The 57,671-nt window shown below is 40.5% G+C and carries 48 protein-coding genes (1 of these 48 running past the window's edge); 38 read left to right on the top strand and 10 right to left on the bottom strand.

Features of this window, described 5'->3' with window-relative positions:
• The 10 genes from NFR46_RS05825 to NFR46_RS05780 form a co-directional block, all read left to right on the top strand.
• Positions 1-383: the final stretch of a TatD family hydrolase gene (locus tag NFR46_RS05825; protein ID WP_251575512.1), read on the top strand. Its footprint begins 436 nt before the window's first position; the window shows 383 of its 819 coding nt (coding positions 437-819); its start codon lies beyond the left edge, outside the window; it ends in the stop codon at positions 381-383.
• Positions 370-930 (top strand): ribonuclease M5, encoded by a 561-nt coding sequence (rnmV, locus tag NFR46_RS05820; protein ID WP_251575510.1) that lies wholly within the window; start codon positions 370-372, stop codon positions 928-930. The genes NFR46_RS05825 and rnmV overlap by 14 nt, the downstream gene beginning before the upstream one ends.
• Complete coding sequence (gene rsmA, locus NFR46_RS05815; protein ID WP_251575509.1) at positions 927-1,820, top strand: 16S rRNA (adenine(1518)-N(6)/adenine(1519)-N(6))-dimethyltransferase RsmA; 894 nt, start codon at positions 927-929, stop codon at positions 1,818-1,820. The genes rnmV and rsmA overlap by 4 nt, the downstream gene beginning before the upstream one ends.
• 87 nt (positions 1,821-1,907) lie before the next feature.
• On the top strand, positions 1,908-2,159 hold the full coding sequence (locus tag NFR46_RS05810) for a Veg family protein (protein ID WP_251575508.1): 252 nt from the start codon (positions 1,908-1,910) through the stop codon (positions 2,157-2,159).
• A gap of 141 nt (positions 2,160-2,300) precedes the next feature.
• Positions 2,301-3,152: a 4-(cytidine 5'-diphospho)-2-C-methyl-D-erythritol kinase gene (ispE, locus tag NFR46_RS05805; RefSeq protein ID WP_251575507.1), complete on the top strand. Its 852-nt coding sequence runs from the start codon at positions 2,301-2,303 to the stop codon at positions 3,150-3,152.
• Between the two features lie 119 nt (positions 3,153-3,271).
• Complete coding sequence (gene purR, locus NFR46_RS05800; RefSeq protein WP_251575506.1) at positions 3,272-4,105, top strand: pur operon repressor; 834 nt, start codon at positions 3,272-3,274, stop codon at positions 4,103-4,105.
• Between the two features lie 9 nt (positions 4,106-4,114).
• The gene (glmU, locus tag NFR46_RS05795) at positions 4,115-5,479 is read left to right on the top strand and encodes a bifunctional UDP-N-acetylglucosamine diphosphorylase/glucosamine-1-phosphate N-acetyltransferase GlmU (RefSeq protein ID WP_251575505.1); all 1,365 of its coding nucleotides are present in this window, start codon (positions 4,115-4,117) and stop codon (positions 5,477-5,479) included.
• 150 nt (positions 5,480-5,629) lie between these two features.
• On the top strand, positions 5,630-6,613 hold the full coding sequence (locus NFR46_RS05790; protein WP_251575504.1) for a ribose-phosphate diphosphokinase: 984 nt from the start codon (positions 5,630-5,632) through the stop codon (positions 6,611-6,613).
• A 141-nt stretch (positions 6,614-6,754) separates the two neighbouring features.
• Entirely contained in the window at positions 6,755-7,432 is a 678-nt protein-coding gene (locus NFR46_RS05785; RefSeq protein WP_251575503.1) for a hypothetical protein, read from the top strand.
• Between the two features lie 62 nt (positions 7,433-7,494).
• Positions 7,495-8,379 carry a linear amide C-N hydrolase gene (locus tag NFR46_RS05780; protein ID WP_251575502.1) on the top strand — a complete coding sequence of 295 codons (885 nt, stop codon included), beginning with the start codon at positions 7,495-7,497 and terminating at the stop codon, positions 8,377-8,379.
• 66 nt (positions 8,380-8,445) lie between these two features.
• Here NFR46_RS05780 and yidA read toward each other — a convergent pair whose 3' ends face one another.
• Genes yidA through NFR46_RS05765 form a run of 3 tightly spaced genes read right to left on the bottom strand, consistent with a single transcriptional unit; the run spans position 8,446 to position 11,460 of the window.
• A complete protein-coding gene (gene yidA, locus NFR46_RS05775) occupies positions 8,446-9,267 on the bottom strand; it encodes a sugar-phosphatase (protein ID WP_251575501.1) in 822 nt (273 codons plus the stop codon).
• A complete protein-coding gene (locus tag NFR46_RS05770; RefSeq protein WP_251575500.1) occupies positions 9,267-10,631 on the bottom strand; it encodes an HD domain-containing protein in 1,365 nt (454 codons plus the stop codon). Before NFR46_RS05770 ends, yidA begins: the two co-directional genes overlap by 1 nt.
• A gap of 4 nt (positions 10,632-10,635) precedes the next feature.
• Entirely contained in the window at positions 10,636-11,460 is an 825-nt protein-coding gene (locus NFR46_RS05765) for a lipoate--protein ligase family protein (RefSeq protein WP_251575570.1), read from the bottom strand.
• 74 nt (positions 11,461-11,534) lie between these two features.
• On the opposite strand from NFR46_RS05765, the gene NFR46_RS05760 reads away from it, so the two are divergent.
• The 8 genes from NFR46_RS05760 to NFR46_RS05725 all read left to right on the top strand — a co-directional run bounded on the left by NFR46_RS05760 (position 11,535) and on the right by NFR46_RS05725 (position 19,356).
• Positions 11,535-12,014 (top strand): YwiB family protein, encoded by a 480-nt coding sequence (locus tag NFR46_RS05760; RefSeq protein WP_338146924.1) that lies wholly within the window; start codon positions 11,535-11,537, stop codon positions 12,012-12,014.
• 44 nt (positions 12,015-12,058) lie between these two features.
• On the top strand, positions 12,059-12,607 hold the full coding sequence (rpoE, locus tag NFR46_RS05755) for a DNA-directed RNA polymerase subunit delta (RefSeq protein WP_251575498.1): 549 nt from the start codon (positions 12,059-12,061) through the stop codon (positions 12,605-12,607).
• 172 nt (positions 12,608-12,779) lie between these two features.
• Positions 12,780-14,390 (top strand): CTP synthase, encoded by a 1,611-nt coding sequence (locus NFR46_RS05750; RefSeq protein WP_251575497.1) that lies wholly within the window; start codon positions 12,780-12,782, stop codon positions 14,388-14,390.
• A 226-nt stretch (positions 14,391-14,616) separates the two neighbouring features.
• Positions 14,617-15,891, top strand: coding sequence for a UDP-N-acetylglucosamine 1-carboxyvinyltransferase (locus tag NFR46_RS05745; protein WP_251575496.1), 1,275 nt, complete (start codon positions 14,617-14,619; stop codon positions 15,889-15,891).
• Positions 15,892-15,987: 96 nt separating this feature from the next.
• Positions 15,988-16,233 carry a type B 50S ribosomal protein L31 gene (locus NFR46_RS05740; protein WP_003717829.1) on the top strand — a complete coding sequence of 82 codons (246 nt, stop codon included), beginning with the start codon at positions 15,988-15,990 and terminating at the stop codon, positions 16,231-16,233.
• Positions 16,234-16,424: 191 nt separating this feature from the next.
• Positions 16,425-17,684: a PTS transporter subunit EIIC gene (locus NFR46_RS05735; protein WP_251575494.1), complete on the top strand. Its 1,260-nt coding sequence runs from the start codon at positions 16,425-16,427 to the stop codon at positions 17,682-17,684.
• Positions 17,671-18,570: an alpha/beta hydrolase gene (locus NFR46_RS05730; RefSeq protein WP_251575493.1), complete on the top strand. Its 900-nt coding sequence runs from the start codon at positions 17,671-17,673 to the stop codon at positions 18,568-18,570. Before NFR46_RS05735 ends, NFR46_RS05730 begins: the two co-directional genes overlap by 14 nt.
• A gap of 66 nt (positions 18,571-18,636) precedes the next feature.
• The gene (locus NFR46_RS05725) at positions 18,637-19,356 is read left to right on the top strand and encodes a class A sortase (protein ID WP_251575492.1); all 720 of its coding nucleotides are present in this window, start codon (positions 18,637-18,639) and stop codon (positions 19,354-19,356) included.
• Between the two features lie 263 nt (positions 19,357-19,619).
• Here the strand turns inward: NFR46_RS05725 and NFR46_RS05720 are convergent, their stop codons facing one another.
• Positions 19,620-20,090 (bottom strand): low molecular weight protein-tyrosine-phosphatase, encoded by a 471-nt coding sequence (locus tag NFR46_RS05720; protein ID WP_251575491.1) that lies wholly within the window; start codon positions 20,088-20,090, stop codon positions 19,620-19,622.
• 164 nt (positions 20,091-20,254) lie between these two features.
• On the opposite strand from NFR46_RS05720, the gene NFR46_RS05715 reads away from it, so the two are divergent.
• From NFR46_RS05715 to NFR46_RS05695, 5 genes are all read left to right on the top strand, one after another.
• Complete coding sequence (locus NFR46_RS05715; protein WP_251575568.1) at positions 20,255-20,815, top strand: LemA family protein; 561 nt, start codon at positions 20,255-20,257, stop codon at positions 20,813-20,815.
• A gap of 10 nt (positions 20,816-20,825) precedes the next feature.
• Positions 20,826-21,725 (top strand): zinc metalloprotease HtpX, encoded by a 900-nt coding sequence (htpX, locus tag NFR46_RS05710; protein ID WP_251575490.1) that lies wholly within the window; start codon positions 20,826-20,828, stop codon positions 21,723-21,725.
• 161 nt (positions 21,726-21,886) lie between these two features.
• The gene (locus NFR46_RS05705) at positions 21,887-23,269 is read left to right on the top strand and encodes a UDP-N-acetylmuramoyl-tripeptide--D-alanyl-D-alanine ligase (protein ID WP_251575489.1); all 1,383 of its coding nucleotides are present in this window, start codon (positions 21,887-21,889) and stop codon (positions 23,267-23,269) included.
• Positions 23,270-23,333: 64 nt separating this feature from the next.
• Complete coding sequence (gene cshA / locus NFR46_RS05700) at positions 23,334-24,827, top strand: degradosome RNA helicase CshA (protein ID WP_251575487.1); 1,494 nt, start codon at positions 23,334-23,336, stop codon at positions 24,825-24,827.
• A 346-nt stretch (positions 24,828-25,173) separates the two neighbouring features.
• Positions 25,174-32,475 (top strand): DUF1542 domain-containing protein, encoded by a 7,302-nt coding sequence (locus NFR46_RS05695; protein WP_251575486.1) that lies wholly within the window; start codon positions 25,174-25,176, stop codon positions 32,473-32,475.
• A gap of 125 nt (positions 32,476-32,600) precedes the next feature.
• Here NFR46_RS05695 and dltD read toward each other — a convergent pair whose 3' ends face one another.
• The 5 genes from dltD to NFR46_RS05670 are packed head-to-tail and all read right to left on the bottom strand — an operon-like array spanning position 32,601 to position 37,054.
• Positions 32,601-33,896: a D-alanyl-lipoteichoic acid biosynthesis protein DltD gene (gene dltD / locus NFR46_RS05690; protein WP_251575485.1), complete on the bottom strand. Its 1,296-nt coding sequence runs from the start codon at positions 33,894-33,896 to the stop codon at positions 32,601-32,603.
• Complete coding sequence (dltC, locus tag NFR46_RS05685) at positions 33,889-34,128, bottom strand: D-alanine--poly(phosphoribitol) ligase subunit DltC (RefSeq protein ID WP_251575484.1); 240 nt, start codon at positions 34,126-34,128, stop codon at positions 33,889-33,891. The genes dltD and dltC overlap by 8 nt, the downstream gene beginning before the upstream one ends.
• A gap of 28 nt (positions 34,129-34,156) precedes the next feature.
• Complete coding sequence (gene dltB, locus NFR46_RS05680; RefSeq protein WP_251575483.1) at positions 34,157-35,371, bottom strand: D-alanyl-lipoteichoic acid biosynthesis protein DltB; 1,215 nt, start codon at positions 35,369-35,371, stop codon at positions 34,157-34,159.
• A complete protein-coding gene (gene dltA, locus NFR46_RS05675) occupies positions 35,368-36,894 on the bottom strand; it encodes a D-alanine--poly(phosphoribitol) ligase subunit DltA (RefSeq protein ID WP_251575482.1) in 1,527 nt (508 codons plus the stop codon). The genes dltB and dltA overlap by 4 nt, the downstream gene beginning before the upstream one ends.
• 16 nt (positions 36,895-36,910) lie before the next feature.
• Positions 36,911-37,054 (bottom strand): teichoic acid D-Ala incorporation-associated protein DltX, encoded by a 144-nt coding sequence (locus NFR46_RS05670; RefSeq protein ID WP_081446198.1) that lies wholly within the window; start codon positions 37,052-37,054, stop codon positions 36,911-36,913.
• 254 nt (positions 37,055-37,308) lie between these two features.
• Here NFR46_RS05670 and acpS point away from each other — a divergent pair, with 254 nt between their 5' ends.
• From acpS to codA, 4 genes are all read left to right on the top strand, one after another.
• Entirely contained in the window at positions 37,309-37,671 is a 363-nt protein-coding gene (gene acpS, locus NFR46_RS05665; protein WP_251575566.1) for a holo-ACP synthase, read from the top strand.
• Positions 37,664-38,788 (top strand): alanine racemase, encoded by a 1,125-nt coding sequence (gene alr, locus NFR46_RS05660; RefSeq protein ID WP_251575481.1) that lies wholly within the window; start codon positions 37,664-37,666, stop codon positions 38,786-38,788. Before acpS ends, alr begins: the two co-directional genes overlap by 8 nt.
• A 183-nt stretch (positions 38,789-38,971) precedes the next feature.
• Positions 38,972-40,348 (top strand): cytosine permease, encoded by a 1,377-nt coding sequence (locus NFR46_RS05655; RefSeq protein ID WP_251575479.1) that lies wholly within the window; start codon positions 38,972-38,974, stop codon positions 40,346-40,348.
• The gene (gene codA / locus NFR46_RS05650) at positions 40,338-41,576 is read left to right on the top strand and encodes a cytosine deaminase (protein ID WP_251575478.1); all 1,239 of its coding nucleotides are present in this window, start codon (positions 40,338-40,340) and stop codon (positions 41,574-41,576) included. The genes NFR46_RS05655 and codA overlap by 11 nt, the downstream gene beginning before the upstream one ends.
• Positions 41,577-41,625: 49 nt before the next feature.
• Here the strand turns inward: codA and cbpA are convergent, their stop codons facing one another.
• Entirely contained in the window at positions 41,626-42,261 is a 636-nt protein-coding gene (cbpA, locus tag NFR46_RS05645; RefSeq protein WP_251575477.1) for a cyclic di-AMP binding protein CbpA, read from the bottom strand.
• 267 nt (positions 42,262-42,528) lie between these two features.
• Here cbpA and pth point away from each other — a divergent pair, with 267 nt between their 5' ends.
• The 11 genes from pth (at position 42,529) to lysS (ending at position 56,366) form a co-directional block, all read left to right on the top strand.
• Entirely contained in the window at positions 42,529-43,089 is a 561-nt protein-coding gene (gene pth, locus NFR46_RS05640) for an aminoacyl-tRNA hydrolase (RefSeq protein ID WP_182581442.1), read from the top strand.
• Between the two features lie 221 nt (positions 43,090-43,310).
• Positions 43,311-46,829, top strand: a complete 3,519-nt coding sequence (mfd, locus tag NFR46_RS05635; RefSeq protein ID WP_251575476.1) for a transcription-repair coupling factor — start codon at positions 43,311-43,313, stop codon at positions 46,827-46,829.
• A gap of 15 nt (positions 46,830-46,844) precedes the next feature.
• Positions 46,845-47,111 carry an RNA-binding S4 domain-containing protein gene (locus NFR46_RS05630; RefSeq protein WP_191684862.1) on the top strand — a complete coding sequence of 89 codons (267 nt, stop codon included), beginning with the start codon at positions 46,845-46,847 and terminating at the stop codon, positions 47,109-47,111.
• Between the two features lie 116 nt (positions 47,112-47,227).
• Positions 47,228-47,584: an FtsB family cell division protein gene (locus tag NFR46_RS05625; protein ID WP_251575475.1), complete on the top strand. Its 357-nt coding sequence runs from the start codon at positions 47,228-47,230 to the stop codon at positions 47,582-47,584.
• A gap of 151 nt (positions 47,585-47,735) precedes the next feature.
• The gene (locus NFR46_RS05620) at positions 47,736-48,230 is read left to right on the top strand and encodes a S1 domain-containing RNA-binding protein (protein ID WP_251575474.1); all 495 of its coding nucleotides are present in this window, start codon (positions 47,736-47,738) and stop codon (positions 48,228-48,230) included.
• Position 48,231: 1 nt separating this feature from the next.
• Positions 48,232-49,620: a tRNA lysidine(34) synthetase TilS gene (gene tilS, locus NFR46_RS05615; protein WP_251575473.1), complete on the top strand. Its 1,389-nt coding sequence runs from the start codon at positions 48,232-48,234 to the stop codon at positions 49,618-49,620.
• A complete protein-coding gene (hpt, locus tag NFR46_RS05610) occupies positions 49,617-50,159 on the top strand; it encodes a hypoxanthine phosphoribosyltransferase (RefSeq protein WP_251575472.1) in 543 nt (180 codons plus the stop codon). The genes tilS and hpt overlap by 4 nt, the downstream gene beginning before the upstream one ends.
• 408 nt (positions 50,160-50,567) lie before the next feature.
• Entirely contained in the window at positions 50,568-52,715 is a 2,148-nt protein-coding gene (ftsH, locus tag NFR46_RS05605) for an ATP-dependent zinc metalloprotease FtsH (RefSeq protein WP_251575471.1), read from the top strand.
• 87 nt (positions 52,716-52,802) lie between these two features.
• Entirely contained in the window at positions 52,803-53,714 is a 912-nt protein-coding gene (hslO, locus tag NFR46_RS05600; protein ID WP_251575470.1) for an Hsp33 family molecular chaperone HslO, read from the top strand.
• 97 nt (positions 53,715-53,811) lie between these two features.
• Positions 53,812-54,828 carry a tRNA dihydrouridine synthase DusB gene (gene dusB, locus NFR46_RS05595; protein ID WP_251575469.1) on the top strand — a complete coding sequence of 339 codons (1,017 nt, stop codon included), beginning with the start codon at positions 53,812-53,814 and terminating at the stop codon, positions 54,826-54,828.
• Positions 54,829-54,842: 14 nt separating this feature from the next.
• A complete protein-coding gene (gene lysS, locus NFR46_RS05590) occupies positions 54,843-56,366 on the top strand; it encodes a lysine--tRNA ligase (RefSeq protein WP_251575468.1) in 1,524 nt (507 codons plus the stop codon).
• The last annotated feature ends 1,305 nt before the right edge of the window (positions 56,367-57,671 follow it).

Here is a 57,671-nt window from a genome sequence, read left to right as displayed (position 1 = left end):
CTTATGCAATCCTGCGTGATTCCCATATTGACGAATTTGGTGGAGTAATGCATAGTTTTAACGGTTCACCCGAAATGGCTGAAAAGTTTATGAATTTAGGGATGGCAATTTCATTTAGTGGTGTGGTTAGTTTTAAAACTGCAGAAGACGTTCATAAAGCAGCATTAGCTGTTCCACTAGAGCGGATGATGGTTGAAACAGATGCACCTTACTTAACACCAATCCCGTATCGGGGGAAAGAAAATGAACCGGGCTTCACTAAGTTTGTGGTAGATGCGATTGCCAAATTAAAGAACGTTGATGCTGAATTGGTAGCATATAAGACCTTCCATAATGCAGAACAACTATTTTTAACAAAGAGAGAGCTAAATGAAAAAGATTAAAGAAGTAATCGTCGTTGAAGGAAAAGACGATACCAAACAAATCTTAAAAGCGGTTAATGCTGACACTTATGAGACGAATGGTTCGGCATTATCAGAAGTAGATATTGCCCGATTAAAAAGGCTTCAAGCAACTCGGGGGCTGATTGTGTTTACTGACCCCGATTTTAATGGGGAACGGATCCGCAAAATGATTAGTAATGCTATTCCAGGAGTTAAGCACGCGTTTATTCGTCGTGATCAGGGGGTTCCGGAATTTAAAGGGAGCCTTGGTGTTGAGCACGCAACACCAGAAGTAATTCGGAGTGCCTTAGAAAAGCTTTATACCCAAGGAACAACAGAAAACGCGGAAATAACCAGTACTGATTTAAAGGCGGCTGGATTAACCGGAAGAACAAATTCACGTCACCGCCGAGAACGTCTCGGGCAGCTTCTTGGAATTGGCTATGGAAACGGAAAGCAACTTTTGAAACGATTAAATATGTTTCAAATTCGTCGAGATGACTTTGAAAATGCAGTTCAACAATTAGACCAGGAGGAAACAAAATGAGTGAGTCAACACAAATTGGTAACCGCAAAGCGACCCGTTCAATTTTGAACGAGTATGGGATTCACGCTAAGAAGGGGTTTGGTCAGAATTTCTTGACCGACCCAGAGATCCTTCACCGAATTGTTGATGCTGCAGAAGTAACAAGGGAAGATAACGTAATTGAGATTGGTCCCGGAATTGGTGCCTTAACCGAACAACTGGCTAATGCTGCTAGTCAGATTGTTGCGGTAGAAATTGATCAGGATTTAATTCCGGTCTTGAAAAAGACGTTAGCTGATCATGATAACGTAACGGTGATCAATCAAGATATTTTGAAGGCAAACTTACCTGAATTGATTCAACAACAATTTACTGATCCGACTAAGCCGATTAAGGTGGTTGCTAACTTGCCGTATTACATTACTAGTCCAATTTTAATGAGACTCTTAGCTAGTCCCGTTGAATGGGCATCAATTACGGTAATGATGCAAAAGGAAGTAGCCCAGCGATTAACCGCCAAGCCGGGGACAAAACAGTATGGAGCATTAACATTAGCAATTGAATACCAAATGGATGCAGAAATTGCCTTTAATGTTTCGCGACATTCGTTTATTCCAGCACCGAATGTTGACTCTGCGATTGTGGTTCTTAAGCAACGTCAACAACCACTAATGGTAAAACCATTTGATAAGCAAAAATTAATGGGCTTTATCCGGGGATGCTTTGCTCACCGACGGAAGAGTCTGTGGAATAACTTACAAAGTGTAATTGGTAAAGATGCCGAAACAAAAGAAAAAATGACAAAAGTTTTAGAACAACTTGAGCTCTCACCACAAATCAGGCCAGAAAAGCTAACTTTAAGCCAATTTATTGAACTATTAAATGCACTTTATCAAGAAAATTTAATTTAAAATACGATTGAATTATTAATATAGTTGTGATAAAATTTTGACTTTTATGCTAGATGAGCGTATAGTTCAGCCTGTGAGGTGAGATGTGTGGCTAAAAGTATTTTAGAGATTAAGCAAGAACTCGAAGGGCGTGTTGGTCAACGAGTTTTGGTAACTGCTCAAGCAGGCCGTAAACGGGTTGCTAAGCACCGCGGAGTACTTAGTAAGACGTATCCAGCAATCTTTGTTGTTCATGTTAATGAAGGACAAGGAGAGATTAATCGGATCACTTACAGTTATACTGATCTCTTAACACAAAATATCTCGATCGATTTCGAAGATGAAGAAGCACAAGCGTAATATAGTAAGAGGATTATGAAAAACATGAATGCTTTTTCATAATCCTTTTTATTTTTAGAAGACATTCTACATAACTTCTTTACTAAGGTCTCCTCTGCTATAATCAAGATAACTATTTGATTAAACTGGGAGGTGTTTTGGATGCTGATCACTGAAAAAGCGCCAGCAAAGCTTAATTTAAGCTTGGATTCACCAATGCGGTACCTTGATGGGATGCCCAAGTGGGATATGGTAATGGTTTCGGTTGATTTGGCAGACTACGTTTCAATCGAAATCTCCGATCAACCAGGAAATATAAAGGTTTATACAGACAGTAGCTTTCTTCCAAATGATCAACGAAACCTCGCGTTTCAAGCAGCTAATATTTTACGAAATCGATTTCACAGGCGAGAAGCATTAACGATCAATATTAAGAAAAAGATTCCGGTTGCGGCTGGGTTAGGTGGTGGCTCATCGGACGCCGCCGCAGTATTAAGGATCCTTAATTCAGCATGGAAACTTGGCCTTTCGCGAGAAGAATTGGCGCGTTTATCATTATCGATTGATTCAGACGTTCCATATTGTGTTTATGGGAAGTTGGCACACGTGACTGAACATGGCGAAAAGATCGAATTATTGCCCCCGCAAGCCCATTACTGGGTGGTTATTGCTAAGCAGCAAATAAGTGTGTCGACACCGCAGATGCTTCGGCAAATTGACTATACACAGATTAATCACTTGGAGAACGAAAAGTTAATCCAAAATCTACAAAATGGTGATTGGCAGGAGGCAACTAAGTATATGGGCAATGTATTAGAACCTCTAACAATGCGTTATTATCCAGAAATTAAACGGTTAAAGGATAAGATGTTGTCGTTGGGAGCGGATGTTGCCCAGATGAGTGGGACGGGTCCTTCGGTTTTTGCAATTTGCCATACAGAATCACGAGCACGGCGAGTTCAAAATGGAATCCGTGGCTTTTGCAGAAACGTCAATATCGTTACTCTTTTATAATTTCACTGACTGGACTTTCCTAATGCTGAAGAAAAGTCCAGTTATTTTGATAAATATTAAGTAAAAGCCGAACATTTATGTTAAAATCAAAGGCGATTAATACTTTTGGAGGATTAGATATGAAGGTTAGACGTAGTAACCGCCTTGTCGATATGACAAGATATTTAATGGAACACCCTCGTTCCCTTGTTTCCCTCAAATTCTTTGGGGAACGGTACGATTCTGCTAAGTCTTCAATTAGTGAAGACCTTAGTATTATTCGTCATACTTTCCATTCATGGGGAATGGGGCGGTTGGAAACAATTCCTGGTGCAAGCGGTGGTGCCGTATTAACACCGTTTTATTCAAAGGAAAATGCGGAAAAGGCCATTGCTGATCTTGTTGATGCGGTAAGTGATGATACTCGACTATTGCCTGGGGATTATGTTTACCTTTCAGATTTGATTGGTCGGCCTGATATCTTACGTCGTGTTGGTCGGTTAATTGCTACCCAATACGTTGACAAAGATGTCGATGTGATTATGACAGTAGAAACTAAGGGAATTCCGATTGCCCAAAGTGCCGCGATGTATCTGAATAAGCCATTTGTAATTGTGCGGAATAGTTCTCACATTACAGAAGGGCCAACAGTTAGTGTTAATTATGTTTCGGGTTCTGTAAAACGAATCAAGAAGATGGAATTATCACGGCGGACCCTTTCAGCTGGAGCAAACGTGGTCGTGGTTGATGACTTTATGAAGGGTGGCGGAACCCTTAACGGGATGAAGTCATTGATTAAGGAATTTGACGCGAACTTGGTTGGAATGACTGTTTTAGCTGAGGGAGAAGTTTCCGGTAAGCGACTGGTTGATAACTGCACTTCACTGATTAAGGTAAATGCGGTGGACGATGAGAAGAAAACAATCCAGGCTGGACCAGGAAGCTTTATTAAAGATGTTTTTGAGAAGGAGTAAGGTAGCAAAATGAAGCGGAATGCAATTATTTTAGCAGCCGGTAAGGGAACCCGGATGCGGTCAAAGTTATACAAGGTTTTACACAAGGTATGTGGCAAGACAATGGTAGAGCATGTGGTTGGTCAACTCGAAAAAGCTGACATTGACAATATTGTGACTATCGTTGGCTTTGGCGTTGAAAAGGTTGAGGAAGTTATCGGTAACCGGACTAAGTTTGCTTTGCAGAACCAACAATTGGGGACGGGGCATGCAGTTATGCAGGCTAAAGATCTTTTAGGAGATGAAGATGGTGAGACCGTTGTAGTTAGTGGTGATACACCATTATTTACCGCTGATACTTTTAAGAAGTTATTTGAATACCATGAGCAACGTCATGCTGCTGCAACGATTTTGACTTCTGTCGCCCCTGATCCAACAGGTTATGGCCGGATTGTTCGGAATGAAGTTGGGATTGTTGAGCGGATTGTTGAACAAAAGGATGCCACTCCTGAGGAACAAGCAATTCATGAAATTAATACCGGTGTTTATTGCTTTGATAATAAGAAGCTTTTTGCTGCATTAAAGAAAGTCAATAATGATAATGCACAGGGTGAATACTATCTTACTGATGTAATTGAGATCTTGAAGAAGGAACAAGAAATCGTTACCGCTTATAAGATGGCCGACTTTGATGAATCAATGGGGGTTAACGATCGCGTTGCCTTAGCCCGTGCTAATAAGATCATGCGTAAGCGGATTAATACCGAGTTAATGAAATCTGGTGTTACAATGATTGATCCAGAAACGACATACATTGATGATGGCGTTAAGATTGGTCAAGATACTGTTATTGAGGGTGGCGTTGTGATCAAGGGGAACACCACGATCGGTAGTGACTGTTACATTAGTGCTCATTCACGAATTGAAGATTCAACAATTCATGATGGGGTAACAATCACTTCATCTACGCTTCAAGAAGCCGAAATGCATGACGGTAGTGATATTGGCCCTAATAGTCACCTTCGTCCAGCTGCAGAAATTGGCAAAAACGTTCATATTGGTAATTTCTGTGAAGTTAAGAAGGCCTTTATTGGCGAAGGAACTAAGGTTGGTCACTTAACTTACATTGGTAATGCCACCCTTGGTAAGGACATTAACGTTGGTTGTGGGGTTGTCTTTGTTAATTATGACGGTAAGAACAAGCACCACACAAACGTTGGTGATCACGCCTTCATCGGCAGTAATAGTAACTTGGTTGCCCCAGTTAACCTTGCTGCAAATGCCTTTGTTGCAGCCGGCTCAACAATTACGGATAACGTTGAAGAATATGACATGGCAATTGCGCGTGCACGTCAGGTTAACAAGGAGAATTACGCCAAGAAGTTGCCTTGGTAAGATTTCTGCTCTTGCTTTTTGTGCGGCAAATTTATATTATTGAAGTGTTGATATGATAATGTTTACCGCACACGTAATTATTATTAAATAAGGGGCTGGGGACATTATTATCCCAGCTTCTAGTTTTGAATTAATCCAGTGGAGGATGCAATGACTACTAATCATTATTTTGACCCTAAGTTGAAGATTTTTGCTTTGAATTCAAACCGGCCACTTGCTGAAAAGATCGCTAAACATGTTGGCGTTGACTTAGGTAAGTTGTCTGTTGACCGTTTCAGTGACGGTGAAATTCAAATTAACATTGAAGAAAGTGTCCGTGGTGATAATGTTTACGTTATCCAATCCACCTCTGCACCAGTCAATGATAATTTGATGGAGCTTTTGATCATGGTTGACGCTTTACGCCGTGCTAGTGCAAAGACCATCAATGTGGTAATTCCTTACTATGGTTATGCACGTCAAGACCGGAAAGCTCGCAGCCGTGAGCCAATTACTGCGAAGTTAGTGGCTAACATGCTACAAAATTCAGGTGTTGATCGGGTGATTGCCCTTGATCTTCACGCTGCCCAAATTCAAGGATTCTTTGATATTCCTGTTGATCACTTGATGGGTGCGCCTCTTTTGGCTGAATACTTCATTAATGAGGGAGTTGCTCAGGATGCCGTAGTAATTTCACCTGACCATGGTGGTGTTACTCGTGCTCGTGCATTGGCTGAATTCTTGAAGTCACCAATTGCGATTATTGATAAGCGTCGTCCACGAGCAAATGTTGCTCAAATTATGAACATCATTGGTGATGTTAAGGGTAAGAAGTGTATCATGATTGATGACATGATTGATACAGCTGGAACTATTACCTTGGGTGCCCAAGCATTAATTGATGCTGGTGCAGAAGAAGTTTATGCTTCTTGTACTCATGCTGTTCTTTCTGGCCCAGCAATTGAGCGGTTAGATAAGTCACCAATTAAGGAAGTTGTTGTGACGGATTCAATTCAACTGCCAAAAGAAAAGCAAATTGATAAGATTAAGCAAGTATCAGTTGCACCACTAATTGGGGATGCAATTAAACGAATTAATGAAAATCGCCCAGTTAGTCCTTTGTTCAAGAAGGTTTTTAAGAGTGCTGAACTTTAATTAGTGATAAAACGTGATTACTATCTATTTTGGATAGTAATCACGTTTTTAAATTCTAACGATATTATTAAGAGCATGGCAGGAAAAGGCTGAGACGAAACGGTCATGGTATAATTAAGGGTGGGAAAAGGAGGAGTCATTATGACAGTAAATAAGTTCTTCAAGAATATTTCGGTAGGTGTAGCTGCGTTAACACTTGTCCTAACGTTAGCCGGATGTGGTAGTCAATCAACGACTAGTTCTCAGAAGAGCTCATCTACCAGCAGAAGTACTCAATCATCTGAAAATGATTCAACGAAGGCGGTTCGTTCAGCCAACCGTTCGATTCGGAACAATGATTTCCAAGAAGCATACGATAATTTAAATAGCACTAATAATCGCTCTAATGAAGCTGAAAATTTAAAGGGTGATCTCCAGAATTATTTAACTGCAAAGCGCGCCTATAATAATGGTGACTATCAAACTGCGTCTAACAGTTTGAAACCATTAAAGTCAACAAGTACTGCAATGCGCGATGCTTATGCAAGTCTTCAGTCAAAGATTAATAAAAAGCAAGCAACTAAGACATCAACATCTTCGTCAAGTCAACGGGTTGCTAACCAACAGGCATCTGATAAAACAAGTGACCGTGTTGTTGAAGCTTTTGCTAATAAGATGGGCTTTACTGGCGAAAAGGGTTACTCGATTATCCCAACATCTGCTAGCGGTAACATATATAAGTTAGAAGTTCGGCAGAATAATAGTGATAATACGGTTTCTAACATGGTTGGAATTTACCAATACAATAGTCAAACCGGTGCAGTTACAAAGTTACAATAGATTTAGACGGGTAAGGGAACAATTTAGAATTGGCCTTACCCGTTTTTTGGTAGGTGAGATCGATGTGTACAGTATTAACTCTGGATCAGAAGAATTTATTTGGAAGAACGATGGATTTCCCGTTTCGGACACCATGGGGGTTAACCTTTTTACCGGCTGGTTATCAATGGCAACCCGCAAATCAACAGGAAAAGATTAGTGATCGGTATGCAATTCTTGGCGGAATGCGTCTTGTCGGTAACCATTATTTAATTGGTGACGGGATTAATGAGCAGGGATTAGTATGTGCTGAGTTATTTTTTTCGGTTGCAGCAAGTTATGGTCAAGAAGAGCAAGGAAAGTTGAACCTCACCCCGCAGGACTTTATCCATTGGGCATTGGCAAGTCATGCAACGGCTCAAGAAGTAATTGATGACTTAGTGAATATTACCGTTGTTAAGAAAAAATGGTTTGATGATCAACAGTATCCATATCACTGGTTACTAATGGATTCAACCGGAACGTACGGGATTGAGCCTTTAGGTGGTCGCCTAGTTTGCTTTAAAAATGACGTTGGTGCATATACCAATACTCCAGCGTATATAACCCAACTTGAAAAATTAAATCGTTACCTTGGCAATGATTCGGGAGGAGTTTTCACGGCGCAATCAAAGAAAGATTTAACCAAAGAAAATCCCCCAATTAGTGGTCGAAATTCAAGCGATCGTTTTATTCTTGCGGCTCAAGCACGTTGGGGAAGGAAGATAACAACATCAAAGGAATTATCTGCTTTCCTTCGTTCAGTAACAGTTCCTAAAAATGAGCACCATCCACATAACTATACCCACTACCAAGCAATTATTAATCAAGAAAGTGGTGAATACCGTTTTCGTAATCAGCTGACTGGAAAGATTGCTACATACAATGTGAAAGAAAACGCGCAAGAAAAAGTAATTAGACGATTCTAAAATACAAATAATGGCTCCAAAGTACAAGGTTACGTACTCTGGAGCCATATTCAGTAATTAGTCAAATTAACGCAGAACATACTTTTCAACAGCCTTACCAACACCGTCATTATTATTAGTATCAGTAATAGCGTCAGCAACTGCTTTTGTTTCTGGAATAGCATTTCCCATGGCAACACCAATTCCGGCATATTCAATCATTGAGTTATCGTTTTGAGCATTTCCCAGTGCCATTACTTCATCTTGTTTGATCCCGAGTTCATCACTCAAGGCTTTGAGAGTACTTCCCTTACTTGCCCGGTGATTAACAATTTCTAAATAGAAGTCTTCACTGCGGATAACTGTAAATCGATCCCCAAACTTTTTAGTAAATTTATCTTGGATTTGATCTAATTTCTCCTTATCACCAAGCATCATTCCTTTGGCGAGGACATATTGATCCTGCATATGTGCTAGTTCATCAAGTGACCGAACACGGACTGGCATACTTACTAAATCAGACTCGTGAATTGTCCACGGACTGAGATCCCGATTTGTTGTATAGATGTAGTCTCGAGATTCAAATTGTGATTTGACGTCATTCTTTATACAAAATGCTTGCCAGTCGATATAGTCATCGAAAGATAACGTGTAGTTAACCATGACCTTTTCGTTAGTGGATTGGGCAAGGGCACCATTGAAACTAATGACGTATTCGTCATCCTGGTGGTTTAAGCCGAGCTCTGTCAGGTAGGCGTCAACACCAGTCATTGGGCGGCCAGTACAAAGAACAATTTTAACCCCTTGTTGTCTTGCGGCTTCAAGGGCCTCTTTAGTTTTTGCTGTGATTTGACGTTGATCATTAATTAATGTTGCATCAATATCGATTGCTACTAGTTTAATTGCCATTATTTGTGCTCCTTTGGATTAATAATATGGTTGTTTTGAATGTAACTTTGAAATTCTTCGTAAATTGGTTCAAAGATTTCAATATCCTGGTGTTCATTAAGCATCTCTTTAGGAAAGAAGAACCGTTGATCCCCGGCTTCTTTACCCGAAACGCTAGCCACAAGCGTACTAACTTGGGATAGCTCAACCAAATTCCCGTTGGGTTGGATTAGTTCAATTTGTGTTTGCGGGTTTGAATTTTGCGGGTTATAGGTATCATAAGGAAGCTTAAAGCTATCGTTGACAGCGGTATAATAGTCACTATTAAAACCGGCAGTCTGGATTAACTTCCGCAATTTTGGTAAGAGTGACTTTGATTTTTCATCATATAGTGCGGACTTGAGTGGCCGACGATTGAGAAACCTTCTGGCAAGATCGTTTAAAATATCATCTCGTGAATGAGTCCAGTGATTAAAGTACGTCGTTAAAACACCATCATCAAGTACCAGGTAGTCATCCAGGTTAAAGTGGTTATTGAAAAATGGCATTAACATGTAGGGGGTAAATTCTGGTTCGAACTCACTTGGATGTTGGTAAATATAATCAGCCCGTTTTAAGAGGTGATCGAGGATCACTTCCATTGATCTTGAAACGGGGTGGAAGTAGATTTGCAGGTACATTTGCAACCGACTAATGATATAGTCTTCAACAGCATGCATCCCGGAAATGTCAAAAGCAATCCCACTTTTAATTGGCCGCATCATTAACAGTACCCGGTCTAAGTCAAATTTTCCGTAGTTGGTTCCAGTATAGTAAGAATCCCGCTGGAGGTAGTCCATCCGGTCAGCATCAACTTGGCTCGAGATCATCTGGACAACTTGAGGATTATGGTAGGTATGATCAATTACACTAGCAACCTCTTCAGGAAAGGTTGGTGAAACCCTACTAAGGATATGGTTTACATTAGTTGATGGATTAGTAATAATTTCCCGGGTAATTGCTTCGTGATTGGTATGGAAAATATGTTCAAACGTGTGGGAATATGGCCCGTGACCAACATCATGTAAAAGAGCAGCGCAAAGAGCAACTGGGCGCTCGCGATCATCCCAAAGGCCATCACCAGGTTCTTTGGTCGGATAATTTCTTTGGAATCGATTGCACATTCGACGGGTGATCTCATAAACGCCTAGACAATGACCAAAGCGGGAATGCTCAGCACCATGAAAGGTTAAGGACGAGGTTCCTAACTGCTTAATTCGGCGTAATCGTTGAAATTCAGGGGTATTAATTAAATCAAGTAGGATCTGGTTATCAACGATAATTTGTCCATGAATCGGATCGCGGAAGACCTTTTCTTTAGCTAATTGTTCATCCTGAAAGGACATTTACTTACTCCTCTCTTTGAAGGCGTTCTTGAAGACGGTTGATTGTTGTAGATTCTTGTTCAAGATATTGGATAAAGTTATCTGACCATATTACTTGTTGTAATTGTTGATTGCCACGATCATGAAAGACGTTTAGTAAACGTTGTTTGGCATCGTTAAGACTTAAGGACTTTCCAAGCAACTCTTCAATGGTGGTCATTGCGGTCGGCCAGATATCAGGGAAATGCCACTTATTTTCTTCTTCCTGAAGTCCTTTAGCATAGAAGTCCCTGATTACTTCACCCCGTAACATTTGTGGACCGTTGACGCTCAAGTAAAGCATGACAACTACACCTGACTTGTTCCGACGTTGAGACATTCCGCCAATCTTTTGACCATTGACACTTAAATCAAAGGTTCCTGGGCAATATGAATGAGTAATTTCACCAGTTTCAACCGTAATTTCTGGAAAAGCTGCACTGACTACATCAGTCATTACTTGATAGGCTTCATCAATTTTGAGCTCGCCACCAATAACGTGCCAAGGAAGAAAGATTGAAAAGTTAAGGACCCCGGAATCGCTCGCAACGGCGAGGCCACCTGAGTTACGGATAAAGTAGTGGAGTCCTTTAGCCGAAAGATAATTTAATGCGGTTGTGAGGTGGGGGAGGCGTTGATCCTTTAGCCCTAAAATAATCGTATCTTCTAGAGTCCAAAAATGAAGAACAGGAGATAACAGTTGCTCACTTGCCTGTAGCAAGGCATTTGTATACGTAAATGAACTCAGATTATTCTCTGGCTTTAATGGTTGGTAAAAGGTTTCAACATGTTGATTTGCAATATTAATCATAACTAATTCTTCTTTTCTATAAATACTGGCATTATTTAACATTTTCATTATACTAAACTAGGCAGAATAATAACATTCGGAGACGAAAAACAGTTATAATCAGGACAAGAAACTATAAGGAGGTCCTAAATATCAAACGTTCAGTACCAGTTCATGTTCAGTTAACGACCACGATGGAGCAGGATGGTCAACGGGATCAATATCGGTTTGATGAAGAAGGGCAATTCGTTGAATTAAACGGGAAATATTATCTCCGTTATCAAGAACACCAAGATGGAACCGTTACCCCTGTTCAATTCCGTTTAGATACGGACCAACTTCACCTAAGACGAAGCGGGGTTCGTGAAACTGATTTTGAATTTCAATTAGCCGAGCCAACCAAAACTCGTTACCGGACAGAATACGGAATTATTGGAATGATGGTCACAACAAACCGTCTAGAGGTAGAATTTGATCCCCAAAATGTTAATGGATCAATTGATTTGGAATATCAGCTAACTGCAAACGATCAATTAATCGGAACTTACCAAGTTCAATTGCAATTTGCTGTTTAGCATTGTATACTGTAATTTAGACTTTTGAAGGGATGTGCACCAATTTGGATTTAAAGATTTTTGACGGCCAAGACAAATCAGAACTTTCAATGATCGAAGTTGCCCACGCTATTCTCGCACACCACGGCGAGGCAATGGCATTTGTTGATTTAACTAACGAAGTTCAACAATACCTTGGTAAGAGTGATGAAGAGATTCGTGAACGACTTTCACAGTTTTACACTGATTTGAACATCGACGGCAGTTTTATCTCCCTCGGTGATAACACTTGGGGTCTACGTGCATGGTACCCATATGAATCAATCGACGAAGCAACCGTTGGTGAAAACGAAGACGAAGAAGAGGACGATCGTCCAAAGAAGAAGCGTCGTAAGGTTAATGCCTTCTTAGCTGATTCAAATTCTGATGATGACGTGATCGATTACGATAATGATGACCCTGAAGATGAGGATCTTGACGATCAAGATGATGACGACAACACAGATTATGATGATGACGACGATGACGATGATGATTACAGTGATGACGGTCTTGATGACGGCATCGAAGGTCAATTATCTGAACTACATGACGATGACGATGATGAAGAATAATTTTTAATATTTTGTTCTTGACTATCTAGTGGCGAGCCTGTATTATCTTTCTTGGGCGCCTGTGAAATGCAGGTAATCGTTCGTTAAAATGTTGGCTCCCTGTTTCAATGGAAATAGGGAGTCTTTTCTGTTTATTAACCCCATTAAAAAACAAAAAGGAGAAAATTACGCGATGACTAAGTACATTTTTGTAACCGGTGGAGTTGTATCATCACTAGGTAAGGGGATTGTTGCTGCTTCCCTTGGCCGCCTATTAAAGAACCGTGGCTTAAAGGTTGCCATTCAAAAATTCGACCCTTATATTAACGTTGATCCAGGAACTATGAGTCCATATCAACACGGGGAAGTTTTTGTTACTGATGATGGTACTGAAACTGATTTGGATTTAGGTCATTATGAACGTTTTATTGATAACGACTTAAACAAGTACTCAAACGTTACTACTGGTAAGATTTATTCTGAAGTATTGCGCAAGGAACGGCGGGGTGATTACTTAGGACGGACCGTACAAGTTATCCCTCACATTACTAACGCTATTAAGGACAAGATTAAGCGTGCCGGTGAAAGTACTGATGCCGAAGTTGTTATCACTGAAATTGGTGGGACAGTTGGGGATATTGAATCTCAACCATTTATGGAAGCAATTCGTCAAATGAAAGAAGAAGTTGGCGATGATAATGTCTTATACATCCACACAACATTAGTTCCATACCTCCGTGCAGCTGGTGAAATGAAGACTAAGCCAACGCAGCACAGTGTTCGTGAATTACGTGGTTTGGGTATCCAGCCTAACATTCTAGTTGTCCGGACTGAAAAGCCAATCACTGATGAAATGCGGACTAAGATTGCATTGTTCTGTGATGTTGATCCAAAGGCTGTTATTGAATCAATGGATGTTAATACCCTTTACGAGATTCCGTTGAACTTACAAAAGCAAGGGATGGATCAATTAGTAGTTGATCACTTTGATCTTGATTGCCCAGTTGCTGATATGCGTGAATGGACTAACATGGTTAACCACATTGAGAATGATCTGAAGAAGACCGTTAAGATTGCCATGGTTGGTAAGTACACTGACTTACAAGATGCTTACATTTCAGTTAACGAGGCTCTTCGTCATGCGGGATACCCAGTTGATGCTAAGGTTGATATCGATCACTTCAATGCTGAAAACATCAACGAAGATAATGTGGTTGATACTCTTAAGGATTATGATGGGATCCTTGTTCCTGGTGGTTTCGGAAGCCGGGGAATCGAAGGAATGATTACCGCAATTAAGTATGCTCGTGAAAATGATGTTCCTTACTTGGGAATTTGCCTTGGGATGCAAACAGCATGTATCGAATACGCACGGGATGTTCTTGGATACAAGGATGCTAATTCAACTGAATTTGATCCAAACACTAAGCACAACATCATTGACTTGATGTCAGACCAAGAAGATGTTGAAGATATGGGTGGAACACAACGTTTAGGTGCTTACCCATGTAAGTTAAAGCCAGGAACAGTTGCAGCAGCTGCTTACGATAATCAAAAGATGATCAGTCAACGTCACCGTCACCGTTACGAATTCAATAATGATTATCGTCAAGAAATGGAAGGCAATGGTTTAGTTGTTTCCGGTGTTAACCCAGACCGAAACTTAGTTGAAGTGGTTGAACTACCAGATAAGAAGTTCTTTGTTGGTGCTCAATACCACCCAGAATTTAAGTCACGTCCAAACCACCCAGAAGGATTATTCAAGGCCTTTGTTAAGGCAGCTGTTGAAAACCAAAATAATTAATTTTAAGTGCTCTCAAGGTAGGTGAGAATTCCCATTTATCTTGGGAGCTTTTTTATAAAAATAGCCATTCAAAATTATTTAAGATTGCCTACAAAAGGTTGTAATTTGTTAAATTTTTAATTATCATTATTATTGACTGTTTTGATTGAGAAACTGTCAGTATTTAGTTAAAATTAAATTAAAAATATTATAAAATTATAGAAGTTTTAAGTGAGGAAACACGGACATGAAAAGAATGATCATTCAAGGAGGAAACCGACTCTCGGGTGAAGTTACGATCGGTGGTGCCAAGAACAGTACGGTTGCTTTGATCCCAGCAGCAATTCTAGCTGATACTCCAGTTGAATTTGATACTGTTCCAGATATCTTGGATGTTCACAACTTAATGATCATTTTGGAATCGATGAATGTTAAATCATCATTTACTCACGGATTTTTGGAAATCGATCCGACTCAGATCATTGAAGCTGAACTTCCAAGCAAAGCAATTAAAAGTTTACGGGCTTCTTATTACTTTATGGGTGCCCTTTTAGGACGGTTCCATCGGGCGACTTTAACTTTTCCTGGTGGGGACAATATTGGACCACGGCCAATTGACCAACACTTGAAAGCCTTTAAGGCGTTAGGTGCTTCTGTTAGTGAAAATAATGGAACTGTTCATCTTGATGCACCAAACGGCCTTCACGGAACGCGGATTTTCTTAGATATGGTATCTGTTGGGGCAACGATTAATACAATCTTAGCTTCAGTTCGCGCTAAAGGAACAACTGTGATTGAAAATGCCGCGAAAGAGCCGGAAATTATCGATTTAGCAACATTTTTAAATAATATGGGTGCACAGATTCGTGGTGCCGGAACCGATACGATCCGGATTACTGGGGTTGATACGTTACAATCAATGAATACTCACACAATCATTGCAGACCGGATCGAATCCGGAACTTACCTGGCAATGGCAGCAGCTGTTGGTGATGGTGTGATGGTTCATAACGTGATTCCAGAACACTTGGAATCATTTACCAGTAAGATGATTGAAATGGGGGTTGACCTCCAAATCGATAGCGATAAGATTTATGTTCCTCGGGTTACACGTTTGAAGGCAATCCATGTTAAGACAATGCCATTCCCGGGATTCGCGACTGACTTACAACAACCACTTACTCCCTTAATGTCACTTGCTGAAGGAGATAGCACGATCGTTGATACGATCTACCCAAAGCGAGTTAAGCACATTCCAGAATTACAAAAGATGGGAATGAATATTGAAGCTCATGACGGGATGATTGTGGTTAAACATACTGGTCACCTCCATGGTGCTGAAGTAAGTGCCGGTGAGATTCGTGCGGGTGCTGCATTAACGATTGCTGGCCTGATGGCAGAAGGAAAAACAGTAATTAATAATGCTGGTAATATCCTTCGGGGCTATGACCGGATCGTTTGGAAGTTAAACCGCTTAGGAGCAAAAGTTTCTATTGAAGACGATAGCTCAGTAAAAATTTAATTAGTCTATTGCATCGATAATTAATTCATGTTATCCTGATAGGGTTGATTATCTATGTTTCAGGCAATGATTCATGGCAAAGGAGCGTAATAAATTATGAAACAAGGAATTCATCCAGATTATCATCCAGTAGTATTCCAAGATGCATCTACTGGTTACAAGTTTCTTTCAGGTTCTACTGTAACCTCAAGTGAAACTATTAAGTGGGAAGACGGTAACGAATACCCATTAGTACGGGTTGAAGTTACTTCTGATTCACACCCATTCTACACTGGTAAGCAAAAGTTTACTCAAGCAGATGGTGCTGTGGACAAGTTCAACAAGAAGTACGGTCTCAAGTAAGACTAACTTTACTTGTTCAAAAAAGACGTTGGGATTTCTCAACGTCTTTTTTTATTTAAATTATTATTTTAATCGGTGTAGACAACACTAAGGTATGTATAATGAAATTAGCTTTTCAAAAGGAATGATGATTTATGCTTCGACGTTTAATATGGGCAATAATGAAGCTGAACGGCTGCTCGTTTTTTCGGGTGGTTCGCCAGACGTTGTCAATGTTATTTCCCTTTGCGTTATTAGGATCATTTTCGCAGATGATCTACCGAACTTTTCTCAGTCAAAATGGCTTATTCTATAACATTGCTTATTTCGGTGATTGGGTTCCTGATTGGCTAATGACTGGATTACAGTCCGCCTTTATTGGAATCGATAAGATTATTTTTAACCTTTTCGGGATATTGGTCGCTTATGCAGCAGCTAAATATACCGCGAGGATTTACCATCGGGATTCTCAGCTTGCTGGGGTAACGGGAATTATAGTGATTCTGATTATTGCATTTGAGTATGGCCACGTTACGATCGATCGGGCAACCAATTTTAATTGGCGCCTTTTAGGGACGCAAAGTTTATTAATTGCCTTGATCGTTGGGTATGCGGTGGGACAGATATATCATTGGCTAGGAGTTGAGCGTAATTTTCAGAAGACTAACCAGATTATTAGTGTCCGTGAGCGTTCATTGTACGCGATGAAGCCATTGGTAATGTCTGTTATTTTGGCAATGATTTTTACATATATCCTTAACTTTGGTTGGTTAAGTAAGGTTCTGCGGAATGTCTATTCCCAAATGATTTCGGTTGGCCACAATAACCAGGGGATTTTACTAACAATTGCCGGAACAATGTTGATAACAACGTTTGATTGGCTCGGTTTAGGTTCCGTTGCCAATTCAGGAATGATTTTAAGTGGTGGACCATTTGCTAGTAACCTTAGTTATGCCCTTCGTCATGGTTCGGCATGGAATGTTCCTCACCCGTTTTTTGGTGGTTCCTTGTATAACTCCTTTGCTAATTTTGGTGGCAACGGATTGTTACTTGCTTTGACCGTCGCAATTATTATTTCTTCACGGAGTCAGGGACAACACCAGGTGGCCAGGTGGACATTAATTCCCACACTCTTTAATTCACAGTATGCCGCAATGATTGGTCTTCCGATTATTATGAATCCCCTTTACTTGTTCCCAATTTTATTATTACCGGTTGTGAATATTGCGATTGCTGCTGTGGCGATTGCGATCCATTTGATCCCGCCAACACCATATCCGGTTTTAATGGGGACACCGGGGCCATTAATTAGTTTCATCGCTAGTAATGGGAATTGGCTCGTACTGATCTTTACGTTAGCTTTATTCGTCTTAGATGTTTGGTGCTTCATTCCGTTTGTTAAAATTATTGATCACTTTGAACAGAAACTGTATTTAGACCCTTCGGAGGTGGATTATTATGCTCAAGATTGAGGAAAATCCACGCAAGAAAAGTCGTCGAATTCTAATTTCGTTAATTATTGTACTGATCTTAATCGCTTTGCCAACCTATATTTGGATGAAACACAGTAACAAATATTTAGCACTGCAGGAAAAGTCACGAATGTCACCGGTAATTATGGTTCCTGGTAGTTCTGCGACTAAGGAGCGTTTTAACCAGTTAATTCAAATCCTTAATAAGAATACCCAGAAAAAACATAGTGTTCTAAAGATGGAAGTATATAATAACGGAAAGATCAGTTATAACGGAACGATTGCACGAAACGATAACGAACCGTTTATTATTATTAGCTTTGAAAATAATAAAGATGGTCTTTCTAACATCAAAAAGCAAGCCTCAATGTTAAATGAGGCATTCGGTGAATTGACTAACCAATACTATTTCAACAATTTTAAGGCATTTGGTCATTCAAATGGTGGGTTAATTTGGACATACTGGTTAGAACATTATTATTCAGAGTATGACGACCAAATTAAGATTAAAAGTTTAATGACCTTGGGAACACCGTATAACTTTGCGGAAAAGTCAATTGAGACACCGACACAGATGTTTACGGAACTGAAAAAATACCGGAATAAACTTCCCAAGACACTGAACGTCTTCTCAATTGCCGGCACGGAAAATTATGATTCAGACGGCTTAGTTCCTGAGGAAAGTGTTCAAGCTGGTAAATATATCTTTCAAAAACGTGTTGCCCATTATACGACAATGACCGTAACTGGGGATGAGGCACAGCATTCTAGTCTTCCACAAAATAAACAAATTGTGAAAATTATTGAGGAATACCTCCTTGATGGTAAGAACCCTAATAACCCGGTTAATCGGCGGGAAACTAATCAGAATAATGATGATCGCTAAACTGTTCAAAAAAATTAAAACAGGTTATACTATTGCTAGCTTACTAAACGAAAGGAAATTTTAAAGGTGAAACAACAAAAGCAAAGAAAATCTCGCGGTTGGCTTCGCTGGACTGCGGTGGTCATTCTACTGTTAGTTGCGGTGGTCCTTATATTTAACCAACAGATTAAATACTACTTAACGGAAAGTTACCGACCACAAATTACTCGGCAAGCAATTCAAAAGAATCAAGCCAAGCAGAGTAGTGCTAACTATGACTATAGTGATGCGCAGGATCTGAGTCTCCAAACAGTTGCGAAGGCGCGGGCAAAGAAACAGCCGATTAATATTATTGGTGAGATTACTGTCCCTGCCATTGATCTAACGATTCCAATTGCTAACGGAGTCGACAACACAACGTTAGCTTTGGCGGCCGGAACAATGCGGCCGAACATGAAGATGGGGGAAGGTAACTATGCGTTAGCTGGTCATAACATGGCTAATGGTAGTAAGGTTCTCTTCTCACCACTTTACTCCAAGTCTAAGATTGGTCAAAGGGTCTACATTACCGATTTAAAGAACGTTTATGAATATAAGATTTATGAACGAAAAATTATTGATCCATCAGAAGTTGAAGTTGTTAACAATACCAAGAACAAGATTATTACCTTGATTACGTGTGATGAAACTGGTGCTCACCGGTTAATGGTCCGGGGGAGTTATGTTAAGAAGATGCCATTTAATAAGGCTCCACAACAAGTCCAACATAACTTCAGCAGTAAGTACACAACTGGAAGAAATTCATAAAAAATAAGAGGGCTCCAAAGATCGGTAAATCCGAACTCTGGAGCCCTCCCTGCATTTATTAGGAATTAAGGTAAATTACTTTTCTACCTTCTTAGCTTCATCCATTGCCTTCATTAAGGAAGGATTCTTTGAATGACAATCCTTGATCATTTGGTAATCTTCTTCACTTAATTCTACAACATACTTTGCCATATTGAGAGCCTCACTTTCCATTAATCGTAACTATACTATACCACAAGAAATTAGCGAAATTTGGTGAAAATTTACTTAGCTTGAACTTCATTACTTAGTTTAGTTAACCAGTAGGGAAGGGCTTCAGCAAGAATTTGATATGTATCTTCAAAACGGTGAGTATACCAAGGATCAGGAATAATAGTTCCAGCTTTACCCGGGACAATATCATATGCTTGGTAGATTTTATGGCGATCATTTACTGGTGCCATCCGTAAGAGATTCCGCTTATTCATGTCATCCATACAAATGATATAGTCTGCAGAATCAAAGTCAGTCTTAGTGATTGGCCGTGAAATAAGGCCGCTTGGATCTAGGTGATGGTGGCGCATTGCTTTTTGTGCACCAGGATGTGGTGGGTTACCTTCTTCTTCATTACTAGTTGCTGCAGAGTCAATTTCAATCTGGTTACTTAAATTCTTTTCATCAACCATTTGGCGAAACATTGCCTCTGCCATTGGGGAACGACAAATGTTACCGAGACAAACAAAGAGAATCTTCATTTTGACCACCTCATTGAGAACTTTTCTCTATCATACCGAATTTGCTAATATTTTGCTAAATTAGTGACCTAGTTGTCGCTCAGTAACCATGGATTTGGTATTATAGTAGATACTGAGAAATTGTTTTGTTAAATAACAAGTTAAAAGAGGAGGAAGAGAATATGATAGCGACAATTGTTGTGATTGTAATTGTGATATTGCTAATCGCCCTGTACGCTGGCCTATATAATGACTTGGTTCAATTACGAACCCACGCTCAAGAATCTTGGAGTCAAATTGATGTTCAGCTTCAACGACGGAATGACTTAATTCCTAACTTGGTATCAACGGTTAAAGGTTACAGTAAATACGAAGCAAGTACTTTAGAAAAGGTTACTCAGCTCCGGAGTCAACTAGAAAATATTCCTGATAGTGACCGAGCGCAAAAAATGGCAGTTTCTAATGAATTAACGGGAACGTTACGGTCATTATTTGCAGTTGCGGAAAACTACCCTGATCTAAAGGCTAGTACCCAGTACCAATCATTGATGGAAGAACTAAGTAATACTGAAAATAAGATTGCTTATTCCCGTCAATTGTATAATTCAACTGTTGCTAACTTGGATGCCAAGATCCAATCATTCCCAAGCAACATTATTGCTAAGATTCACCACTTTAAGCAAATGGACTACCTTCAAGTACCTAAGGAAGCAAAGGCAGTTCCTAAGGTTTCATTTGATAATTAGGTGATTTAAAATGTTGTATCAACAAATCGCAAGTAATAAGCGGAAAACGGTCCTAGTATTGACCGGGTTCTTTATCCTTGTTGCTTTAATCGGTGCAGCAATCGGCTACCTTTTTGCCGGAACTGCTGTTGGTGGAATTATTATTGCGGGAGTTCTGGTGGCTATTTACATGTCAGTAATGATTAGCCAGTCGACTGAGGTAGTGATGAATATGAACAATGCACGTGAGATTCATTCTGCACAGGAAGCACCAGAACTATGGCATGTGGTTGAGGACATGGCGATGGTTGCCCAAGTACCAATGCCGCGAGTGTTCATTATTGATGATCCAAGTCCTAACGCCTTTGCAACTGGTAATGATCCGCAGCATTCAGCCGTTGCGGCAACAACTGGTCTTCTCCAAATTATGAACCGGGAAGAGCTGGAAGGAGTTATGGGACATGAAATGAGCCACGTCCGGAACTATGATATTCGTCTTCAGACAATTGCCTTAGCATTAGCCTCTGCAATTACAGCTTTGGTTAACTTTGCTGGTAACTTTTGGTGGTTTGGAGGGAGACGAAGCTCTAATGACGATGATAATGGTGCAGCTGGCGTTTTTGCCATAATTGGTTCAATCTTGCTGATTATCTTAGCGCCTTTAGCAGCTTCAATTGCCCAAATGGCATTGTCGCGTAATCGTGAGTACCTAGCCGATGCTGGTTCTGTAGAATTAACGCGGAATCCCCATGGCCTTATCAGTGCGTTAGAGAAATTGCAAAACGCCCAGCCGATGAAAGATGTGGCACCAAGTAGCTCCTCACTATACATTAGTGATCCTGAGCTTAACCGCCATCATAAACGGTTTGCCCACCTTTTTGATACCCACCCGCCGCTTGAGGACCGGATTAAGCGGCTAGAAGAGATGTAACTGTTAACTTAATATATTCAATTTAATAGTCACCAGGAGCTGATTCGTTTATCGAGATTCAGCACCTGGTGACTTTATTATCGTGCTGCTTTTTAATCTATTCGTGACGTGATATAATTAAAAAGCTAGACTTAGATATAGGAGATAGAGGGAGCTTTTCCATGAAAATGAAATTGGCCGAAATTGCGAAGGCAATCGGCGCAGAAAACAATATTGAACAATGGAAAGATGTTGAAATTACGAGTGTGGCTTTTGATAGTCGGCAACTCGATTCCGGAGCATTATTTATTCCACTTCAAGGGGCCCAAGACGGTCACCAATATGTTGAAAGTGCTTTTGCCAATGGCGCAGTTGCTACTCTATGGGCAGGTGATCATGATGTAACAGTAGCAGATGATCAACCAATTCTGGTTGTTGATGATCCGCTTGAATCGTTACAAGAACTAAGTAAGTACTACTTGCACAAGATTAATCCAATCGTTGTTGCGGTTACCGGAAGTAATGGTAAGACAACGACTAAGGATATGACAGCTTCAATCCTTAGTACCCAGTTAAACGTTACTAAAACCCACGCTAACTTTAATAATGAGATTGGGGTGCCAGTAACCCTATTAAATATGGAATCCAGCACTGAAGTTGTCGTTGTTGAAATGGGAATGGATCGTCCAGGACAACTTGATTTCCTGAGTAAGTTAGTTTCACCAGACTTTGCGGTCATTACAATGATTGGTGAGGCTCATATTGAATTCTTTGGGACGCGTGATAAGATTGCCGATGCTAAAATGGAAATCACTCACGGCTTGAAAGAAGACGGCACCTTTATTTTTAATGGTGATGAACCACTTCTTCAAGAGCGAGCAGCTGATGTTGAACAACACAAGATTACGTTTGGGCGTCAGTTAACTGATGATTTCTACGCAACTAGCGTTAAGCAACACGAAGCGTCAATTGATTTTAAGGTTAATGAGTGGCCAGACGAAGAATTCACGATTCCAATGGTTGGTGAATATAATGTTAATAACGCATTAGCAGCAATCGCTGTCGGTAAACAACTCCACATTACACCAGCTCACATTAAAAAGGCATTGAAGAATGTCGAATTAACCGAGAATCGTGCGGAATGGATTGAAGGTGCTCAGGGTGAGCATATTTTAAGTGATGTTTATAACTCAAATCCAACCGCCGCTAAGCAAGTTTTGAAGACAGTTGAAGAATTACCAACGAGCGGGAAGCGAATCGCTGTATTGGGTGATATGCTTGAATTAGGGGATGCTTCGGCACGGCTTCATGCTAGTTTGGCTGGAAACATTGATGCTGACAAGATTGAAGAGGTTTACCTTGTTGGTTCAGAAATGAAGAATCTTCAAAATGAACTGGAGAATGACGGTTATCCCGCTTCAGCAATTCATCATTATTCGACGGATGAACTAGATCAATTAGTTGCAGATTTACAGGCAACCATTAATGCTGAGGATCTCGTGTTATTGAAGGCTAGCCACGGGATCCATTTAGAAAAAGTTTTAGCAAAGTTAACAACAAAATAAATCGCAAGACCAGCCGACAGACAGAGCTTGTTTAGTCGGCTGGTAATTTTTAGGAGGAACATATTTGAAGTTTAGTGAATTAGGATTGTCAGATAGTTTGTTAAAGGCAATCAAGCGCAGTGGTTACGAAGAGGCAACACCAATTCAGGAACAAACCATCCCAATGGTGTTGAAGGGCCAAGATGTAATTGGTCAAGCGCAAACCGGAACAGGAAAGACCGCAGCGTTTGGTTTACCGATTATCGAACATGTTGATACGGATAATCCAAATATCCAAGCGATTATTATTTCACCAACTCGTGAATTAGCAATTCAAACACAAGAAGAATTATTCCGTTTAGGAAAGAATAAGCATGTTCGCGTTCAGGTTGTTTACGGTGGGGCAGATATTCGTCGCCAAATCCGTAACTTGAAGCAACACCCACAAGTTCTCGTGGGGACGCCGGGTCGTCTTCGTGATCACTTAAACCGGCATACGGTTAAATTAGACCATATTAAGACATTAGTTCTTGATGAAGCTGATGAAATGCTTAATATGGGATTCTTAGATGATATTGAAGCAATTATCAACCAAACACCTGCTGAGCGGCAAACACTCTTATTCTCCGCTACAATGCCACCAGAAATTAAGAAGATTGGTGTTAAGTTTATGACTGACCCGACAATGGTACGGATTAAAGCGAAGGAATTAACAACTGATTTAGTTGATCAATATTACGTAAAAGCTCGGGACTACGAAAAGTTCGATATTATGACTCGGCTGATTGATGTTCAAGATCCTGACCTTACCATTGTTTTTGGTCGAACTAAGCGTCGAGTTGATGAATTGTCACGGGGACTGGCTGCTCGGGGTTACAATGCGGCCGGGATCCATGGTGATCTAAGTCAGGATCGGCGAACTAAGATCATGAAGCAATTTAAACGTGGTGAACTGGATATTCTTGTTGCAACCGATGTAGCAGCGCGAGGATTAGATATTTCCGGAGTAACCCACGTATATAACTACGATATTCCGTCAGATCCGGATAGTTATGTTCACCGAATTGGCCGGACTGGTCGTGCCGGACATCATGGTGTTTCTTTAACATTTGTTACACCAAATGAGATGGACTACCTGCGTGAAATTGAGAAATTAACCCGGGTTCGGATGCTCCCATTGAAGCCGCCAACTGCTGAAGAAGCCTTTAAGGGGCAAGTTGCCAGTGCCTTTAATGATATCGATGAATTAATCGCTCAGGACTCCACAGAACGTTACCAGGAAGCTGCTGAGAAGTTATTAGCTACTCATGATGCAACCGATCTTGTTGCTGCTCTTTTGAATGAAATGACAAAGCAACCAGCAAGTGATGTTCCAGTTAAGATTACCCCAGAACGACCATTGCCACGACGGAGCCACCGTAATGGTCGCTCTGGACATGGTTACCGTGGTCCACGTGATCATCGCCATAACAACTATGGTGGTCATCGTCGTCATAACAACGGTGGTCGGAGTCGTTCCCGTCGTCACGATAATCATTCTAGTCGACATGCGTTTAATATCCGTCATCGGGAAGATTAGACTAACTGAGATTTAATATTTAAGGCAATTCAGAGATTTAGTTAAACTAATATCTTTGGATTGCTTTTTTTATTTAAGACTAATTGATAGTAAGTAAAGTTAATTGCTTATAAGTTACCAATAAGTTAAACTAATTGTGTAGTAATTTTGAAAAAATTTTCGATTTACTAATCAGGAAAATGTTTATCAAAAGGAAATGAAATATAGGATAATTGATTGCTTTACGAAGAAAGTATAAATTAACTATTCGTTTATTGACTGATAGTATGATTAGTTAATTATAAGTAACTAATTTTGGAGTAAGTAATCGATTTTGTTGTAGTTAACAATTAGGGGAGGGTATTCAATGGTATCAAAGAATAACCGGAAATTAATTGCAAGTAAAAATCGGGAGAACGAAAAACAGCGCTTCGGTTTACGGAAGCTTAATGTTGGTGTTGCTTCCGTCCTTTTAGGGGTAACATTCAGTGTATATGGCGGTGGACAGCTAGTCGCTCACGCTGATACTACTAATGTTGGTGATCAGGCAGCTGACACCCAGAAAACCAATGAGGGAGGGACATCCTTAGTTGATCAGAAGCAGGTTACTTTGACTAAGACTAAGACTAACCAAGACACAACTGAATCATCAGCTAAGACAACGACACCTGCACAATCTGGTGACCAAACCACTGCTCAAGCACAAACAAAGACTGAGGATCAGGCAAGTGTTGATACGAAGACAGATACTTCTGATAGCGCCAAGAATCAAACGAATGTCGACAAGCAGACAGCTACTGAATCAAAGACCGACCAAGCTTCCGAAGATCAAGCTGCTAAGGCAAATAACGCTCAGACCGTTTCAGTAAAGAAGGCAACAGCTGACGATAATGCTTCAACCACTGCTAAGGATCAATCAACCACGACTGATCAAGCAGCTGTAAAGGATGAAGAAAACAATGACGCTCAGGCAAACGATGGCAAGACTACTATTTTAAGTCTTACTAAGGGAAGCGTTCTTAAGGTCCAAGCAGCGATGGCTTCCTTAGTGCAAATAAAGGCGGCTACTAACGATGAAGCAGCTACGGTAACCGTTACTGATGCCCAAGGATTAATTGATGCAATTCAAAATGGAACCGCAACGACGATTAACATTGGTGCGAATATTGATTTAGGTGAAAAGACTAGTAGCAACTACACCAATACCAATATTTCTAATAAACGTAACATTACAATTCAATCTGCTGATGGTAAGCACTATACTGTAGACTTTAATGGTTATGGCTTCAACATGTACAGTAACGATTATGGAGTTACTTTCAAAGACTTAGACTTATATGGTAGAAGTTATTTCGGTATTGTTAGAAGTGCTGGATCATATACTTTTGATAATGTTAACTACACCGGGTCACAATTAATTTATACTGATTCTGGATATAACACGACAGTTAACTTTGATGGTAATGTTACTGCTCATTCAGTGGGTTCTTATACCAGTCCACTAAATAATAAGTCTCAAGCCAGTCAGGGTGGTAATAATCAACAGGTAATTCAATTTGCTGGTGGAACGAACACAATTAACTTTAATTCTGGTAGTAATGTCACCTTAACCACTACTAACTCAAATGTTCTTGAAGTTGATGGGGGAAAAACAACGATCAACGTTAAGAATGGGGCCCAAGTTTCCTTAAATCCACATACTCAAAATGGCCCAGAACAAATTAATGGGATGAATATGGATGGGATTGCCCGTGGGATTGCATCAAAAGGTGATACAACTTTGAATATTGATCAAGGTGGTAACCTAGACATTAGCTTGACAAAGAATACCGAAGATAAGTACCTTTCTAGTGCTCTTTACTTGAATTCTGGTGCAACGATTAACGTTAATGGTAATTTGAACATTGATTCTGATGGTACACCATATTACCGCTATCAAGGTTGGGATGATCCGGTTTACATTAACGGTAATGCTGCCATCAATGTTAATGGTGGTTCATTCAAGGTTAATGCTACTAACATGGGTGATTACAAGGGTTCAGTTGTTACTTCAAATGGAAATTCAACAATCGCTATCAGTCACCATGGTACCTTTGATGTAACTGGTGATGGTACCCAAGCTACTGGTGTATCACTTGGTAATGGTAGTATCTTTACTTCAACTCAACCAGAATTATTTAACATTTCAATGCCAGATGATGCCACTGCAATTAAGAACGGTAAAGTTCAATTTAAGGGTGTAAAGACCTCAGCTGATGGTCAACCAATCGGTGAGATTGACATTACTTATGCTAGTAATGGTACTCCAACTGTCACTAAGGTAACTAGTTACGATGAAGCTACAACTACAGCAACTAGAACTGCTGGAAATAATGCTAAAAACAAGATTAATTTAGTTGCTGCTGGTGAAGAAGTTAACCTTTCTGGCGTTAAGTTTGTTAAGAATGCTGACGGCACATACACCATGAGTGGTAATGCTAATACCGCTGATAAGAAGGGCGCTTATGTTTATATTTCAGTAAATGGTCAAGTTCATCAAGTTGCTCCAACAGATTCACAAACTCTTTGGACAGCTGAAGCAACTGGAGATCCAGCTTCTTCTCAAGTTCCTTACACTGCTGAAACAGGAGCAGACGGCAAGTTTACTGTTAACCTTGGTAAATTAAAGGACACTGACCAAGTTTCAGTATATGGAGCTAAGGACTTTGTAACTAGTGACACAGATACTAAGACTGTTTCTGAATGGATGACCAATTCTTACCGTGATCAATTGCAAAAGTTAGTTGCTGAAGCTCCTAATGTTGAAACAGGTTCTAACTTTACTAATGCTACTGACAATCTTAAGACTGCTTATACTAATGCAATTAGTGCTGGTAGCACTCTTCTTCGAAATTCTAGCGCTACTTCAGAACAACTTGACGCTGCAGCTAAGCAAATTACTGATGCCAAGGCTGCTTTAAACGGTGATCTCAACAAGGTAAAACAAGAGCTTCAAGTTGCTGTTGACGCAGCTCCAGACTTTGAAAAGACCTCTGCAACTTATTACAATGCAAATCCTGCTAAGCAGAACGCATATACAGATGCAATTAGTGCCGGTAGTGATGCCTTAAAGGCTCAAAATCCAACAGTTGAAAGCTTAACAACTGCATTGAATAAGATTAATGAAGCAAAGAACGCATTAGATGGTAAGGCAACTGACACCAGCAAGCTTAAAGCAGCAGTCGATAATGCCAATACCGTAAAAGCAAGCAATGACTACAAAGATGCTAGTGCTGATTATCAAAAGCAATACGATGATGCAGTAAAAGCAGGTCAACAATTATTGGATCCAACTACAGCACCATCTCCATTGACTCAAGCCGATGTTGATAGAGCAGCTAAGGCAATTACAGACGCACAAAGTGCTTTAACTACTAGTGCTACAACTAGTGTTAAGGATGCTAAGGAAAAAGCTACTGCTGATTTAACTACTGCTGTTGATGCAGCTAAGGCAGCAATCGATCAAGATACTAACTTAACTGAAGACGAAAGAAATGCAGCTAAAGCTCAAGTAGATAGCGATGCTAGCGCTGCTCAAGAAGCTATCAATAATGCTACTACCAATGATGCAGTAACTTCTGCCGTAACTGCTGGAAAAGTTACTATCGACAAGACAGTTGCCAATGCTGCCATTGACAACGCTGCTGCTGGCAAGAAGGCAGAAATTGCTCAATCTTCATTAACCACTGATGAAAAGAAGGCTTTGGATGATAAAGTTGCTCAAGAAGTTACTACTGCTAAGAATGCAATTGCTAAAGCAACTACCCCAGCAGATGTAACTACTGCTCAAAAGAATGGCGTTAAGACAATTAATGACATTAATGTTCCATCAACTTCAACTCAAAAGGACGAAGCAAAAGATAACATCAATAAAGCCGCTGCTGATGCTAAGAAGGAAATCGATCAAGATACTAACTTAACTGAAGACGAAAGAAATGCAGCTAAAGCTCAAGTAGATAGCGATGCTAGCGCTGCTCAAGAAGCTATCAATAATGCTACTACCAATGATGCAGTAACTTCTGCCGTAACTGCTGGAAAAGTTACTATCGACAAGACAGTTGCCAATGCTGCCATTGACAACGCTGCTGCTGGCAAGAACAAAGAAATTGCTAACTCTCCATTAACTACTGATGAGCAAAACAAGTTGCATGATCAAGTAGCTAAGGAAGTAAAGACTGCCAAAGACAACATCAATAGCGCAACTATTCCAACTGAAGTAACTACTGCTAAGGATAATGGTGTTAAGGCAATTAACGGTGTTAAGATTCCAACAACTTCACCAGAAAAAGACAAGGCCAAAGAAAACCTTGATAAGCAAGTTCAAGATGCTAAGGATGCCATCGATAAGGATACCAACTTAACTGATGATCAAAAGCAAGCAGCTAAGAACCAAATTGATACCGACGCTAAAAATGCTCAAGATGCCATCGATAATGCTAAGAGCGACGATGATATCAAGAAGGCCACTGATGCTGGTCAACTTGCTATTGATAAGACTGTAGCCGATGCAGCCATTGATAACGCAGTAGCTGGCAAGCTTAATGACATTAAGGATCCATTAACTAAAGAAGAAAAACAAACTTATACTGATTTAATTAATGAAGCAGCTAATAATGCTAAGCAACAAGTAACCGATGCAACTACTCCAGCAGCAGTAACTAAGGCACAAGAAGATGGCGTAAATGCTATTGACAAGATCAATGTTCCAACTACTTCTCCAGTTAAGGATGCTGCAAATACAGCAATTGATAAAGCTCTTCAAGACAAGACTAATGAAATCAATAACGCTACTAACATTACCGATCAAGAGAAGCAAAATTTGATTAAGCGGGCCACCGAAGCCGCTAACACCGCCAAGGAAAACATCAAGAATGCCGACAGCAATTCAGCTGTAATTACTGCTCAGACTAATGGTGAAAAAGCAATTGCTGATGTAACTGTTCCTGGATTATCTAATGTCAAGAAGCAAAGCACTGATTTAATTAATAAGACCTTGGACAAGAAGAAGGATGAAATTAATAATGCTTCTAACTTGTCAAATGATGAGAAGCAACAATTAATTAATGATGCTACTAAGGCTGCAACCGATGCTATTAACAACATCAACAATGCTAAGACTAATGATGAAGCAAAGGCTGCTGCTGATACTGGTGCTCAAAACATTGAGAATATTTCAATTCCAGGTCTTGATAATGCTAAGAAGGATGCTAACCAAGCAATTGATGATGCCTTAAATGCTAAGAAGAATGAAATCAATAACGCTTCTAACTTGAGTGATCAAGAAAAGCAAGGCTTGATTGATAAGGCAGAAGAAGCTGCTAAGACTGCCAAAGACAACATCAATAGCGCAACTACCAATGATGCTGTTAAGGATGCTGAAAGTAAGGGTGTTGACAGTATTAAAGGCATTACCTTCACTAACTTGGATGATGCTAAGAAGGCAGCTAACCAGGCAATTGATGATGCCTTAAATACTAAGACTAATGAAATCAACAATGCTTCTAACTTGAGTGATCAAGAAAAGCAAGACTTGATTAACAAGGCAACTGATGCCGCAAATACTGCTAAGAACAACATCACTAAGGCTACGACTAACGATGCTGTAACTGATGCTCAAAATAAGGGTATTCAAGAGATTGCTAGTGTTACTGTTCCAAGTTTGGATGAAACTAAGCAAAACGCAATTAATGCCATCAAGCAGGTTCAAGAAGCTAAGGACAAGCAAATTAGTGATGCTAAGAACTTAAATGCTGATCAGCAAAAGAGCTTAACTGATCAGGTTAACAAGATTGCTGATGATGCAATTGCTAAGATTAACGATCCAGCAACTTCAACTAATGATGGGGTAAAGAGTGTTTGTGACAATGCAATTGACCAAATCACAAACTTGTTTATTCCAACCTTAGATGGTGCTCAAGATGATGCAACTGACGCAATTACTGCTGCTAAGGATGCTAAGATTGATGAGATCAATAATGCTAAGAACTTGTCTGATCAAGAGAAACAAGATTTGACTGATCAGGTAAATCAAGCTGCGGATGATGCTACTAAAGCAATCAAGGATGCAACAACTAATGATGCTGTTAAGGATGCTGAAACTAAGGGCTTGAATGATATTAACAACATCAAGGTTCCAAGTTTGGTTGAGAAGCAACAGGAAGCTAAGGATGCGGTTGCTAAGGCTGCCGATGCCAAGAATCAGGCAATTGACAATTCCAACTTAACATCAGACGAAAAGACTGCCTTGAAGAAGCAAGTTAGTGACGCCCAAACAGCTGCTAACAAGGCGATTGATGATGCTTCAACTGATGCTGAGGTAACTAAGGCACAGAATGATGGTATTGATAACATCAACAAGATTGCTATCCCAGAAACTTCAGATGCTAAGTCCAAAGCAACAACTGACCTTAAGGATGCTGTTGATAACGCTAAGAAGGCAATTGATCAAGACACTAACTTGACTAATGACCAAAAGCAAGTAGCTAAGGACGCAATCGATCATGATGCTAAGACTGCTCAAGAAGCGATCAATAATGCTAATACTGACAGTGATGTTAAGAAGGCTACTGATAACGGTCAGTTAGCAATTGACAAGGATGTTGCTAATGCAGCAATTGATAACGCTGCCGCTGGTAAGAAGGCTGAAATTGCTAAATCACCATTAACTAGTGATGAAAAACAAGACTTAAACAACCAGGTTGACCAAGCCGCTAAGGATGCTAAGGACGCTATCAAGGCTGCTCAAAATGATGGTGCAGTTAAGGCAGCCCAAGAAGACGGTGTCAAGAAGATTGATGATATTAAGGTACCAACTACCCCTGTAACACCAACTCTTGACGAAGCAAAGGATAGTGCTAATACTGCCATCGATAACGCAGCAACAGCCAAGAAGGATGCTATCAAGGCCGCTCAAGATGCTGGTACTATTACTGCTGATCAGGCCGCTGACTTGAATAAGCAAGTTGATCAGGCTGCTAATGAGGCTAAGCAAGCAGTCAATAATGCAACAACAGCAAGCCAGGTTGACCAAGCACAAAATAATGGTGTTCAGAAGATTAACAACATTAATATTCCAAGCATTACTGATGCCAAGGATGCTGCCAAGACAGCAATTGATCAGGCTGCTAAGAATAAGGATGATGAAATTGATGCAAGTAACTTAAGCGATCAGGAAAAGGCCGATTTGAAGAATGAGGTCAAGGTAATTGCTGATACCGCTAAGAAGAACATTGATAGTGTTGATAGCGCGGCTGAAGTTGAGAATGCTAAGAATGACGGAATCGCTGCTATTAATGGAATTAAGGTTGCTACTAGTTCGGATAACCAAAATGAACAATCAGGTAACAACGGTAGTACCATTGATAATGGTTCAGGTGAAGCTACGAATAATAATGGTAGTCAAGCCGGTTCAGTAACTGGTGCTACAACAAGTCAATCAAATGGTGCAAAGATTTCTGCTACTGGTCTAAATAGTAAGAATGCTGTTCGGACTAATGCTAATAAGCAGGCAGCTCAATTACCACAGACTGGTAATCAAACTAACGCTGGTCTTGGTGTAGTTGGCTTAGCTGCTGCAAGTCTAGCCGGTCTTTTCGGCTTTACCAAGTTAGGTAAGAAGAAGGAAGACTAGTAAGTTAGCTAGTAACTAGTTAACTGAATCAAAAAGCGACCCAAGAGGGAAATCCTCTTGAGCCGCTTTTTTAGATCAAAATAAATCCCAGGATGAGATTATCTCATTCTGGAATTTATTGAATATTACTTATTCAATTCTTGTTCCTTAAATTGGTTCAGGTTTTGTTGAGTTGGGATTAAGTTTGCCCACTTTTTAGTCAAGAACTCATCGCTTAAATGATAGTGTGGTTGAGGTTGGTTCTGTTCAATGAACTTACTTGTAGCACTATCAAATTTAACCCAGCCAGCATAACCAATGTGAATTGTATCTTCCATGAAGTAAGGTTTGCTACCGTCATGAGAAAGGTCAAGAATGTTGTTAAATCCTTGTTGTTGAAGTTGGAACTTAATTTTGTTAACGGTGTGATAGTACATTTGCATGTCCATGCCAGTATATGCTTCCCAACGACCGTTAACGGGCGGAATAACAAACATTACATTTGTATTGTTATTCTTAAATTGATTTAACACGACTTGTAAATCACCATATTCAGGTGATTGGTTGTAGTTAAAGTGACGCTGTGAGTTCTTTAATTTCTTCAAGTGAGGTTTAACATTCTTTGTATAGAAAGAATTCTTAACGTGGAAACCGTTATTATCAGTATCCTTAGCAGCTTTATCAATGGCCATTTTGTGAAGTTGCTTTTCATTGTATTTTGCCGGAAGTTTATCTACTTTTGGCTTAACAAAACGGTCATAGTTATTATCCAACTGTAAACCAGAGAACAATACATCTTGGTGTTGGAGTAAGGTTAAGCGGAAGTTAAGAACTGTTTTATCCCAACCACTTAATGGCTTTCCTTGGGCAATTTTAGTAGCGTTATCAGCTACAGTACCATTATTACCAATCATTTGAAGTAATCGCTTTGCAACATAGCGATCATAGGGTGATTTTGGATTAGCCTTTTTTAACCAAGTAAGATCGGCTAATTCGCCATTGTAGTATTTGAAAGCGGGAGGCAAAATTCCCTTTTTAACAAACCATTGAGGCGAAATAATATAGACAGCTTTTTTGTCTTTTAATTGGTCTTCCATAGTGGTGATGTTAAAGAATTGAGGGAGTGATTGTGCTCCACGTTGCCCTAGCAGGAAAGGGGTGTAATTATGATAACGTGCCGCCATAATTGACGGATGAAAATTATCAAAACGCCGTAATTCACTTGAACCAAAGAAGGGAACGTAACGAGTATTTTTATCGGAAAGTGCTTGTTGCTTAATCTTCTGGTTTTTAAAAATTACGGGACTAAGTGATGCAGCAGCACGTTGTTCAGTCTTAGCTGAATAATGGCTACCAAGCGGCATTGTAAAAAGAATTAAAATTAGAACAAAGGCAAGAATAACTGGGCCAAAGATATACCACAGCCGCTTGCGGTTAGTCATTTTGGAGCTCCTTTACACGATCAACCATCTTATCAACAGAACTCCATTGGCTCCGGTCAAATTCAGAAACTGGTACTTGGATATCAAATTGATCTTGAAGTGCCAAGAGAACATTAACTGTAGCCATTGAGTCTAATAATCCATCTGCAAAAAGATCTTCACTAGTATCACTAAAGTCACTTGCGTCTCGACCAGTTGCGTCAGCTAAAATGTTAATAATATCGTCTTTCATTGTTAAAATCCTCCTAAATAAATGTCGGTTACCCAAAGAAGTAAGTATTAAGGTAACCACTAAAAAGTAAGAACGTAAACATTACGAAGTTAAATGTTACGAAAATGGCAACACATTCTGTGAACTTGTTATGCGGCATCTTCTTCAGGTGTTTTCGCTTATAACGTAACCACCAGTCATTAACGACAAGGGCAAGTCCATGAAGGAAACCATATAGAATATAATACCATGTAATTCCATGCCAGAACCCCATTGTTAACATGTTAAGCATGTAGGCAGTAGCTGACAATGTATTTCGATTCTTGAACCAGCGCTTCTTTGTTGCCATAAAGACAAACCGCATAAAAATGTAATCACGGAACCAGAATGATAAACTAATGTGCCACCGGTTCCAGAATTCCTTGATGTTTTTCGACTTAAATGGTTGCTTAAAGTTCATTGGCGTCTTAACGCCCATAAAGTAACTAATGGCAACCGCAAAGAGGGAGTATCCCGCAAAGTCAAAGAAGAGGTAGAAACCATAAGTGTACATAACACCAAGCATATTCCAGGAAAAGAAACCGTCGCTCATCGCTGCTTGTTCAAAGTGCGGGTAGAACCGTTGACCGAAGAAGTAGGCAATTACAAATTTATAAAGGAAACCAAGAAATAGGTAAAAAACACCTTTTTCAACTAGTTTTAGGTAATCGGAGCGTTCAGGTACTTTTTGATAGTCCTTAGAAAAACGCCGGTAACGATCAATTGGTCCGGAAGTAATTGTTGGCATAAAGAGCATGAAGCGGATAAAGTGCCAAGGAGTAATCTTCTTTACCATTCCATCACGGGTTTCGATAATTGTTCCGACAGCCCTAAATGTAAGATAACTGATCCCAAGGAAACCAAGAAGTGAGTTATGACCAACCATTGCTGGAGATAATTTAACAACAATAATTGGAATCAAGGAAAGAAATGAGAACAGGTAAAAGACACCTGTTGAATTCTTTGTCTTTCTGTAATGGTGATAGTACATCACTAAACATGTTTGATAAATTACGTACGCAATTAATGAGAATAATTGTTGCCAACTGGCCCCATCAAACATCAGAAAGATAAAGATAAAACTAATTAGTGCTTCGTACCACTGAAATCGTTTGCCAAAATAAAGACCAATGCCTAACGGGAGCAAGGCAAGCAATAAGTAAATAAAGTAGTTAGGTGTCCCGTAAGCAGTGAAATTAGGTAAACTTGAAAGCCAATTAATCATTGGTTAGCCTCTTTAATTAATTGTTTAACTGCAATCTTGCCATTTGCAGACATTGGGAATGAATCACGGTAAATAAACTGGGTTGGCATCATGTAAGGCATGATCAATCCCTTAAGGCTTTCACGAATTTCTTTGGTTAGTTGTTCCTGATCCTTAACTTCTTCTTTAGGAATTACGTAAGCAATCAGGTGAGCAACTTGACCATTCTTATTGTATTTTGGTGCAGCAACAGCTTGCTTGATTAATGGACTCTTTTCAAGACTTGCCCGGACTTCATCGAGTTCAACCCGGAATCCGTGAAGCTTGATTTGAAAATCCATCCGCCCTTTATGGTGAAGAAGGCCATCTGCATCAAGTGTTCCGGCATCCCCAGTTCGGTAAGCAGGAACGCCATCAATCTTAAAGAAGGCCTTTGCAGTTTTTTCGGGGTTATTCATGTAACCATGGGCTACACTATTTCCGCTAATAATGATTTCTCCCTCTTGACCTGGTTCGGTTAATTGCTTATCACCGTCCCAGATGGAAAGTGATACTCCTGGTTTAGCGTAACCAACCGGAAGTCGATCATTATTAGCAACGATTTCTGGTGTGATTTCAATTCCAGAAATTGCCACCGTTGTTTCGGTTGGACCATAAGTATTGAAAATCCGCGCGTGAGGGAACCGTTGTTGAAGTGCCTTGGCAGTTTTAACGGTTAACTCTTCACCACAGAACATAAAGATACTCAAGTCTGGCATCTTATCTTCATTAAATGCGGGACTCAACATTAGCATATCCGCAAATGAGGGGGTCCCAACGAAGACATTTAGATCTAAGTTTGGTAGTGCGGTAAACATTTGACCGAAGTTTTCGACTACTGAGTGCGGAAGTGCCTTAATGGTTCCGCCATTCAAGAGGGCTGGCAACCAGTACATATTAGACAAGTCAAATGAGTATGGTGGTTGACCAAGGAAGTTAGCATGTTCAGGAATATCAAAGTCCGTATCAAGAACCCAGTCAACGAAGGTCTTGAAATTATCATGACTAACTTCAACTCCTTTAGGAGAGCCAGTTGTTCCTGAAGTGAAGAGGACATAAGCCAATTCATCTCCGGAAACAGGATTCTTTAGGTTAAATTCTTGTTTTTCTGCTAATACACTGGCAAGTTGTTCTTTAGAAACTACTCGAGCATCGAAGTTAAGCTTGTCACTTGGAAAATCATCGACAGCGATAATTAATTCTGGCTTAGCCGTATCTAAGATTGACTGGATCCGCAGAATGGCGGAATCAGTTGAAACGGGAATGTAAGAGTGTCCCATCTTTAGTGCAGCTAGGAAGCTAGTGATCATTTCGACTTGGTGATCACCAAAAACCAGGACTGGACTCTTTGGGGTAAGGCCTTGCTTAGTAAGCCAAGCTGCTAAGCTATCAGTATTAGCTTTTAGCTCACCGTAGCTTGTTTGCTTTCCCATTTCATCATAAGCAACCCGCGTTGAATTATCCTTGGCGACTTGGTCAAAGACAGTAACGATATTTGTATTCAATTCTATTTCCTCCACATTAGAATTCATTGTAAATGAACGGTTCTTGACCTGCTCCATAATAACCATATAGGTAGATTAATAGGAGAATAACGATAAAGTAGAATACCGTTTTTAAGATGAACGTTAGTGCAGGATGATTCTTAATACTTTTACTAAAGATTACGAATCGCTCCTTTCGCTTATAAAAAGCAAATATAACATAGCAATTTTAGCTCGCTATGGTAGATTAGTTAATTATTAACGCAAAAATTTAAGATATTCGTAATTAAATTTTCACACCTACCTATTATAGATAATTTGCGTTAAGGTTCAAAGTAAAATAATGTAATCTTGCGAATTATTATTTGTTTGTGAGAAAATGATAATTCAATATAATATAAGAAACGAAATTTTAAATTATAAGAGGTCATGACAGTGATTAAAGGAATTGGGATCGATATTACTGAGATCGAACGGATTCAAGAGATGATTCAAAAGCACCCCCAATTTGTCCTTAAAATACTGACACCAGTGGAAAGGTCACAGTATGAAAAAATGGGTGGTCAACGAGCTGTTGAATACTTGGCCGGTCGGTGGTCGTTAAAAGAGTCTTTTTCTAAGGCGTACGGGACCGGAATTGGTAGTGCAGTCGGCTTTCAAGATATTGAAATAGTAGATAATCAGTTGGGGGCACCGATTGTTACGCACTCACCATTTAATGGTAGGGTGCATGCTTCGGTTAGTCATACTGCAGTAAATGTCATGACAGAGATTATTTTGGAGGAAAAAGATGATTAGTGGACGTTTACGTGATACAAAGTTAATCGTTGATTTAGGAGCACTTAAGCATAATATTAATGAACAGAAAAAGTTATTAGCGCCAGATAGTAGGATTTTAGCGGTTGTGAAGGCAAACGCCTATGGTAATGGCCTTGTTCCGGTAGCAAAGACAGCAATTGCCGCTGGTGCAACTGGTGCTTGTGTAGCGATCCTTGATGAAGCGCTTGAACTACGGGATAACGGGATAACGGCGATGGTTTTAGTCCTTGGGATAACGCCAGTCGAAAATGCCCACATTGCTGCGGAAGCTGGGGTATCGTTAACGGTTGGTTCTTTGGATTGGCTTGAGGCATATCACCAAATGACACAAGTTCGGCATTGGACAAAGCCACTGAAGGTTCATTTAGGAGTTGATTCTGGAATGGGTCGAATTGGCTTTACGACTATTGATGATTTTAATGAAGCAGTTGCTTTCCTTCGTAAATATCCTGAATTTGAATTTGAAGGGATGTTTACTCACTTTGCAACGGCGGATAGCGCTGATGATGGTTATTTTAATAAACAGGTTAATAAGTGGGAACAATTTGTAAATAGTTTAGATGTATTACCACCATTTGTTCACATGGCTAATTCCGCAACCGGGATGTGGCACCGCAATAAGATTACGGCAAATACCGTAAGGATGGGCATTTCTATGTACGGGCAGAATCCATCCGGTCGAGAATTAAATCCAACATTAGATTTGAAGCCGGTAGAACAATTAGTTACCAGTATTAGTTTTGTAAAAAAACTTCGTGCAGGTGAATCAGTGAGTTATGGTGCAACCTACACTGCAAAAGAAGATGAGTGGTTAGCGACCTTGCCAATTGGTTATGCTGATGGTTATCCACGGTGCATGACGGGATACAAGGTCTTAATTGATGGTGAATTTTGTGATATTGCTGGTCGGGTCTGCATGGATCAGATGATGGTTCGGCTGCCTAAGCATTATCCTGTAGGCACAAAGGTAGTTTTGCTGGGTCGTTCGGGAAATAATGAAATTACGGCCAACGATCTGGCTGACCAGGCAGGAACAATTAATTACGAAATCATGACGAACATTAGTAACCGGGTTCACCGGATTTATATTGAATAATCCCTTGACATTAATAATCCATCTGCTATAATTTCATGTAATTTATAGGTCCTTTAATGTAGCCCCGTGAGACTACGAAAGACTACCGAATAAGTAAGCAGTGATCCATAGTCGATCACGCGAATTGGCTAGCCTTGAGTTCTTTACGGGACTCAAGGCTATTTTTTATTAGGAGGAACGATTGTGGAAGATAAACAACACACGCCAATCTTAAGCATCCCGATGAAAAGTCGGCGAACAACCCGGTGGGATATGTTTGCAACCTGGGTTGGGGCAAACGCGAATAACGGAACGTGGTTTGTTGGAGGTGTCCTGGCAGCCTGTGGATTTGCCGTAGCGATGAAAGTCCTAGTTCTTTCATCAGCCTTATCGTATGTTTTCTTAAGTTTGATTGGGTACATCGGTTATAAAACCGGTGTTTCAACGATGGCAGTTAGCCGAGCATCATTCGGGGAACGTGGTAGTTACCTGCCTTCATTAGTTAACATTACCCAGTTTATCGGCTGGACGGCAGTTAATACTTTTATTGCTGCTCAATCGGTTAGCCTCCTTTTCCACCAATTACTTCATTGGCCACTTTGGGGACAGCCCGGTGGTGATAAGGGCTTGGTTGTGGGGATCTTAATTATGAGCGTTCTTCACATCCTCAGTGTTTCGAGTGGTTCCCGTTCAGTTCAATTGATTGAACGAATTGGGATTATCCTTGTCTTTATCTTTGTGATTTGGGAATCTGTTGCTGTTTTTAAGACAGTTTCAATGAGCCAAATTATTGATTGGCACGTTCCTGCTAATGCACGAATGGCTACAGGGGCAGCGATTGATTATGTTGCTGCTTTTAACTTAGCCTGGGTGACTGCTGGGGCCGACTTTACCCGGTTTACTTCAATTAAAAATAACGCAATTCATACACCATTTTGGGGAGCCTTGATTGGAGTCGTATGGTTTGCCTTCATTGGTTTGATTTCTACGATTAGTATTGCAATTTCAAGTGGCGTCTACAATGCAAATAATTCAGATCCATCAACGATTGCAAGCAAACTTGGCCTTGGTGTAGTTGCCTTTTTGGTAATTATCTTGACTTCAATGACTGCTAATGCTGTTAACCTCCTTGCAGCTGGTTCAGCTTTATCCAATATTTTTATCCGCCTTCGTTTGAAGTATTCATTGTGGATTGTGGTTCTCCTAGCAACGGTGGTAACTTTTATCCCAATGTTTGTTGGTAGTTTCTTGGATACTTTTGAATCCTTCCTTGATTACGTTGGAATGGTTCTGGGACCAACAATTGCCATCATTTGCACTGACTTCTACATTCGCGCGCACCGTCACTATGATGTTAAGCAGCTCGGGTTAATTAATGGTAAGTACTGGTACCACCACGGAATTAACTGGATTGCATATCTCGTCTTTGCCTTAGGGGTTGCGTTCTTTATTGCCGTCCACCAGATGTCAATTTTTGCGAACACAGTCGGCGCAACTTTTGTTGATATGATTTTAAGCGGATTACTTTACTACATTTTGATGGCCATTTACGACCGGAAAGGAGCACGTCATGCTAATTAAGAATGTTCATGTTGATAATGAAGAAGGGTTAAAAGATGTTCGGGTTACTGATGGTCAGTTTACTGAAATTGCAACAGAAATTAAGCCACGTGAAGGTGAACAAGTAATTAAAGGTAATGAAGCACTAATGTTGCCACCGTTTGTTGATTCCCATGTTCACCTTGACGCGACCTTGACTGCCGGTGAACCCGAATGGAACGAAACGGGGACACTATTTGATGGAATCCGTATCTGGAGTGAACGAAAGCAGGATCTCTCGATTGAAGATGTTAAAAAGCGGGCAAAGGCCACCATTAAAAACATGGTTGGTCATGGCATTCAGCACATTCGGAGCCATGTTGACGTAACTGATCCTCATTTGATTGCAGCTCAGGCATTGCTCGAACTAAGAGAAGAATTAAAGGATCAAATTGATTTGCAATTAGTTGCCTTTCCTCAAGAAGGAATTCTTAGCTTCCCTCATGGTCGTGAATTAATGGAGCAGGCAGTTAAGGAAGGACTCGACGTTGTTGGTGGGATTCCTCATTTTGAATTTACCACCGAGTATGGTTGGCAATCAGTTCACTTCCTGATGAAGTTAGCTGACCACTACGACCGCCTCGTTGATGTTCACTGTGATGAAATCGATGATCCGGCTTCACGTAACCTTGAAGTTTTGGCTACTGAAGCCTATGAACGAGGAATGAAGGATCGGGTGACTGCTAGTCATACCACCGCTATGGGTTCGTACAATGATGCTTATACTTATAAGTTATTCCGTCTGTTAAAGATGAGTGAGATTAACTTTGTGGCTAATCCATTGGTCAATATCCATTTGGGTGGTCGATTTGATACTTATCCAAAACGGCGAGGAATGACCCGGGTAAAAGAATTAACCGAAGCGGGGATGAATGTTTCCTTTGGTGAAGATGATGTTCAAGATCCATGGAACCCACTTGGTAATGGGAACATGCTCGATGCAGTAACGATGGGTGTTTATGCAGGGCATTTAATGGGTTACCACCAACTTCAAGATGCCTTTAAGTTTGTTACCTATAATGGAGCCAAAACGCTTCATATTACTGATAAATATGGAATTGAGGTTGGCAAACCAGCAAACTTTATTTTGCTAAATGCTCCTGATTTCTACAATGCCTTAAACAAGCATGTTGAAGTATTAGCTAACGTCCGTCACGGAAAAATTCTTGCTCAGACTAAACCAGCAGAGACGCGGGTAAATCTAGATTAAAAAACACGCAGGAAATTAGCCTTTTTGAAGGTTGATTTCCTGCGTATTTTTATGCTTTATGTAAATCTTCAATTTCAGTTACTTCAAAGCCCTTCTTTGTTAATCGGCGAACGATCCGTTCCATCCGGTCATGATCAACATCAGTTGGTAATGTGAAAAGGACTTGTTTCACTGACGAATGGTCAGGATCTAATGAGATGACGTTAACGATTTGACAGAACCGCGTAATTTCTTTAGCGGCATTCATTAAGGCTCCTCGTTCATCATGGGCAACAACTGTTAAAACGTAACTGCCGTTATTAACATTCCAGCCCGCGGCGAGCATCCGGAGTAAACGATTATGGGTGAGGATACCATAAAATTGGTTGTTTTCGTTTAAAACAGCGATGTACGGCAAGTCGCGAATTGCGAAGAATACGGAGAAGAAAGCAGCGTTAATTGAAACAAACTTAGTGGAATTTTTAAGGAGCGAAGTTACGGGAAGAGTCATATCACCGTTGCGTGACTTATGACGGTAAATATGCATCTTGTAGATATTACCCCGAAAAATCTTTCCTGATTTATCTAAAATAGGGACACACCGGTAACCGGTATTTTCAAGAACTGTTAATGCTTCTTGTAAGGTCGCATTTTCAGGGAGTGTTGTAAGTTCTTCTTTCTTTTTAATGAGCGAACTGAAAATCATAATGTTCTTCCTTTACTACAAACGTTTTAGTGCATAAAACATCATAACACATTATCTTTACTTATATTAGAACAAGATGAGAGAATTAAGAATAATTAATGTAATAATGCTGAGAATGGTAATCAACGTGAATCGTTTTAGTTTTAGTCATAGCTACGGTATAATAACATACAGGTAATTCTACATCATAATTAGATGAAATAAATAAGCACGGGGCTGCAAGTAAGGCGGCCTTTTTGCATTTCACTTAGAGGGGACGAATAAATAATGAAGATGATTGTTGGTTTAGGAAATATCGGAACACGCTACGATGAAACCCGTCATAATACTGGTTTTATGGTAGTTGATCAATTAGCACGAGATTATCATTTAGGGGCTTTTACTCACCTTAAACAAGAGGCAGTGGCGGTTACTGGAATGATTGATGGTGAAAAAGTAATGCTAGTTAAACCCACAACCTTTATGAATGATTCAGGAAGAGCTGTAGGTCCACTAGTTGACTACTATGATATTGATCTTGATGATTTAGTAGTGGTTAATGATGACCTTGATATGCCAGTTGGTAAGGTTCGCTTGAAAACCCATGGTGCTTCAGGTGGCCACAATGGACTAAAGAGTATCATCAACGCTTTAGGCACTAATAAGTTTAACCGGGTTAAGGTTGGAATTGATCATCCTCAACACGGAACCGTCGTCAGCCATGTTCTTGGCAAATTTACTAAAGATGAACGACCAAACTTTGACCAAGCCGTCCTCACCGCCGAACACGCCCTTGAAGACTGGGTTAAAGGCAAAGACTTTGCAAGTTTGATGAATGAATATAACTAGAGTGCGAACCCCGACGGACTAGCACGCGGTTGACTAACCTAGCCTGATGAACGATGGCTTGCATCGGAATCAGGCGTAATTAGGCTCGAGCGTGCGGTCGGGGTGAGCACGTTTCAGCCATGTTGCAGTAGAAATGGAGAAAACCGCAGCCAAGCAAGCCTATTCAGTTGATCGAACATAGTAATTGAATACAACCAAAAAAACAGAAAGGAGGAATCCAGTTGGAATTAACTGACTTTTGTACACGGACAAAGGAATTCAAACAAGTTGCTACAGCAATTGAACAACATCACCGTCAACTAATTACCGGGATTTCCGGTTCAGCACGAACTTTATTACTGGCAGGGTTAAAAAGGAAACTTGGCCAGCCACAATTAGTGATTACCGATAGTCTTTTCCATATGCAGGAATTAGCTGCTGATTTGGAAAATTTATTACCTGAAGAAGAGGTCTACCAATTTCCGGTAGAGGAAGTCCTTGCTGCCGAAGTAGCAACAAGTTCACCAAATTATCGCTTGCAGCGGGTCCAAGCACTGGACGCATTGATTAATAAAAAGCCAGCAATTATCCTTGCTTCAACTGCTGGATTGCGACGAAATATTGTCTCCCCTGAGTTATTTGACCAAGCTCGGTTAACTCTCAAAGTTGGTGGGGAGATTGATCCTGAAACAGCAGCGGAACAATTGAGTTCAATGGGGTATCAGCGACAAAAAATGGTTCTCCGGCCAGGGGACTTTGCTGTTCGGGGCTCGATTATTGATATTTATGCCTTAAACACTGATGATCCAGTGCGAGTTGACCTTTTTGATACTGAAATTGACTCTTTAAGATGTTTTGATGCCAGTACGCAACGAAGTATCAAAAACGTGAAGGAAGTCGAAATTCTTCCGGCAACTGACTTTATCCTTCCAGTTACTGAATTTTCACGGGTGGAAAAAGAATTAACCAAGCAGTATCACCAACTAAAAGAACAGGTAGATGGTGAAGATGAACAAGAGCAACTTGCAAACCGGTTTGAACCATTATTAACAGCCTTAAAGCAACACCAATTAACTAACGAATTGCTGGTCTTTACTGATCTGATTTATCCACAAAAGCATTCTTTGCTGGACTACCTTTCTGCCGATGGTGTGGTTCATTTTGATGATTGGACGCGAATTAAGCAGACTGCCAAAGAGATTAGTGAGGAGGAGTTGGGATGGCTAGAAGATAAGGCTAAACACCAACAACTTCTCCAGGCGACAAGTCTTGGTCATGATGTTAGTCAACTCATGAGCCAGGATAAACATGCTCAAGACTTCTGGGCGCTTTTCCGTAAAGGGATGGGTCAATTACGGTTTAAGGTAATGACTGACCTGGGAAGTCGGACGATGCAGCGTTTCTTCGGCCAAATGCCCCTGCTAAAAACAGAAATGCAGCGGTGGCTTGATCAAGGACAAACCGTTATTTTAATGGCAAGCAGTAAGGAGCGTCGCGACCAGATTGCACGAACAATGGATGATTTTGGCATTAAGGTCACCACAACCGAATTGAACCAACTTCAGCAAAATATTGTTCAATTGGTCCCCACTAACCTCGCAAACGGTTTTGAAATTCCTCAGATGGGATTAGTAGTGATTACTGAAGGGGAAATGTTTAAGCAGGTAAAGAAGCGACGGATCCGTCCGCAAAAGTTAGCTAATGCCGAGCGGATTAAGAACTACTTAGATCTCAAGCCAGGAGATTATGTTGTCCATGTTAATCACGGGATCGGGATCTTTAGTGGGATTCGGACTATGGAAGTCGATGGCGTGCACCAAGACTACATGGTGATTAACTACCGAAATAATGCGCAGATTTTTGTTCCGGTTACCCAATTAAATTTGGTTCAAAAGTACGTTTCGGCTGAATCAAAGACACCACATATTAACAAGCTTGGTGGTAATGAATGGGCTAAAACGAAGCGTCGGGTTGCCTCTAAGGTTGAAGATATCGCTGATGAGTTAGTTGATCTTTATGCTAAGCGGGAAACAGAAAAAGGATATGCCTTTCCTAAGGACGACTACTTGCAAAAACAGTTTGATGCTAAGTTCCCTTATTCTGAAACTCGGGATCAGCTCCGGAGTATTACTGAAATTAAGGAAGACATGGAGAAACCTAAACCAATGGATCGCCTACTAGTAGGTGATGTTGGTTACGGGAAAACAGAAGTAGCCTTGCGAGCAATCTTTAAGGCCGTTACTGGTGGTAAGCAAGTGGCCTTTCTTGTACCGACTACTGTCTTAGCTCAGCAACATTACGATACAATGAAGAAGCGTTTTGAAGGCTTTCCAATTGAAATTGCCCTGATGTCCCGGTTCAAGACGCGAAAGGAACTTAAAGAGACCGAAAAGGGATTGGCTGATGGTTCAATAGATGTTGTTGTTGGAACTCACCGGATCCTTTCAAAGGATGTTCATTTTAAGGATCTCGGCTTGTTAATTGTTGATGAGGAACAACGCTTTGGAGTTAAGCATAAGGAAAAACTGAAACAAATGAAGAATAATGTCGATGTGTTGACATTGACTGCTACACCAATTCCCCGAACGCTCCATATGTCAATGCTAGGGGTTCGGGATCTTTCTGTTCTCGAAACACCACCTGCTGGTCGTTATCCAATTCAAACCTACGTGATGGAACAAAATGCAGGAGCAATCCGTGATGGGATCCTTAGGGAAATGCAACGTGGTGGACAAGTCTACTATCTTCATAACCGGGTAATGGATATTGAAGAGACTGTTGCCCGTCTTCAACAATTGGTTCCTGAAGCACGGATAGGCTGTATAGATGGCCAAATGAGTGAAAATGAACTTGAATCGGTTCTCTACGAATTTATTCAGGGCGGCTATGATGTTTTGGTAACAACCTCAATTATTGAAACTGGGGTTGATATTCCCAACGTAAATACTTTATTTGTTGAAAATGCTGACCGGATGGGATTAGCTCAGTTGTATCAAATTCGGGGACGGATCGGCCGGAGTAACCGGGTTGCCTATGCTTACTTTATGTACCAACCCAATAAGGTCCTAACTGAACTCGGTGAAAAGCGTCTAGCAGCAATTCGTGATTTTACTGAATTGGGATCTGGTTTTAAGATTGCGATGCGTGACCTATCTATCCGGGGTGCTGGTAATCTTTTAGGAAAACAACAGCACGGCTTTATTGATTCGGTTGGTTATGACCTCTATTCTTCAATGTTGAGTGATGCAGTTGCTAAAAAACAGGGAAAGAAGCAGGTGGCTAAGTCAGATGCTGAGGTTGAACTGGGTGTCGAAGCCTACTTGCCTGATGATTACATTAATGATCAACAACAGAAGATCGAGTTATATAAGACGATTCGAACAGCAGCTAATGACGATGAACTTCTTGATATTCAGGGTGACTTGATTGATCGGTTTGGGGATTATCCGAAGGCGGTTGGGAATCTTCTCTTAATTAGTCAATTGAAGCTCCATGCTGACTTGGCAATGATTGCTAGTATTAAGCGGCAACGGGACCAAATTATGATTACCTTTACGGAAAAAGGGAGTCGGAACATTACAGCGCCGCAAATCATTAAGGAATTAGCGCAGACAAAGTTTAAGGCAACAATCGGTGAGAAAGATCATCAACTAAGTGTTCGTTTAGTGATTCAACCAAAGATGATGGTTGATGATTGGCTTCACCAGCTCCTGAAATTCATTACTGCATTAAGTGATTTAAAGCAAGAACAGAAAAAATAGAAAGAAGAGGATGGCATGCGATTAGATAAATTTCTCAAAGTATCAAGAATTATTAAGCGACGTTCGGTGGCAAAGGAGATTGCTGATCAAGGAAGAATTCTGATTAATGATCGGCCAGCTAAGTCTTCAAGCCAGGTTGTTGCAGGAGATACGTTAACGATTAAGTTTGGTAATAAAACTGAAACTGTTAAGGTTAATCAGATCGTTGAAACAACCAAGAAAAGCGAAGCAGAAAATATGTATAAAATTATTGATGAAACTTATGCAGAAAATTTTGATTAGGGTTATTAATGAATAAATATTAATAAAACATTTAATAATTTCGATTGTTTATAGACAATCCCCCTCGAAGGCTGTTATACTTAACTTGTGATAAGTCAAATTAGGGGGCAACAAAAATGAAGAGTCATTCTGACAAAGTTTCACAAATTAATACGCCTTACGCTAGACAGATGACTGTTAATCAACAGGTGGTGCGACGAACACGTATTAAGCGCTGTAAACTGATCCTACTCTTCTTTACTGTTGTCTTCTTAATTCTTGGATTACAAATTATTCAAAGTAAGCGATCTTTAGCAAAGATTAATGCCAGTATTCGTACTTCAAAGACCCAATTAGCCCGCCAAAAGGAGATTGGGAAGGACCTTAAACAAGAAAAACAGCAGCTACATAATCCCGATTATCTGCAACAAATAATTCGCTCAAAGTATAATTATACGAAGAAGGGCGAGACAGTTTATAATTTAGATAATTAGTAACGAAAAAACAGGAACAGGGTCATGGTTAACTTGTTCCTGTTTTTTTCTTACATATTAATGTTTTTATCACCTTTTCTGGTTTGAAGTATGTTATACTCAACATACATTTATCACAAATATTGTGGCTTGAGGAGGATCAATTAATTTCATGTCAGTTGAAGTTGGAGCAAAGGTTTCAGGTAAGGTTTCAGGAATTACTAATTTTGGGGCCTTTGTTGATTTGGATGATAACCAAACTGGTTTAGTACACATTAGTCAAATTTCAAATAATTATGTAAAGGACATTCATGATGTGTTGTCAGTCGGTGATACGGTAACGGTTAAGGTTACTAAGGTTGGCGATGATGGTAAGATTGCTCTTTCAATGAAAGATGCTGAAGAACATCATCATGATGAAGGACGCGGTGAACACCATCGTAACAATTTCCATCATGAACATCGTGAACGACGGAATAATAATTTTGAACGGCAAAATCAGCATGGTTACCATGGCGGATTCAACTCAGGTCATCACCAATCACGACGTCATGAGAACTTCGATGAGATGTTAGCCGGTTACTTAAAGGAAAGTGAATCACGGCTTTCAACATTGAAACGTCAGACTGATGGTAAGCGTGGCGGTCGTGGTGGTCGTCGGAGTTAAGATGAATTTAAACAATAAATTTAAGCGATACCTACAACAGGGTCGCTTTTTTGATAAGGATAAAAGAGTGGTTGTAGCTGTTTCAACAGGAGTCGACTCAATGGTATTGCTATCCCTATTGCAACGGCTTCCCGAAACGTTACGACCACAGATAATTGTCGCCCACGTAAACCACCAGCTAAGAAAGCAAAGTAAGGAAGAAGAACAGTTTATTCGTCACTATTGTAGTGAACACCATCTTCAATTGGTCGTTCACCAGTGGCCAGTGGCAGAACACCCAACAACAGGGATCGAAGAAGCAGCCCGAAAGATGCGCTACCACTTTTTTGCGCGGGTAATGGAGCAGGAACAAGCGTCAATTTTAATTACTGCCCACCATAAGAATGATTTAGCTGAAACGATGTTGATGAAGCTAACGCGGGGCGGTCAGCTGCCCCAATTGATTGGGATTGAAGAACAACGGGCTTTTGCTAACGGGAAGCTTGTCCGGCCCTTGCTTATCTTTTCCAAACAACAATTACGTGAATACGCGATTAGTAATCAGCTGAAATGGTATGAGGATGAAACTAACCAGGAACTAACGGTTAGCCGAAATCGTTTCCGCCACCGTGTCATTCCACTATTGGAAGCAGAAAACCCGAACCTTCTTGACTCATTGAGCAGTTATCACGAGCAATTAGAGTTAGCGGTTGAACTTGAAGACCAGTTTGCAAAGGAACAATTAGAAAAGATTGCAGATGAAGATGGTCACCTTAATTTAAGACAGTTATTGCAGTTCCCATTAGCAAAGGAACGGTTAATTTTGGTGAAGTGGTTAGAGTGGTCTAAGGTGACTAATTTGAAGCAGGGCTTTATTGAACAGCTGTTTGCGGATATTAATAATCGTCATTTACCTCAATTTAGTCGTCAAATTGCCCCTGATTTAGTCTTATTTAAGAACTATTCCGAACTATTTTTGAAAAATGTTAATCAATTACCACAAAAAGCTCAAACTTCCATAAATTCTGTGGTAAAATTGGGCCGTTGGTATTCAATTGGGAACGATTATCAAATTGCAGTCGCAACAACCAAGAGTTTTTTTGGTAAAACAGCTGATTACCAAGAGATGTGGTTGGCGCCTGAGCAATTGCCGTTAAGAATTCGTCGGTGGCAAGATCAAGATCGACTACCGTTAAAAAATGGTGGTCATCAAAGGGTTAGTCGTGTTCTAATTGATCAGAAAGTACCGTTATTAGAGCGTAATCAGCAGCTAGTAATTGCTGATGCTAAGAATAATATTGTGTGGGCCATTGGGCGGAAGTGGGGTTGGTTTACCCGACCTGACGATTACCTTGATCAGTGGCAACGGCTAGTTATTGGCATACGTGATTTGAAGAGGAGAAAAGAATGAATAACGATATTGAACGAGTATTGTACAGTGAAGAAGAAATTAACCGCCGGATGAATGAACTTGCAAAGCAGTTAACTGCTGAATATAAAGAACAGCGACCATTAATTATTTCTGTAATGACTGGGGCTGTTTTGTTTACTGTTGATATGATTAAGCGGATGGACATTATGGCCAAGCTTGATTTTATCGATGTTTCTAGTTACTACGGTGGGACCTCTTCAACTGGTGAGGTAAAGCTGGTTCAAGATTTGAAGTCAGATATCCGTGGACGCTCAATTCTAATTATGGAAGATATCGTTGATACTGGTCATACTTTAAAATTCTTAATTGACCTCTTAAAAGAACGTGGTGCAAAGAGTGTTAAGGTTTGTACCTTACTAGATAAGCCTGAAGGACGTCAAGTTGAAGTAAAGGCTGATTATGTCGGCTTTAACGTTCCAAACGAGTTCTTAGTTGGCTACGGTTTGGATTACAAGGGTTACTACCGGAACCTTCCTTATGTTGGGATTTTAAAGCCAGCTGTTTATGAGAAGGACTAATTAATATAGAAGCTGGAAATTAACCTCTTCAAGAGCCTGGTTGGCTAACCTAGAACGAATGATGATGGAATCATCAGAATCGTTCGTAGCCAAATAGGCTTGCTCCGCTGCGTTAGACTCTAAGGCTCTGGTTAATTTCCGCGATTAGACTCTATAGGTTCGGAGACTATTAGTAATAAGTCTCTAATTAAATAGAATAAGGACTTCAGAGTTCGGGCTTCGAGCTTTGAAGTCTTTTTGAATTATTGGTAAATCAGTGGAAAAATTAATCTAAAAAATGTAGAATTGGGCATTGTTGGGTGGTGTCTATTAGGTGTGATAATTGACTGGTCAATATTTGTCAATTATGCTATGATAGTCACTACAATTGTAACCACAATATTGTTGCTGGTAGAATAGGAGGTTGTTATGAATAACAATCGGAGAAACAATAATTTTACTCATAACGTTCTCTTCTACGCAGTGATTTTCTTATGTATTATGGGGATTGCTTACTTCTTCTTTGGTGGAAGCCAAAGTAATGGCCAAAGTAAGAACGTCTCACAAACAGAGTTTATCTCTGAATTGAAGAGTAACAAGGTTAAGAGTTTCCAACTACAGCCAAATGGTGGAGTTTATAAGATTACAGGTACCTATCGTAAACCGCAATCTGCTAATAATAATTCTGCTAATAGTTTTGGTTTTACCACGCAACGTAACAGCAAAGTCAACCACTTCCAAAGTTCTGTATTGCAAAGTGATGTAACCGTTAGTCAATTACAAAAGTATGCTGACCGGGAAAACGTTAAAATCAGTACACGAGCAGAGGAATCTAACAGTGTTTGGATGAACTTGCTGTTGACTGTCTTACCATTAATCATCATGATATTCTTCTTCTACATGATGATGGGCCAAGCTGGTCAAGGTGGCGGCGGTCGTGGAGTAATGAGTTTTGGGAAGACAAAGGCAAAGCCTGCCGATGCCAAGAAAAACAAAGTTCGTTTCTCTGACGTTGCTGGTGAAGAGGAAGAAAAACAAGAACTGGTTGAAGTTGTTGAATTCTTGAAGAATCCAAAGAAGTTCACCCGTCTTGGTGCAAAGATCCCATCTGGTGTTCTTTTGGAGGGGCCTCCAGGTACTGGTAAGACCTTACTTGCTAAGGCCGTTGCTGGTGAATCTGGAGTACCATTCTTCTCAATTTCAGGTTCTGACTTCGTTGAAATGTTTGTCGGTGTTGGTGCTAGTCGTGTTCGTGACTTATTCGAACAAGCTAAGAAGGCCGCTCCAGCAATCATCTTCATCGATGAAATTGATGCTGTTGGTCGTCGGCGTGGTGCCGGAATGGGTGGTGGCCACGATGAACGTGAACAGACATTGAACCAATTACTGGTTGAAATGGACGGGTTCCAAGGTGATGAAGGGGTCATTGTTATGGCCGCTACTAACCGTTCTGATGTTCTGGATCCGGCCTTGCTTCGTCCAGGTCGTTTTGACCGGAAGATCTTAGTTGGTCGTCCAGATGTTAAGGGACGTGAAGCCATCCTTCGTGTTCACGCTAAGAACAAGCCATTGGCAGATAATGTTGATTTAAAGGAAATTGCTAAGCAAACCCCAGGATTTGTTGGGGCAGACTTGGCAAACTTATTGAATGAAGCTGCCTTATTAGCAGCGCGGCGAAACAAGACACAAATTGACGAAGCCGATCTTGATGAAGCTGAAGACCGGGTAATCGCTGGTCCAGCTAAGCACGATCGAGTTGAATCAAAGCAAGAACGACGAACAGTTGCATATCACGAAGCTGGACATACAATTGTTGGTCTTGTCTTGAATGATGCGCGTGTCGTTCATAAGGTTACGATTGTCCCTCGTGGTCGTGCCGGTGGTTATGCAATTATGCTGCCACGGGAAGATCAAATGTTGATGTCCAAGAAGAATGCTGAGGAGCAGATCGCCGGATTAATGGGTGGTCGTGCGGCTGAAGAGTTAATCTTTAAGTCTCAATCTTCAGGTGCTTCGAATGACTTCGAACAGGCAACCCAAATTGCTCGGGCAATGGTTACCCAGTACGGGATGAGTGACAAGATTGGTCCTGTTGAACTGCAAAGTTCAGGTCAAGTATTTACTGGTCAAGGTTATGACCAATCACCTTACTCTGAAAAGACTGCAGCCTTGGTTGATGAAGAAGTACGGCGGATCCTTCGTGAAGGTCATGAACGGGCCCTCCACATTATTGAGACTCACCGTGAACAACATAAGATCATTGCTGAAGCCTTACTGAAGTACGAAACGCTTGATGAGAAGCAAATTCTTAGTCTTTACAAGACTGGGAAGTTGCCTGATAAGGATATCGCTGCTGCTGATGAAGAAGCTCGTGCACAAACCTTTGAAGAATCCAAGCGTGCTTTGGAACGGTTAGAAGACGAAAAGCATGAACAACTTAAGGCAAGTAGTTCTGCTAGTGATGAAAATGAAGAATCAGCTGCTGATACTCCAGCTAGTGACGCTACTGATGCTCCAACTTCTGCTAGCGATGCCAGTCATGATCATTCCGATGATTCAGACGAACAGGATAAATAATTAGATTGAAAAACAGGGGGAATAAGCCAAAGGTTGGTCATATTCCACCTGTTTTTTGTATCATATAAGTATGAAAGGATGACAAAAATGAAATCAACAGATTACCTTGTAAAGAGTATGAGTAAAGACGGTAAGTTTCGGGCATATGCTGTTAATGCAACCCAATTAGTAGAAAAGGCTCACGAAATTCATGATACTTGGAGTGCTTCTTCTGCGGCTCTTGGGCGGACATTGATTGGAACCCTCTTGTTAGCCACGGCGAGCCTTCAAGGTGAGGCGGGGATGACCGTAAAAATTCAAGGTGACGGTCCGGTTGGCTTTATTGTTGCGGATGGAACAGCTCAAGGAACGGTTAAGGGATACATGGGGAACAACCATGTTAGTCTACCCGCAAATGATAAGGGAAAGATTGATGTTTCTGGGGCCGTTGGGAAGCACGGAACTCTTTCTGTTACCAAGATGGCACCAGGTGATAAGACCCCATACACTGGTCAGGTTAACCTGGTTTCTGGTGAATTAGGTGATGACTTTACTTACTACCTTGCCCAATCTGAACAAATTCCATCAGCAGTAGGGCTTTCTGTATTCGTAAATCCTGATGAATCAATTGAGGTTGCCGGTGGCTTTATGATTCAGGTCCTTCCTGGTGCCAGTGATGAAGAAATCAGTAAACTAGAAAAGACGCTAAAGAATTTACCACTAGTTTCAGAAATGCTTCGTGATGGTGATACACCAGAAGATATTTTGAAACGAATCTTTGGTGATCAATTAAAGATCCTTGACCGGATGCCAGTCGCATACCGTTGTGATTGTAGTAAGGAACGTTTTGCCAACGCTTTGGCAAGTATTGCTAAAAAGGATCTTGAAAAGATGATTAATGAAGATCACCACGCTGAAGCAGTTTGCCAATTCTGTGGTAAGAAATATGAATTCAATGAACAAGAGTTGAAAGATATTTATGCCAAGATGGACTCAAAAAATACCAAAGAAGACAATTAATTTGGTTAAAGATTAATGATGTGCTATCATGATTTGGTTATTGAACGAAGAATTTAGCCAGTGCAGTTCACATTAATTTTAATAATGAGGTGAAAAAATGAAGTGGCATATTGGAGATGTTGAAATTGCCAACCAAGTAGTTGTTGCGCCAATGGCCGGAGTTACTAACTCTGCTTTCCGGGTGATTAGTAAGGAATTTGGTGCAGGGTACGTTGTCTGTGAAATGATCTCTGATCGAGGAATTATGTACCGCAACAAGAAGACATTAAACATGATGGATGTTGACCCAAGTGAACACCCAATGGGAATCCAAATTTTTGGTGGAACTAAGGAAACGTTAGTTCAAGCTGCAAAGTACGTTGATGAGCATACTGCAGCTGATGTGATTGATATTAATATGGGATGCCCGGTAAATAAGGTTGTTAAGACGGATGCCGGTGCCCGGTGGCTCCTTGATCCGAACAAGGTTTACGAAATGGTTTCCTATGTTACCGATGCTGTGAAAAAACCAGTAACGGTAAAAATGCGGACTGGTTGGGACGACAAGCATATTTATGCCGTAGAAAATGCCATGGCTGCTGAACGAGCTGGGGCAGCTGCGATTGCAATGCACGGCCGAACCCGAAAACAGATGTATACGGGACACGCTGATTGGAATATACTAAAAGAAGTGGCAGATCATCTATCAATTCCATTTATGGCCAATGGTGATGTGCGGACTCCAGAAGATGCTAAACGGATCCTGGAGGAAACTGGAGCAACTGCTGCGATGATTGGTCGTGCAGCTCTTGGAAACCCGTGGATGCTCAAGCGGACCGAACACTACCTTGCAACTGGAGAACTACTTCCAGAAGCGACCCCCGAACAAAAGATTAAGATGGCTAAAGAACACCTTAACCGGTTGATTGATTTGAAGGGTGAATATGTCGGTGTTCGCGAATTCCGTGGTCTTTCTACATACTACTTGAAGGGGATTCCGCGTTCCGCACGGACTAAGGCTGCCTTGGTAGAGGCAGAAACTCGCCAAGAAATGAATGATATTTTTGATCGGTTTGCTGAACAAACAACTGAGCGTGAATTAAAAAAGGGCGCAAAGACAGCACGCTTAATATGAGGAGGAGAAAGTAAGTGTCACAAGAATTAGATCAAATGCGCGTTCGTCGCGAAAAGATGAATGAACTTAAAGAAGCAGGAATTGAACCGTTTGGTCGCCGCTTCAAACGTGATCACCTTGCACAAGATCTACATGATAAGTATGACCAATACAGCAAGGAAGAATTAAACGAAAAGGGCGAAAAGGTTATTATCGCTGGTCGGATGACTCGTAAGCGGAGTAGTGGTAAAGCCGGCTTTGCAGATTTTGTTGACCGTACCGGTAAGATCCAAGTATATGCTCGAAAAGACATGGTAGGGGATGAACCATACCACATCTTTAAGCGCGCTGATATTGGTGACTTCCTTGGAATTGAAGGGGATGTGATCAAGACTGATACCGGTGAATTGACCGTTCGTGCGCACAAGATCACCTTCTTATCCAAGGCTCTTCGTCCATTGCCAAACAAATGGGAAGGGGTTACTGATCCAGAGACGATCTATCGTCAACGTTACCTTGACCTGATTTCCAATCCAGAAAGCTTCAAGCGTTTCCACCAACGGACAGCGATCATCAAGGCTGTTCGTCGTTACATGGATGAACACGGCTTTACTGAAGTTGAAACACCAATCTTGAATACCCAAGCTGGTGGTGCCAATGCACGACCATTCATCACCCACCACAATGCCTTGGACATTGACATGTACTTGCGGATCGCTACCGAATTGTACCTCAAACGGTTAATTGTCGGTGGCTTTGAACGGGTATATGAACTTGGCCGGATCTTCCGGAACGAGGGGATGGATCCACACCATAACCCCGAATTTACGACAATGGAAACTTATGCTGCTTACTTTGACTTTCGTGACGTTATGGATGAAACTGAAGGGATCGTTAAGGCAGCTGCGAAGGTTGTTTCTGATGATGGTAAGGTTAACTACCAAGGACACGAGATTGACCTTGGTGGAGATTTTAAGCGGATCACAATGGTAGATGCCGTTAAGGAAAAGACTGGCATTGACTTCAGCGATCAATCAATGACTGATGATGATGCAAAGAAGTTGGCTGATGAACACAAGGTTGAATACAAGCCTTACTGGACAAAGGGTCATATTTTAAACGCCTTCTTTGAAGAGTTCGTTGAAGATACCTTGATCCAACCGACATTCGTTTACGAATACCCTGTTGAAGTTTCTCCACTAGCAAAGCGGAACAAGGAAAACCCAGAGATGACCGACCGGTTCGAATTGTACGTTGATGGTAGCGAATTAGCGAATGCCTTTAGTGAATTGAATGACCCAATTGACCAAAAGAAACGTTTCGAGATGCAAGCTAAGGAAAAGGCTAATGGTAACGACGAAGCGGAACCAGTAGACTTAGACTATGTTGAAGCTCTTGAATACGGGATGCCTCCTACAGGTGGTCTTGGAATCGGAATTGACCGTTTAGTAATGCTCTTGACCGATGCTAAGTCTATTCGTGACGTCATCCTCTTCCCAACAATGCGTCCGGAAAAGGAAAAGCAAGACGGTTCAAAGAAAAAGAATAAGAAGAAGTAAACTAATCTGAAATTAGGTAAGCTACATCTCTCGGTAAGAGGAATGTGGCTTTTTTAACAGCAAAATATCCATATTAATGCTTAGACAATAATATGGATATAGTGTGTTATCCGATCACAATGAAGGTACTAATCAGGTTTATGAACATACCACAAAATCAGTCACTGACATCCAGACGGTTACCCGTATAGTATGGGTGCGGTCAAATCAGGCGCTGTTCAAACCACTACTTTTACCTTGAGCGAAACAAAGGATAAAATAACGGAACAAACCAGTTGGAGCCCAGGGATAATAACTAACCAGTCAGCGGATTCAGTTGTTTCTAACTATTAGCCTAATACTGAATTGGTATCACTAGTTGAAATTGCTAGTGAGACGCCTGATATTGTTGTTATTGTAATGTGCACGAAGGTCATTACTTCATCTTCTGATCAGTAAGGACGATCAAATTAGCCTAATCAAAACGGGACAACCATTAAGCAGTGAACCGAATGTTATTAGTAAAACCGTTGGGGATGACAACTTAGTCAAGGCTGATGAAAATAATATTCCGGGTCAAACTACTACAAAGAATAAATCAGATCGAGTAGTTAGTAACAAGTGAGAAAAAAACTGGTGATTAAGCTTCTAATACCAGTGTAATTGGTTTATTGTTAGCATCAATTGCTGGTTTGCCCTAGGAGGTAAGCATGGCTAAGAGAATTTGACAAAACTTGATTCTGGAGAGAAATCATATTAACTATAATTACAATATGATTTAACATCCGAAACGATTCAAGTGTTAGGGCTTCTTGTGTTGTTTATAAAGTACAATTTAATTTAGAGGAAGGGTTTTACAGTATTTAGATGATTCAATGAGTTGAATATGGATTCGGAGGGGGAAAATAAGTTTAATTTAAATTAATATAGAAAAAAGTAAAAAAGATGTTGACTTATTGGTGAAGAGCCTGTATAGTAATTAGCGTTGTCACAAAATGAATAGCTAAGTTAATTTTATTTTCAACTTTTTTAGAATTAAATATTGACACACTATTCAATATGTGATAACTTATAAAAGTTGCTTGTTAGAACAGTCGAATAAATTAATTTGAAAAATATTCAAATTAATTGTTGACATCAAAATTAGCATGTGATATAATAACAAGTGCTGTTTGACTAATTGGTTAAACAAGGTAGACCTTTGAAAACTGAACAAAGTTTCGACGAATCAAATGTGTAGGGTCTTCAGTCATTACGATTTGAAGCAAAAACATTTGCGAAGTCAATTCGCTTAATTAATTTGAATTAGAGCTATTCAAGTTCTTA

The organism is Limosilactobacillus agrestimuris (assembly GCF_943193105.1).
Lineage (GTDB): Bacteria > Bacillota > Bacilli > Lactobacillales > Lactobacillaceae > Limosilactobacillus > Limosilactobacillus agrestimuris.
This window is presented reverse-complemented; position numbering and strand designations above follow the sequence as displayed.

Bases quoted from the DNA above. Each gene is read 5' to 3' on its own strand.
- rnmV (WP_251575510.1), top strand. From the start codon at position 370: ATGAAAAAGATTAAAGAAGTAATCGTCGTTGAAGGAAAAGACGATACC.
- rsmA (WP_251575509.1), top strand. From the start codon at position 927: ATGAGTGAGTCAACACAAATTGGTAACCGCAAAGCGACCCGTTCAATT.
- ispE (WP_251575507.1), top strand. From the start codon at position 2,301: ATGCTGATCACTGAAAAAGCGCCAGCAAAGCTTAATTTAAGCTTGGAT.
- purR (WP_251575506.1), top strand. From the start codon at position 3,272: ATGAAGGTTAGACGTAGTAACCGCCTTGTCGATATGACAAGATATTTA.
- glmU (WP_251575505.1), top strand. From the start codon at position 4,115: ATGAAGCGGAATGCAATTATTTTAGCAGCCGGTAAGGGAACCCGGATG.
- NFR46_RS05790 (WP_251575504.1), top strand. From the start codon at position 5,630: ATGACTACTAATCATTATTTTGACCCTAAGTTGAAGATTTTTGCTTTG.
- NFR46_RS05785 (WP_251575503.1), top strand. From the start codon at position 6,755: ATGACAGTAAATAAGTTCTTCAAGAATATTTCGGTAGGTGTAGCTGCG.
- NFR46_RS05780 (WP_251575502.1), top strand. From the start codon at position 7,495: ATGTGTACAGTATTAACTCTGGATCAGAAGAATTTATTTGGAAGAACG.
- yidA (WP_251575501.1), bottom strand. From the start codon at position 9,267: ATGGCAATTAAACTAGTAGCAATCGATATTGATGCAACATTAATTAAT.
- NFR46_RS05770 (WP_251575500.1), bottom strand. From the start codon at position 10,631: ATGTCCTTTCAGGATGAACAATTAGCTAAAGAAAAGGTCTTCCGCGAT.
- NFR46_RS05765 (WP_251575570.1), bottom strand. From the start codon at position 11,460: ATGATTAATATTGCAAATCAACATGTTGAAACCTTTTACCAACCATTA.
- NFR46_RS05750 (WP_251575497.1), top strand. From the start codon at position 12,780: ATGACTAAGTACATTTTTGTAACCGGTGGAGTTGTATCATCACTAGGT.
- NFR46_RS05745 (WP_251575496.1), top strand. From the start codon at position 14,617: ATGAAAAGAATGATCATTCAAGGAGGAAACCGACTCTCGGGTGAAGTT.
- NFR46_RS05740 (WP_003717829.1), top strand. From the start codon at position 15,988: ATGAAACAAGGAATTCATCCAGATTATCATCCAGTAGTATTCCAAGAT.
- NFR46_RS05730 (WP_251575493.1), top strand. From the start codon at position 17,671: ATGCTCAAGATTGAGGAAAATCCACGCAAGAAAAGTCGTCGAATTCTA.
- NFR46_RS05720 (WP_251575491.1), bottom strand. From the start codon at position 20,090: ATGAAGATTCTCTTTGTTTGTCTCGGTAACATTTGTCGTTCCCCAATG.
- htpX (WP_251575490.1), top strand. From the start codon at position 20,826: ATGTTGTATCAACAAATCGCAAGTAATAAGCGGAAAACGGTCCTAGTA.
- NFR46_RS05705 (WP_251575489.1), top strand. From the start codon at position 21,887: ATGAAAATGAAATTGGCCGAAATTGCGAAGGCAATCGGCGCAGAAAAC.
- NFR46_RS05695 (WP_251575486.1), top strand. From the start codon at position 25,174: ATGGTATCAAAGAATAACCGGAAATTAATTGCAAGTAAAAATCGGGAG.
- dltD (WP_251575485.1), bottom strand. From the start codon at position 33,896: ATGACTAACCGCAAGCGGCTGTGGTATATCTTTGGCCCAGTTATTCTT.
- dltC (WP_251575484.1), bottom strand. From the start codon at position 34,128: ATGAAAGACGATATTATTAACATTTTAGCTGACGCAACTGGTCGAGAC.
- dltB (WP_251575483.1), bottom strand. From the start codon at position 35,371: ATGATTAATTGGCTTTCAAGTTTACCTAATTTCACTGCTTACGGGACA.
- alr (WP_251575481.1), top strand. From the start codon at position 37,664: ATGATTAGTGGACGTTTACGTGATACAAAGTTAATCGTTGATTTAGGA.
- codA (WP_251575478.1), top strand. From the start codon at position 40,338: ATGCTAATTAAGAATGTTCATGTTGATAATGAAGAAGGGTTAAAAGAT.
- cbpA (WP_251575477.1), bottom strand. From the start codon at position 42,261: ATGATTTTCAGTTCGCTCATTAAAAAGAAAGAAGAACTTACAACACTC.
- pth (WP_182581442.1), top strand. From the start codon at position 42,529: ATGAAGATGATTGTTGGTTTAGGAAATATCGGAACACGCTACGATGAA.
- NFR46_RS05630 (WP_191684862.1), top strand. From the start codon at position 46,845: ATGCGATTAGATAAATTTCTCAAAGTATCAAGAATTATTAAGCGACGT.
- NFR46_RS05625 (WP_251575475.1), top strand. From the start codon at position 47,228: ATGAAGAGTCATTCTGACAAAGTTTCACAAATTAATACGCCTTACGCT.
- NFR46_RS05620 (WP_251575474.1), top strand. From the start codon at position 47,736: ATGTCAGTTGAAGTTGGAGCAAAGGTTTCAGGTAAGGTTTCAGGAATT.
- tilS (WP_251575473.1), top strand. From the start codon at position 48,232: ATGAATTTAAACAATAAATTTAAGCGATACCTACAACAGGGTCGCTTT.
- hpt (WP_251575472.1), top strand. From the start codon at position 49,617: ATGAATAACGATATTGAACGAGTATTGTACAGTGAAGAAGAAATTAAC.
- ftsH (WP_251575471.1), top strand. From the start codon at position 50,568: ATGAATAACAATCGGAGAAACAATAATTTTACTCATAACGTTCTCTTC.
- hslO (WP_251575470.1), top strand. From the start codon at position 52,803: ATGAAATCAACAGATTACCTTGTAAAGAGTATGAGTAAAGACGGTAAG.
- dusB (WP_251575469.1), top strand. From the start codon at position 53,812: ATGAAGTGGCATATTGGAGATGTTGAAATTGCCAACCAAGTAGTTGTT.